We start from the raw sequence: 46,421 nt of genomic DNA, 5'->3' as shown, positions 1-46,421 counted from the left end.
CTACAAATCGGCTTACAGAATGTGCTGTGCTGCCTGTGATACTTAATAAATAAGTTCCGGCAGATAATCCGTCAGTAGTAAACGGAATTTTATTTTCACCTGGCATGGTATTATCATTCATTGTTTTCATCAATTTCCCCTGTAAATCATAAAAATTGAGAACTACATTTTCAGATTTATCCGTGCTGAAAGCAACAGTACCATTGTTAATCATCGGATTTGGATAAATAACGACACTTGTTTTTGAAATAGATTGTTCAGGAACGCCTGTAGTAAAGGCATGAAAATAATTATCGCATGACCACATTCCGCGACCATGTGTACCCACATAAATCATTCCTGAGTTATTTATATTCGACCACCAATAAGGCAGTGTTTGTTGGCGAATCATCAATACAGGACAATTCGGCATTTCGTTGTTATTGGCTTGCGTCCAAACAGTACCGGCACCTTGCGTAATGTCTGCAGTTACCCATACGCCGTATTCACTACCTATAATTACTTCTTTCGGATTGTCTTTGGTAATTAAATCAGAATACAAAGGCATTTTAGGCAAATTGCCTTGAGCAGATGTAAATGTAGGTGATGCGGATAAAGCATTATTGGAATACATTACATACGTATTGTTACCATAATTACCAAGTGTTATCACCACATTGTTTCCGTTGTTTGGATCTACAGCAATACGAGTAATGTATTGCCCGCCGCCGTTAATAATTGTTTTGGTTGTTTCCACGTGTTGAGCGGAGGAAACATCTCCGGTAACGGAATCAATAAAAGGAACGCCATGAACTGGGAATCCATCGGAATGTAATATTTGTGACAGGTTATCCACTCTCGATAATTGTCCTCCGCTTGTACCGACAAACAAATGATCTCCATCAGGCGAAAAAGCCATAGTAGTAACTTCTCCATTTACATTGGGAGTAATTTGATACCAATACGGTGTTGTTGAAAAATCAATTGGTCTTACGGTCATCCAAACGCCACTGGCTCCATCATACCCTACAACTAATTTTGATTGTACTAAATCTTGTATCTGATAAGTACTGTCCTTTAGAAATGGGGTATTTGTTACAAAACTAAAAGGGGTGCTGTTATTGCGTGGACTTACAGTATGAACTGTATCGCCAACAGCATAGTTTTTATCGGCAATAAACATTGTGGAATCATGGCTTAATGGGTCGTTTGCGCTTTCATATAAAGCTGTAGGAACCACAAAAATATTTTGAGTTAAAGCTGCAAGACGGATACTGTAAAACTGAGCAAATGAAGCACCTTGGTTAGACGAGCGAACAATTGGACTATTCGGCGAACCGGCAAAAAAAGCATTTCCATTTAATTGAGATATTTCTGCATCTACACCATCGCCGCCATTTATTTCGGCAGCATCCATGATAGGTGTGGAGTTACCACTGATGTAATTGGTTCCATTATCTTGTGCTCCACCCATCATTCCATAATTATTAACTTGCGTCGGCTGAAAAGCAACGGAATAATTTTGAGTAACATCGTATCCTCTGTTGTAGGCATTAAAAGTAACACCGCCATCCAATGATTTATAAACTCCACCATCGTTTCCAAAATAAACGGTATTTGGATTGGTTAAATCAAATGTTATAGCGTGTTGATCAGGATGTACATAATACGCATAGCCTGGGAAGCCGAAATAATTGCTGATGCTTGTCCATTGTCCAGCACCTGGTGTACTCGTGTTGGTTTGTGTCCAAGAATACAACGTAGTACCGCCAACTATCACCTTGTATTTATTGTTCGGATAAACGGCGATAATATTATCATACGTCCCTTGACCTGATAAAGTCTCTCCACCTCCTGAAGCAAAAGGATTAAATAAAATGCTGCCGCCAGGTCCAATATCATTCCAAGTTGCACCTTTGTCCACAGATTGATAAATACCTATTAATCCACCTGAACCATTTGCTAGTGAAGCATATAAATAATTAGGATCTTGTGGTGCGATGGCAAGCGAAATCATATTGCCACCTGGTAAGGAAGTACCCACTTTTGTAAATGAACCTGGAAGCCCAGTGCTGGATGTGAAACAAGCAGCACCAATAGCTGCAAAAACAGAACCGTCGGATGCAACTTCTACGTCATCAGAAGCTGATGTTCGGGTAGTATTTTCAATCGTCCAAGTAGCTCCTGCATTTTGTGAAATATACAAACCTCGTGCGCTTGCCGCATATATTCTGTTAGAATCAACAGGATCGGAAGCTAATTTTTGGAATTCAGTAGTCCATGGAGTATAAGCTTGGTTTGCAGGAGGAATGGTAGCGGCAAGTCTATTAAAGGTATTGCCATCATCAACAGATTTCCAAATTCCACCGCCTGTAAATCCGCCAGAACCAATCCCTAAAGCTTGGTAAGTAACCCCTTCTCCTGTTCCGAAATAAATATCTCCGTTAGCGGATTGGGTGATACACGTTACGCAAAGGTTTTGTAATTGGTCATTGTATTTCGACCAAGTGCTACCAGCGTTATTGGATATCCAAAGTCCACCAGAAACACTTCCAGCAAATATATGGTTATGATTGTATTTGTCCACAAGTATGGCTCTTGTTCTGCCTCCTACATTGTCTGGACCATTTTCTTTCCAATTTAAAACGATACTACTTTGGGTAGAATTGGTAGAACTTGCTTTTCGCATATTATTTTTTGAGAAATTTTCTACGGCAAGTTGTGCCTTGATAACATCATTGGGATCAACCACGCCTGTCTTTGTATTTTTCCTACGGTTGTTGAAATAGTCAAACTCTCCGCGAAAACCTCTGTCCTGGTCATCGTCGCTAACGTTTTTAGTAGTATTCGGTTGATAGCGGCGCGTGTGTTGAGACGCTACCGAGAGTATTGCAACGAATGCGATTCCTCCCAAAAACGTTGCGGATGCAGCGATTGCTAACTTGTTAGTTTTTTTCATGTTTTAAGTATTGAATAGTTTAAATTCAGCACCTAAAAGTAGAACTTTATTTTCTGAAAAAAAAATTTTTCAACGATTTTTTTTCAACATCGGATAAATACCTAAGGCTTGAAAAATTAATTTTTCAATACGAAAAGCAGTGGAAATTATTTATTTCAGAACTACAAATTTTGTATTCCAAGTATTTTTATTTTTTCCATAAATATTCAATAAATACGTTCCGGAAATTAAATTTTTAGTTGTAAAATTGATATTATTTCGTCCCGCATTGGCATAAAAACTAAATGTTTCAAGCAATTCTCCTTTTAAATTAAAAATATTTACGGTCAAATTTTCAGATTTATTGTCTTTAAAACTAACCGTTCCATTTTCTTTTATTGGATCTGGATAAACGACGATATTGCTTGTTGAAAATTTATTTTCGGGAACGCCAGTTGTATAAGGATGTAAATAGTTATCGCACGACCACAATCCTCTGCCGTAGGTTGCGGCATATATTTTCCCAGAATTATTAATATTGCTCCACCAATAAGGAGCTGTTTGCTGGCGAAGCATCAATACTGGTACATTTGGCATTTGATTATTATTTTCGGATGTCCAAACAGTGCTATTGCCTTGTGTAATATCAGTAGTTGCCCAAATGCCATGTTCTGTTCCTAATATCACTTCGTGCGGATTATCTTTTGTGATTAAAGCGGAATAAACCGGCATTTTCGGAAGATTACCTTGCACGTTTGTAAATGTTGGCGAAGCGGATAAAGCATTGTTGGAATATTTAACATAACTCGGACTTCCATAACTGCCCATTGTGATAACAATATTGTTTCCATTATTTGGATCAACCGCAATGCGTGTAACATACTGACTTACATCAGCTATTACATCAGTTATTTCCACGTGTTGAGCTGAAGAAATATCTCCGGTAACGGAATCAATAACAGAAACTCCGTGAACAGGAATATTATCTGAATGTAAAATAGCAGAAAGATTATCAACGCGTTCAATTTGTCCATTATCTGTACCAACAAATAAATGGTCGCCATCGCCTGTCCAAGCCATTGTTGAAACATCTCCGCTAACATTACATATTTGATACCAATAAGGTGTATAAATCCCTGTCTCTATTGGGCGAACAGTCATCCAAACACCTTCAGAACCAGAAAACCCCTGAACTAATTTTGATTGAACAGGATCTTGTATTTTAACGGTATCCGTTTTGTTGATAGGATTAGTAGTTATGTAACTAAAAGGAACATTATTGTTGTACATACTTAAAAAATGGAGCGTATCTCCCGCAACATAATTAGAGTCAGAAATAAATGTAATAGAATCATGGCTTAATGGATCATTGGGACTTTCATACAATGCAAGTGGTGCAACCCCAGAATTAAGATAATTGTTTAAATTGGCTAGTCGAATACTGAATGGACTTGAAAAATTAGCACCATTATTAAGTGATCGTAAAACAGGTGTGTATTGTCCTGTTATAAAAAAAATACTTGGATTAAGCATTGATATTTCGCAATCACCACCATAACCTCCATTATAAGCATTTGGTCCAAAAATTTCTGTAGCATCCATTGGTGATGTTCCGTTTCCTCCCAAATAAAAAGTGCCACTATTACCCGTGCCACTTAAGCAGCCTTCTCCATTTGTTTCAAAAGGAGGGAAAGCAACAGAATAAGACTCCATCGCATTATAATATTTGTTGTAAGGAGCAAATGTTATACCTCCGTCAAAAGATTTATACACACCTTCATCATTGCCAAAATAAATAATATTTGGATTACTTGATGTAATTGCAATGGCGTGTTGATCTGTATTCGCAAAATAACTATCACCAGGTTCGGCAGCTTCAAAATCGCTTATGTTTGTCCATTGCCCCACACCTGGATTACTCGGATTCGTTTGTACCCAAGAATATAGAGTAACACCGCCTAATAAAATCTTATATTTATTATTTGGAAAAACAGTAATTATATTATCGTAAGTTCCTTGATATTCTGAGCTGGTACCATATTGAAATGGGCTAAATAAAGGTGAGCCACCTGGTCCGATGTCAATCCAAGTCGCACCTTTATCTGTTGATTGATAAATTCCTTCTAAAGTACCATCACTATTTGCTATGGAGGCATATAAATAATTGGGATCTTGAACTGCAATGGCAAGTGAAAATCCTGTTCCTGTTGGTAAAGTACTGCCAACAACAGTATATGATCCAGGTAACCCAGTTGCAGATGTATAACAAGAGGAACCAATAGCTGCAAAAACAGAACCATCAGAACCAACTTTTACGTCATACGAGTTTTGCGCTCGAGTACTATTTTCAATTGTCCACGTATTTCCGGCATTTTGAGAAATATACAATCCTCTAATGCTTGCAGCGTAAATCCTATTTGAATCTGTCGGATCGGAAGCTAATGCTGTAAAATTGGTATTCCAAAGTACACCCAGACTATTTACCGCAGGAACGGTATTGAGTAACACATTAAATGTATTTCCATCATCAGTTGATTTCCAAATTCCTCCACCAATAATGCCGCCATATCCAACACCAGTACTTTGATATGTCCCACCTTCTCCTGTTCCAAAATAAATATCTCCATTAGCGGATTGCGTAATACACGTTACTGCAAAATCAGCCAATTGATCATTGTAAGGTGACCAAGTGCTGCCTGCATTGTTCGAAATCCACAAGCCGCCTGAAACGGCTCCTGCAAAAATTCTATTTGAATTGTTTTTATCTATCAATATAGCGCGTGTTACTCCGCCCAGATTATCAGGACCTAATTCTGACCAATTTAAACCAATACTTTGTGTGGAATTGGAAGTATGATTTTTTCGTAATTGATTTACTGCTATTTCAGCATTTAATACATCTTTCGGATCAATCGTTCCTGTTTTTTGGTTTCTTCTTATTTTGAAAAAATAATCAGCAGCATTTTGGGCGGAATTATCTCCTTTGAAAAAATAATTTTTTGGAAGGATTTTTTTGTTTGCAAAAGAACCTAACAAAATGAAGGCAATTGCAGCGAATAAAAACAACGTGGTTTTTTTCATGACAAGAGTTTTAAAAAGAAAATGAATGACTATAGCATAGATTCAAAAGTAATGTTAATTTTTTGAAATCCAATTTATAATCATTTATCTACTATTTATTGCTTAGAAAAAAAAATTACATTTGCTTTTTTGAATATTGGGCAAAAAAAGGAGCTTGAAAAATTAATTTTTCAAGCTCCTTTTTACGCTGTATTTTGATTCCGGATTATCTTAGCAAATGCACAAATCCTTTTGATACGGAAGGGGCATTGTTGGAACATCTGGATTGGTATGTGGCAATCCAATAATAAACGCCTTCTGGCATTTTATCTCCTCGGCTGTTTTCCCCATTCCATTCTGCTTTATAATTGCTCGATTCAAATATTTTTTCGCCCCAGCGGTTAAATATTTTAATGTTAAAATTAGAGATATAATATTCTATTTGTGGTTCGTAACCTTGAAGCGGAATAAACACATCGTTTTTCCCATCTCCATTAGGTGTAAATACATTCGCCACACCTTTTGGATCTATTGTAATTCCAGGAGATGACACATCTATTAAAGATGTTTTACGCTTACAGCCACCCAAATACCATTGAACAGTATATTGATTGATGTTGGAAGGTAGTACCAAAATGGAATCAACTGGATTACCTACGGCAGTGGTATCGAAAAACCATTGAAATGGTCCACTTACCCCATTCGGCCCGTGTAAAGTTGTTACGGTATCTCCTGCACATAAACTTACGTTAATAGTAAGTGTATCGTGTGGCATTGCGGGTTGAGAAATAATAACAACACCTGTAGTGGAGCAAGAACCACTCTCCACCGTTAAGGTATATGTGCCAGCAGGTAATGCAGTTGCTGTTTGCGTTATCTGAACAGGATTGCTACTCCATGAATAAACATAGTTTGTAGTAGGACCTCCAGTAGCATTTGCAGTGGCGGATCCGATACTTTCTCCATAACAATTTTCATTTGATTGAGTAAACGTTACGGACATTTGTATTGGGCTTTTCACCGTATCCGTAAATGTTTTTATGCAACCTAAAGAATCCGTTACGGTTACGGAATAAGTACCAGGAGGCAAACCAGTAACCGAAGGCGTTGTTTTAGTAGGAGTAGTATTCCAAGAGTAAGTAAACGTACCGCTTCCACCACTTGTATTAACGGTTAATGATCCGTCATTTGCACCAAAACAAGTAACGTTTGAACGGTTAAATGTGGCTACGATTAATGGCGGTTGTTTTATGGTATCCCTAAATGATTTGGAACAACCTAAAGAATCCGTTATAGTAAGTGTATATACTCCTGCGGTTAGTCCGGTAGCCGTGGCGGTGGTTTGTGAAGGAGCAGTACTCCAAGAATAATTCAATTTTCCACTACCTCCAGATGCAGTAGCCGTTACGGTTCCTGTATTACCTCCATTACACATCACGTTACTATGTGTGTTTACAGAGCTTATCGCAGCAGGTTGTGAAATGATCACAGACGCTGAATTACTGCACCCTCCGTTATTAACGGTAAGTGTATAGGTGCCAGCTGTTAAAAAACTAATATTTTGTGTTGTTTGTCCACCAGGAGACCAAGAATAGGTATAGGTAGGAGTTGTTCCGCCAGAAACGTTTGTAATAACAGCACCATTATTAGAACCATTACACGTTACATTTGTTTTGGTGAAAGCAATTACAACAGGACTAGTTGTGATAGTATCTACAAATGATTGTGAACAACCTGAAGAATCAGTCACCGTAAGTGAATAATTTCCAGGTCCCAATCCTGTTATTGTTTGTGTAGTTTGCGAACCTAGATTCCAAGAATACGTGTAAGCTCCCTTGCCTCCACTTGGATTAGCAGTAGCAGTCGAATTATTTCCACCAGAACAATCTATGGTATTGCTAAAAACATTTTTTATTTGTGGGCTTTGCACCACCACCACATTGAGTTTATTGACACATCCTGCGCCGTCTTCTACACTAACGGTGTAGGTTCCAGCAGTAAGTCCTGTAATAGTTGGTGTTGTTTGTCCACCAGGTAACCATGAATATGTAAAAGGATTGCTCCCACCAGTATTTGAAATAGTTGCTGCCCCGTTATTACCGCCAAAACAAGTAACATTTGTTACTGTTGCGCTCGGAAGAAATGCCCCTATCCCTGCAAGCGGGATTTTAATTGAATCTATTGCAACATCTGGAGGACAAGCATTATCACGTACCGTAACTGTATAAGTACTTCCAGGATTTAAATTAGTAGCCGTAGCCGTTGTTTGAACAGGTGAAGTACTCCAAACATAACTAAACGGAGCAATGCCACCTGTAACAGTAACAGTAGCCGTTCCTTTAGTAGAGCAAGAATCTGAGGCTATAATAGATAAATTGAGTGGAGATGCAATACAAGTAGAAGTAATTTGAATTGCTTGTACAAATGCGTATCCTGCTGCATAAATCATATTGCCTTGTAATTTTAAATCACATACATTTCCTGCTAAAGGAGTAGTGGATATTAGATTTAAATTCGCATCGTATTGTTTAAAAACGTTTCCTGCTCCAACATATAAATTATCACAATTATCTACTTGTAAGCCTCCTGATAGGTATGGAGTTGGTGTTACTTGTACTTTTGCTAACATAGCACCTGTATTGAAATTCCATTTTTTGAGGGTGTCTCCATCATAAGTGTACATAAAATTAGGACTTATCGCAATCCCATTAAACCCTGTTGTAGGATTACCAACTACATAAGTTTGAGTAGAAGTATATTCCGCAAACTTATAGTTATCTCCTACTTGGTATGTAAACGGTGTTAATGCAGGGACAGGCATTTTTGTAATAATATTATTTAAAACAGTTGGATATTGCAAAGAAGTGCTCGTTGCCATGTAGGCAGATCCATAATTATCTAAAGCTAACAATGCAAAATCGTGGTAATTAGTGCCACTTGCAAGTACGTCAGTCGGCGGCATATTAACCATGTTTGTATCTAACATACATCCATTTTGAGCAGTTGTTGTATTTCCACCAGCAATAACACCTTGTTTGGTGCAATTATTAAAAGCGATTCGCCACATTTCTCCCATCAATGGATTTCCTGGAAATAATCCAGTTTGTGTTCCTACAGAATTTACTTTTAACACCCTTGCTCCACTCGCCCCGCTATTCCATCCTTCTATTAAATAAGACGTTCCTGATTTATTATCCACCGCAAAATCTCCATAAGCATTTGCAGATCCACTGAAGCCTGTAAACGTCCAAAGTATGGTACCTGCTGGACTCAATCCAATTTCCTGAAATGGATAAGTTCCTCCATAAATGTAAACATTTCCATATTTATCACAATCAATATCGTAAGCATCGTTGGTTCCCGTAAAAGTCGGAACGGTTGTCCAAGGGTCGATGACAACTGTTTTTGTTACATCATAAGAGCCTAAATGAAATGAAACCACATTTGCGCTCAGTTCGAATTTAGAGGAAATTTCAGCTCCATTTTGATATGAAGTTGTCGGTTGATGATCCGTTATTATACCAAAATCACTTATGATCTGAATATTCCCGCCGATTTCTTTTGATTTTTTCATATTAGAATAGCGCATTTTAATAAGCGATGCGTCTGCTCCTGGATGAAGTATAATAGCGTATTTTATCCCTTTTTTGTTGTTTGGAAAAGTATATTCTACATCAATATTGGGATATAAATTTTTGTAAATGATTTTTTTGTATGCAGAAGCCTTAATAGATGTTCCATGTATATCCTTTAAGTTAGCATAGGTATAATAATTATTTGCTTGATCTTCTGCTATTATTGTTGCATTCGGGTTGGCATCTATCCATTCTTCATTTACAAAATAGGATTTTGTCTGAGGTAAATCTTGAATGCTAATTTTCTTTTCTTCTAACAGATCTTTTTCTTTTTCCGTGATAGTCGGCACATCGTCATGCTTATACGTCAAGCCATTCGCTGTAAAATACATTTCCATCCCTTCATTACGAATTCCATACAACACTTTATCCGAAGTAAGATTCGTTGCGCCATCAAACTGCCCCATATTTTTAATAAAAAAGTTACTTTCGAAAGGATTTGCTCCAAGCCATTTTGTAGATCCAGGTGGAACAATCTGTTTTTTTACTTGAGATTCGACTTGATAGAAAGCGCCTATTGACAGACACAAGAATAATGCTTTTCCAAAAATGTAGTGATTCTTCATGAGTTATTTGTTTGATAGTAAATACCTTGCATTTGCTAAAATAATACATTACGAAGATATAAAAAAAATTAGATGCGGTAAAAATAAATTTTCAAACAAGCTTCTACGGCTTATAGCTCCGTGTCATTTCTCTTTTGCCAGCGGGTCCAGACAAGTTTTCTACATTAAAACCAACTTCCTTTAATGTTCTTTTTACACTTCCTTTTGCGCAATACGTAAGCAAAGCAGCAGAAGGCGTCATATAAAGAAATAATTTTTCAAACACTTCTTTTGTCCACATTTCGGGTTGTATTTCGGGAGCAAAAGCATCAAAATAAATCAAATTAAATTTTTCGCTCGTCTCAAAATCCATTACACTTTTATTCAATTTTAATAAGGTAAAACCTGTCGTTATTTTTTGCGGATTATTCCATTCAGATGAATGTAAGATCTGAAAAAATAATTTTTCGGCATCTGTTTTCACTAGTATTTCTGGGTAGTTCAATTGTGTATAGATTTTTTCTTCCAAAGGAAAAGGTTCTAAACTGGTGTAATGAATTTCTTGATTTTTAGATTTCGAATTCAGTAAAGTCAGATACGCATTGAGTCCCGTACCAAAACCAATTTCCAGAATTTTTAGTTGTTTTTCGTCTTCAAAATAATCCAATCCATTTTGAATGTAGACATGTTTAGCTTCGGCGATGGCTCCGTGAAACGAATGGTAACGCTCGTTTAAAGCAGGAACAAAAATAGAATGCGATCCATCTTCTGTTTCAAAAAGTTGAAGTTCCATTTTCCTTTTTGGGTTGATTGTCTTTAAAAAAGCTGATTGACGAACGGTTCACAATCGTTACGTTGGTATAATAAAAATGTAAAATCTGCAAATAAGAATACCCTAATTTTGTCATTTCCATCGCACCTTCCTGACACAAGCCAACTCTGTGTCCGTAGCCTTTTCCATCCAATTCAATAACCGAATCATTTACATTTTTCAGTGTAAAAAAAGCAGATTTTAAATGCCAATCAGCACGAATTATTCTTGTAGGGATTGCTATTCCATTATCGTTGTAATACAAGCTATTATTATCTTTTAGCGAATCGTACGTGTTTGAAAAATTATTTTTTTGTTTCTCATTCATGTAATTTTGCCAAGCCTTTTCAGGAATCATTTTTCGCCAATGCGCATTCGGTTGATGAATGCAAAATGTGTCTTTTACAGATTTTAAATACGTAGTCGGAAGCGCCCAAACATCTTCAGAATTAAGTGTTTCGCCACCACAATTGGAATGAAATGCTGCTACAATTAAATTTGAATTATTGTCTACTAACACCAACCCTTTCGTCGCATTTATGGCATTTGAAATAACAGTATCGGTACTCATTCCGTTGTACGCCTGGCAATGGACTTCGTCGCACAAATCAAAGCCGTCAGACTGATGGCGACCTAAATTACTGAGCACATACGTGCGACAAATAATGGCTTGCACTTTGTAATATTCTCTATTTTTTCGTCTCCCCGCTTCACTTTCCACCACACCAGCAAGATATTTTTCGATTCCTAAAACATTCACTAACTGAAGCGCAGAAGCTTTCTCTGTGATTTCTAAATCACCTTCGTATTTTTTTTCGGTTACAATTAAATTTTGAAATTTGAGTTTGAAAAAAATATTTTTTTGTGTAGAATCTGCTTTCAAAACAATTTTAAAAAAGATACCATAATTTTTTTTTGAAGAATGAATTTCGAAGGAATCCTTTTCTGCCGTAATTGCCAAATCAGTTGATTTATCAATAGAATCAAGTAATTTTCCATCTGCGTATAAAAAATAATTTCCAGAAGGTGAAGAAAAATTAATAGAAGAAATCGAATGATTGGTCAATAATCCAACACGAATATTTTGAGAAAATACCGCGAAAAAAAAGAGTAAAAAAAGTGCTCCGAAAAAATATTTTTTCAAACACATTTTTAAATGGATTTTTGTTTCGTTAAATTATCGAGCATCAAATGTGCTGTTTTTGCAGAAGCTCCAGAATCGCCCAATAGTTTTTTCAATTCAGTAAAATGAGCGAGCATCGTATTTTTATATTCCACATCGTGTAATAATTTTTGCAACTCTGTTTGTAAATTTTCGACCGTCAACTCTTGCTGAATCAGTTCTTTCACCACCATTTTATCCATAATCAAATTGACAAGCGAAATGTATTTTACCTTCACCAAATTACGCGCAATAAAAAAAGAAATGGCGCTGCCTTTGTAACAGACCACCTCAGGGATATTGAACAGTGCGGTTTCCAGCGTTGCTGTTCCGGAAGTAACAATGGCTGCGGTGGATTGTTCTAACAACGAATACGTTTGATTGTAAATAATTTTCGCGTTTGTTTTTTTTATAAACGATTCATAAAATGAAAGCGGAACAGATGGCGCCGCGGCAATTACAAATTGATATTCTTTAAATTTTTCAGCCACCGAAAGCATTATCGGAAGCATTTTTGTGATTTCGTGTTTACGACTTCCTGGCAACAATGCAACGATTGGCTTTCCGCTCAATTGATGTTTTTCAGAATAATCGCTTTGCGAAATTTTTTTTTCATTTCTTTCGCTAACTGCATCTAACAAAGGATGTCCGACATATTCTACTTCATACTGAAAGTCTTCGTAAAATTTTTTTTCGAAAGGAAGAATCACAAACATTTTGTCGACGATGCGTTTTATTTTATGCACACGCGATTGTTTCCAAGCCCATACCTGCGGCGATATGTAATAAAATATTTTTATTCTTTTTGCATGGGCGAATTCCGCAATGCGCAAATTAAATCCAGGATAATCTACTAAAATCAACACATCTGGCTGATACGCCAAAATATCTTTTTTACAAAAATCAATGTTTTTTTTGATGGTGCTAATATTCATGAGCACTTCTGTAAAGCCCATAAATGCTAAATCGTGGTAATGTTTTATTAAATCTCCGCCTTGCGATTTCATTAAATCTCCGCCCCAACAACGAAATTGAGCAGCAGCATCTCCTTTTTTTAATTCTTTCATCAAATTAGATGCGTGCAAATCACCCGATGCTTCGCCTGCAATGAGGTAATATTTCATGCAAAAAATTTTAAATAACACACCAATCCTGCGTATAAAAATGTTGCTATCAACACACCTCTCGCCGAACGGTAATTGTCTGTCCAAATAAACCCAAAAAATACTCCCAAATTAACCAACACGCAAAGACTAACAACGGGAGCGAAAATAGCTCCCACCTTCAAATAGCGAAAAAAGGATATAAAAGGCATCCCTCGATAATTCATTTTATAATAGCAAAAAAAAGCAATGGCGGGAGCAATTATTCCGAGCGATAATCCTAAAATAAGTACGTCTTTTTTAATTTTCATAGTGTGATATTTTCAAGATTTTTTATTTTTTTAAATGCGTGATGTGCTGTCATATCAAAGTGTACTGGCACTACCGAAATATAATTATTTTCTATCGCCCACACATCTGTTTCAGAATTTCCTTGTTCAAAATTTTCAAATTTTCCGGTGAGCCAAAAATAAGTTTTCCCAGAAGGATCTTTTCGTTCGTCCAACTCTTCAATCCAAGTAGCTTTTGCTTGGCGCGAAATTTTTATTCCTTTTAATTCCTTTTCCTTCGCAAGCGGAATATTGACGTTTAACGAAACACCTTCAGGCAAACCTGTTTCTAAAATTTTTTTTGCGAGTTGAAAAATATATTTTTGAGAAGCTTTAAAATCAGCGTCCTTAGAATAATCGCAAAGCGAAAATCCGATGGAAGGAATATGTTCAATCGATCCTTCCACAGCGGCAGACATGGTGCCGGAATAGATGACATTAATCGACATATTAGAACCATGATTGATTCCAGAAACACATAAATCTGGTTTACGTGTCAGAATTTTATTGACGGCTAATTTCACACAATCTACCGGCGTTCCGCTGCAACTGTATTCCATTAACACATCGTGAAAATTTGTTTTTTCAATATGCAAGGTAGCGTTAATAGTAATCGCATGTCCCATTCCGGATTGAGATTTATCGGGCGCAACAATCACCACATCGCCTAATTTTTTCATTTCTACCACCAAGGCTTTGATGCCATTGGCAGAAATACCATCGTCGTTTGTTACTAAAATAAGTGGGCGATTTTTTTTCAACCGAATTCTCTTTTTTATATTCTTATTCTCTCAAATCCACTACATCTGCACCAGGATGTGATTTTGGATCGTACGTAAAAGAAGTATCATTCACAGGCGCATTCGGAATAAAATTTTTAATCGTGTACGTGATTGAGGAAGCATCTTTCATCAACACAATAATAGAAGTGATTTGATTTTTCGTTTTGTCAATCATCAATTTAACCGTATGATATTTCTTTTTAGCCGGATTTAATGGAAACAAATCAATTGTTTCAATCCCACTTTTCGATTCACTTTCAAAAGCATATTTAAAACCTTTTTCGTAAATCGTAAAAATGGTAGAAGGATTTATCGCATCATCCGAAGTATTGTCCACATTGTTTATTTGCACTTCGTTCGCATCTTTTAAATACGTCCACACCACTTTTCCATCGGAGATAATATCTTGTCCTTTGATACTGAGTTTGTATTTCGTTCCTTTTACTTCGATGCTTCCAGTTTGCGTATCGATTTCTTTTTTGCTGTTTTCAATAGCGATGGAAAAATCTGCCTTTATGGACGTATATGTTTTTGTTTTCGCACTCAAATTATCCAAAATCGTTTTCGCTTTTTTATCTACGGGAGTATTTTGGGCGGTGAGTTTTATGCTATAATTTGTTGTAACCACAAAACAGGCGATGAAAAAAACTTTTTTTGAGTTCATGAAAAATATTTTTTTATTGATGTAAATATAATTTAAAATTAGAAAGGTTCCGACCTTCTGCTTTTTAAGTCAGTCAAAAATTGTTCCAAACTCAACGCATCTTTAATCAATACTTCGCGCGCCTTAGAGCCTTCAAACGGACCAATAATTTTTGCTGCTTCTAATTGATCTACAATTCTGCCAGCTCTGTTGTATCCTAATTTTAATCTTCGCTGTAACAGCGATGCAGAGCCTTGTTGATGTTGCACAATAATTCTCGCCGCTTCTTCAAAAAGTGCGTCATTGTCTTCCGCAGAAAAATCTCCTTGCGTTGCTTCCGCATTTTCATCCACGTATTCTGGCAATAAAAATGCTTCGGGATAACTGCGTTGAGAACCAATAAAATCGCAAATTCGATCTACTTCGGGCGTATCCACAAAAGCGCATTGCAAACGAATTAAATCGTTTCCGGTGGAAAGCAACATATCTCCGCGACCAATCAATTGGTCGGCTCCGCCGGAATCCAAAATGGTGCGTGAATCAATTTTTGAAGAAACACGAAAAGCAATTCGCGCAGGGAAATTGGCTTTAATCGTTCCCGTAATAATATTTACCGACGGGCGTTGCGTTGCAATAATCAAATGGATTCCGATTGCACGTGCCAACTGTGCCAAACGTGCAATGGGCATCTCTACTTCTTTTCCGGCGGTCATAATTAAATCCGCAAATTCATCTACCACCAAAACGATATATGGTAAAAATTTATGTCCGTTATTGGGATTTAATTTTCGTGCAATAAATTTAGTATTGTATTCTTTTATGTTTCTGACTTGCGCATTTTTTAATAAATCATAACGGTTGTCCATCTCAATACACAAGGAATTGAGCGTATGAATTACCTTTTTTGTATCCGTAATAATCGCTTCTTCTGAATTCGGAAGTTTCGCCAAAAAATGACGTTCAATTTTATTGAACAACGTGAGCTCTACTTTTTTAGGATCTACCAACACAAATTTTATTTGCGAAGGATGTTTTTTGTATAATAAAGAAACTAAAACTGCATTCAATCCAACTGATTTTCCTTGTCCAGTCGCCCCTGCCATCAACAAATGCGGCATTTTTGTTAAATCAGCAATAAATGTTTCGTTCGAAATTGTTTTACCCAAAGCAATCGGTAAATCCATTGTTGTATTTTGAAATTTTTCCGATGCAATAATGGAACGCATTGCCACCGTTTCCGGATTTAGATTCGGCACTTCAATACCAATTGTTCCTCTTCCAGGAATCGGCGCAATAATCCGAATACCAAGCGCAGAAAGGCTTAGCGCGATGTCGTCTTCTAAATTTTTTATTTTAGAAATCCGAACTCCAGCTGCCGGAATAATTTCGTACAGCGTAACTGTTGGTCCAATCGTCGCTTTAATTTTATCAATTTCAATGTTGTAATTGCGAAGCGTTTCTACAATTTTATTTTTATTCGCAGTCAGCTCTTCCGTATTTACATTGATTTCTTTGTTGTTGTATTGCTCTAATAAATCAATGGAAGGCAATTGATACGAAGAAAGTTCTAAGGTTGGATCGTATTCTCCGAAAGGCAAATCGTTTTCAGTTTTTTTATCTTCTGAAAAAATATTTTTTTCAATAGGTGTTTCTTCGATCGAAAACGGAACTGTATTTTCATCGATTATTTCTAAGTTTTTTTTTTCCTCCGATTTTATTTCAGGTTCTGTTTCATCTTCTATATCGTTGGCGGTAGAACGCTCGTCCGTTAAATCGAAAGAAACTATTTTATCTTCTCGAACGGTATTAAAAACATCTTCTGGTTCTTCTTTCTGGATAATTTCAGTAGGAATTTCTTTTTCCTTTTCTTCTTTTTTAGTTGATGAAAACCAATCAAAAGAAAGATTAAACGTCAATGCTAAAAATCCGATAAGAGAAAAGAAAATTAAAAATCCCGTGCCTACTTTTCCGAGTGTTTCATTTAGCCACAAGCCAATGTTATAGCCTAATCCGCCGCCAGGAGCAAAATCATTGTGAAATAAAAATCCGAGTGTTGCCGAAGTCCAAATCAGTACAAAAAAAGAAATTTGAAACGTGCGTATCAGCGGAAGCAAGGTAACATTGAAAAGTATTTTTATCCCGATGATGAAAAATAAAAACGAAAAAATAAATGCAGAAACACCAAACCATTGGTGCATAAATTGAAACGATGTAACGGCGCCGATTTTCCCCAACCAATTATTCACTTTCATCGCAGACCAAGGTCCGAGTACTTTGTCTTGATCAATTTGCCACGTAAATAAATAGGAAACAAGTGCGATAAAAAGATACACTGAAAATAAGATAAAAATCAATCCGCTTATTTTACGAAAACGCGCATCTTCAAAAGGATTTTTAAATGATTGAAAAATGCTCGTTGAAAAAATATTTTTTCCAGGCACTTTTTCAGACACTTTTCCTTCCGCAGTTTTATCTGCTTTTTTAGGACTTTTTAATGTATTCGATTTACGCTCTGCCATTTGTTGATTTAGAAGAAATCAAAAATAAGCAATCTGCCGCTTTTGTCTGTAAAGAAGTAATAATGTTATGCACGTTCGATTGTGGAAAAAGAAAAATCCTCCTGTAATGAAACAAGAGGATTTTGAACGTTTGAAAAAATATTTTTTCGAAGGCGATTAATGTCCACCACCTTGTTGCATCATTTTCATTTGATCCAAACTCATCAACGTATAGCCATCTGGAATCGCGAAATCAGCGTTTGTTAATGTTTTTTTCTCAACAGATTTAGCCGTCATTTTCATCGTAATTCCTTTGCGATGAATTTCATATTCTAAAGGATAACCTTTGAGCCCATTTGGATATCCACCAACTCCCTCTACATTGTGATCTAAAGCAGGAATGTCCTCCGTATAATATACAACAGAGGTTATTTTTTCGCCTGTTTTTTTATCTACCACCGTCATTTCGGCTTTTTTACACAAATAACCTGCAATGGTTTTTGTTTCACTGTCATATTTATAAGTAGGTTCATTTACATTGCCCTTACCAGCTTTCATTAATGAATCTAACTTCATTTTAGTCATCATTTTTTGTCCCATCGTATTAAACAAAGTAGTTATTACATTGCTCTTTTTGTCGGTGATGGTTGTACTTTGTATTGGACCCATACTCATCTGAACTTTTGTGAAATCTTCTTTCGTGTAAAGTGTCAGCGTACTTCCTTCAAACATTGCCATTTGTTCTTGCGGAATCGTTCCCGCGGAATTGTCAATTTTGATGTCGTACGTTATAACACCTTCGAAACTTTTTGCTGCTTTTACATTGCTCAAACAAAGCAATGCGAAACTTGCTGCTAAAATAATTTTTATACTTTTTTTCATGTGATTTTATTTTGATTTTTATTGATTGATAATTTATTGCAGACTTTGAAAAAGTTGATCCATTTCTTTCGCCGACATTGTTTTATATCCTTTTGGGATTTCGAAATCTTTGTCGTCAATGTCTTTTTTTGTTACAGATGTTGCGGTAAATTTTAATTCCAAACCGTAACGTTTTAATTGATATTCCATCAAAACGCCATCAATTTCATGAAAAGGATTATCCCAATTCGGTTTAACAATATCAATGTCGTTGGTATAATAAACAACAAAATCAGGCTGTTTTTTATCGGCAAACGAAACAATTGCTCTCTTGCATTTATAGCCTGCAATTAGCTTCGTTTCATTGGTTTCGGTAATGATAAATTGAGGTGATTTTCCCATTTCCGTTTTTATTTCTACGGAATCGGAAACGTGTACAAATTGCTTGGTTACTAATTTCACTAAATTGATAACCGACATGGTTTTCGGATCCGAAATAATGGACATTTTAAACAATCCCATTCCAGCGGATAATTCCGCACAAGACTTATTATTTTTAAATTCTACCGTCATTTTATTGGGCGCTAAACTCGCCATCGAATTATTCTGATCTACAGGCGTAGCAGCGTACTCAATTACTCCTTCCGAAAAAAAAGTATCGTTGCTGTGGCGACAACTGCTTAAAATAATTAGGAAAGAAATTGCAAGAGAAAAGAGTACTTTTTTTTTCATAACTATTTACACTTCGCTTTTGTTTTTCTCACTGGAAATACACTCATTCTCTTATTTTACAATAGATAAAGGAAACAAATGTATTATTATTTTTTGAAAAACGATACTTTCCGTAAAAGACCCAAAAATACGTTTCAAAAAATATTTTTTCAAGCTCGAAAATACAAATCTACGATGACGAAAATCGCAAACACAACGCTGGCAATCCCATTGGTAGTCATAAAGGCAATGTTTACGCGACTTAAATCATTTGGTTTTACCAAAGTGTGTTGATAGATTAAAAGTGCTGTAAAAATACCTGTTCCAATCCAATACCAGTATCCGAAATGTGCCGAATATCCAGCGTAAGCGATAAACGCAAAACAAAGAAAATGCAAAAGGTTCGAAAAACGCAAAGAAAATTTTTTTCCGAAAGAAGCAGGTACGGAGAATAATTTTTCTGACTTATCAAAATCTTCGTCTTGCATCGCGTAAATCATATCGAAACCACTTACCCAGCAAAGTACAGCGAAGGAATACAACAAAGGCAACAGCGCAAATTTTCCAGTTACAGCAATGTACGCGCCAATAGGAGCGAGCGATAATCCGATGCCCAAAACAAGATGACATAAAAATGTGAAACGCTTGGTATAACTGTATCCCAGAATGACAAGCAATGCAATTGGAGAAAGAAAAAAGCAAAGCGGATTGATGAAATAAGTTGCTGCAATAAAACAACCAGCGTTTAAAATGGTGAATAATAAAGCGGATTTCGCAGAAATAATTCCGGCTGGAATTTCTCTGTTTTTGGTACGATCATTTTTGCTATCAATATCTTTGTCGATGTATCTGTTAAAAGCCATAGCTGCGCTTCTCGCGAAAATCATGCAAAGCAAAACCAAGGCAAAAATTTTAATGCTGAACGGAAAATGATTGAGTTTTACGGCAATAAAAAAACCGATGCACGCAAAAGGCAAAGCGAAAACCGTGTGACTAAATTTAACGAGTGATAAATAGTTTTGAAAAATATTTTTTTGAGAAGACAAATTTTAATGTTGTTTTCGTACGAAGTATAAAATAATAAAAACAAAAAGCATCGGAATGGAATTGAGAATTAATCCGGCAATTCCTGGATTAATTTTTTCTTTATTTACTTGATATTTGTTGTTTAAAACGATGTAAATATTGGTACAGATAAATCCTGTAAATCCCATTAAAATAGCCAAAAATAAGGCTTGAAACTTAAAATAAGTAACCAAACAAAGCATGGATGCTGCTAAACCAAAACCAACAGCTGCTATTCCGAAATTTTTAATTCTTTTTTCCACAGAAAATTATTTTTTTTAACGCTACAAAATTATCATTTTTTCTATTTGAATATTTTTTCCGTTCACTAATAAATTGACGAAATAAAATCCGTTCGGAAAATTATTTTTGTAAAACGTAATCGTGTTTTGAGTATCCGTAATTTTTATTTGTTGAATAACTCTTCCCAATACATCTACGATTTGAATATAATTAGTTCCCGAATTTCCAGCAATTTTTGAAATGTCGTAACTAATGCTTGTCTTATCTGTAAAGGGATTCGGATAGACAGAAAAATAATGTCCGCTCGAAAAATTATTTTCCGGAACACTCGTTACGCAACCTGTCAGCGCACCAAAAGCATTTGCTTTTCCATATCCCCAAGTATTATCAGGCAAACTGTATCCGGTAAAATTATCTTGTTTCGCACATTCTGTAATGGCATTTTTTACTTGAATATTGGTCGAATTCGGATAGCGTTCTAAATACAAAGCAGCTATTCCCGCCACAACTGGAGAAGCAGAAGAAGTTCCGCCATTCCGCATGTGCTTGCTTCCTAATCCTATTTTATAACCTATTCCATTAGCAATAAATTCGTTCACCAAATACAATACGGCACAAGAAAGTGTAACATCACCTGTTGCAGCAATATCTGGCTTTTGTCTGCCATCGCGTGTGGGACCTAAACTGGAAGAAGGCGCGATAGCTCCTGTTGTTTCACCTGCCATAGTGATCAAACTATCTTTGTAATCGTAATAATCATTTCGATTGACATAATTAGCAACGGTAATCACTTGGTTGGAGCATTGAAAACTGCTGCACAAGGATTTTTTTGCGTCAGGCGTTTGATAATATGCCATAGCTGGCAACACGCTTACGTTGGGTAATCCAGAATTGACTACGTCAAAACTCCAAGAATCAAATGTGCCGCTTCCTGTGGTCATTAAACTCCAATTGTAACTGATAGAATCTGGAACAATCACAAATTCCATGGAATAAACGCCGTTGGCTAAATCTCCGAAAGATTGCATGATGCCTAATCTTTGATGGGAACTGTTGTAAATAGTATCGTATTGAATGGCTCCCAAATGACTGGCAATTGTTGAAAAAATTGTTTTCGCGCGTTGTGCGAAAGAACCCGAAGGCAAATTAACACCAATCCCAAATTGTACATTTTTGAACGAATTGGTATCTCCCCACATTTGTATATCTACGTTATGATAACTGGCATCGTAGGCATACCAAGTGAAACTGGTATCACTGTTAACAGGATATCCGATGTGATAATTAATATTCCCGGCATTTCCGGCAGCTGCTACAAACACTCTCCCATTTTGAGCGGTAATCATACCATCAATCAGTTGCGCTTCTAAATTTTTTCCATCGTGAGAACCATAATAATCGCCAACACTGGCATTAATAACACAAGGCTCTCCAATTATATTGGCTTTGTTGTAAATGTAATTAACGGCATCCGAAATCAAGTTGCTGGAATCACTGTTAAAATTAAGTGCTACTACAATAATATCAGCTTTTGGAGCAACCCCTTTATTAAGCCCATTCGCTCTAGCATTTCCACTGCCAATTCCCACAACGGTAGTGCCATGCCCATATTCCAAGGTGTCTTTTGATGCCGCCGCCATTCCGCTGTCTATCGCCAAATTATTCCAAGCTTCGCCATATCCATAAGGTTGAGGAGTTCTAGCATTGTTCGGTAAATTTTGATCCCACAAATATTTAATACGCGTTTTCCCTGCACTATCTTGCAAATCAGGATGTGTAAAATCAACCCCCGAATCAATAAAACCAAGCACAACACCTTTTCCATCATACGGTTGCGGCAAAGGAGCTAATCCTGCTTGCACTTCATTGACATTGTTTTTAACACGCATGGTATCGTTCATCATTTTTATTTTATGAGGATAGCATTCCATACGAATAATAGCAGCATTTGCAGTGAAATATTTAAGCGCACTCACGGGAATAACAACAGATGAAATACTTCCAGCAGAAAATTTGAATCGTCCTCCATATTCAGAAATTAATTTTTTTACAACATCTACATTACCTTTCACAAGTGTATTTACAACGGAATTTTGTTTTTCAGGATTCGCTTCCAATGAAGTCAAGTAGAAATTCATTTTCACGTTTTTTTGCGTTTGAGAAAAACTTCTTTTCGAGAAGGAAAAAAGTAAGACGAAGGAGAACAATACAAAATGGTAATTTATTTTTTTCATGATAGTTGTTTTAAAATTCCAAAACGGACAAATAAAAGTAAGAAAAAAGAAGCTTCCTCAAAAATATTTTTTCAAACACCTGATAAATAGTCAGGAAAATTATTTTTCAACGACAGAAAGTCATTGAATACGTAAATAACACGCCATTTTTGCTTGTTTTCCCTGTTTTTAAGAATTGGTTTGTAAATTGAGCAAAGTATTTCGGTACAATAATTTTTAAAATCGGAAAAATATGAACTTAAATAATTTCACTATAAAATCGCAAGAAGCCGTGCAACAAGCATCGCAACTTGCAACCATAAATGGAAATCAAGCCATTGAAAACGGACATTTACTAAAAGGTATTATGGAAGTGGACGAAAACGTAACGCCGTTTATCCTCAAAAAATTAAACGTAAATGCTCCCATATTTAAAGCGGCATTGGATAAAATAATCGAAAGCTATCCGAAAAATTCGGCTACACAGCCTTATTTATCAGGCAATGCGAATCAAGCGATTGCAAAAGCTTCCGGATTTTTAAAAGAATTTGGAGATGAATATGTTTCGATTGAGCATTTGTTATTGGGAATTTTGGTAACAAAAGATGTGGTTTCGCAATTGATGAAAGACAATGGCATCAATGAAAAAGATTTAAAAGCGGCGATTACAGAGCTTCGCAAAGGCGAAAAAGTAACAAGTCAAAGTGCGGAAGAAAACTACAATGCGCTTGGAAAATATGCGATTAATTTAAATTCTCAAGCCAAAAATGGAAAGTTAGATCCGGTGATTGGACGCGACGAAGAAATCCGCCGTGTATTGCAAATTTTATCTCGCAGAACAAAAAATAATCCCATTTTAGTAGGGGAGCCGGGTGTCGGAAAAACCGCTATTGCCGAAGGTTTGGCGCATCGTATCATTAACGGAGACGTCCCTGAAAATTTAAAGTCAAAACAAATTTTTTCTTTGGATATGGGCGCGCTCATTGCCGGAGCAAAATACAAGGGTGAGTTTGAAGAACGTTTGAAATCCGTTGTGAAGGAAGTGATTTCAGCAGAGGGAGAAATTATTTTATTTATTGATGAAATCCATACATTGGTTGGTGCTGGCGGCGGAGAAGGCGCGATGGATGCTGCCAATATTTTAAAACCGGCATTGGCGCGTGGCGAATTGCGCGCAATTGGTGCGACTACATTAAGCGAATTTCAAAAATATTTTGAGAAAGACAAAGCGTTGGAAAGACGTTTTCAGAAAGTAATGGTGAACGAACCGAATGCGGAAGATGCCATCTCTATCCTCCGTGGAATCAAGGAAAAATATGAAATGCATCACAAAGTTCGAATAAAAGACGAAGCGATTATTTCGGCTGTGGAACTTTCTCAACGTTATATTAACGATCGTTTTCTTCCTGATAAAGCCATTGACTTGATGGACGAAGCGGCTTCGAAATTGAGAATGCAAATTAATTCCATGCCAATTGAATTGGAAGAAGTAGAACGGAAAATTCGTCAGTTGGAAATTGAGCGAGAAGGAATTAAACGCGAAAACGACAAACAAAAATTAGATTCCTTGAACAAAGAAATTGCGGAACTCAGCGATAAGCGAACTGATTTAAGAGCAAAATGGAAAAGTGAAAAAGAAGTGGTGGACGGTATTCAAAAAGAAAAACAACAAATTGAAGAATTAAAATTTGAAGCGGAACAAGCCGAAAGAAGCGGAGATTATGGAAAAGTAGCAGAGATTCGTTACGGACGAATTAAAGAAGCAGAAGCACGATTAAATGTTTTCGAGAAAAAATTAATTGCGATGCAAACTAACGGTTTGCAAATGATTAAAGAAGAAGTAGACAGCGAAGACATTGCGAGCGTTGTCGCCAATTGGACGGGAATACCTGTTAATAGGATGCTGCAAAGTGAAAAAGAAAAATTATTACACTTGGAAACAGAATTACATCAACGTGTGGTTGGGCAAGACGAAGCGATAGAAGCCATTGCAGATGCGGTGCGCAGAAGCAGAGCTGGATTGCAAGATAACAAACGTCCAATAGGTTCCTTCATTTTTTTAGGAACAACAGGCGTTGGAAAGACTGAATTAGCAAAGGCTTTGGCAGATTTTTTATTCAACAATGAAAACTCGATGACGCGAATTGACATGAGCGAATATCAAGAGCGCCACGCGGTAAGTCGCTTGGTGGGCGCACCTCCGGGATATGTCGGGTACGAAGAAGGCGGACAATTAACAGAAGCCGTTCGCAGAAAACCATACAGTGTTGTGCTGTTGGATGAAATTGAAAAAGCGCATCCAGATGTGTTTAATATTTTGCTGCAAGTGTTGGACGATGGGCGTTTGACCGATAATAAGGGCAGAGTGGTAAATTTTAAAAACACGATTATCATCATGACTTCAAATATTGGTTCGCATCTCATTCAGGAAAATTTTGAGAAATTGACAATCGGAAATCACGAAGAAATAATGGCGAAAACAAAACGCGAAGTGTTTGAATTATTGAAAAAAACAATTCGTCCGGAGTTTTTAAACAGAATTGATGAAACCATTATGTTTACGCCTTTAACGCGCGATGATGTACATCAAATTGTGAAACTTCAATTTCAACATATTGTAAAAACCTTGGCGGAAAATCAAATTAAAATTACCGCCACCGACGAAGCAATTGATTGGATTTCGCAATTGGGTTACGATCCGCAATTTGGCGCTCGTCCAATAAAACGCGTATTACAAAAGCAAGTATTGAACGAATTATCCAAACAAATTTTAGCTGGAACCATTCACAAAGATTCTGAAATTGTGTTGGATATGTTTAATAAACAATTGGTTTTTCGCAATCCGATTAAAGAAGATAAAAAGAAAAAAGCGAAAGTATAATTGATGATTAATAATAAAAAGGGGTCTCGAAAAATTATTTTTTCGAGACCCCTTTTTAAGCTTCCAAAATGTATTTGAAAAATTATTTTTCCGGGCTCCTTTTTTTCCTTTCCTCCTAACAGCATTCTACTTAACATTTTTTAACAAGCAATGCTGTGCTGTGTATGGATTATAAATTATTTTTGCTGTCCAATAAAAACTTATTTAACATGACTGACATCAAAGAATTAAACGAGCGCATACAAAAAGAAAGTGCTTTTGTAGACTTGCTCACGATGGAAATGGACAAGGTAATTGTGGGCCAAAAATACATGGTCGAACGTTTACTAATTGGGTTGCTTTCTAACGGACATATATTATTAGAAGGTGTGCCGGGATTGGCGAAAACACTTGCCATCAAATCATTGGCTTCTACGATTAAAGCAGATTTTAGTCGTATCCAATTTACGCCGGACTTATTGCCTGCGGATTTGGTTGGAACGATGATTTACAATCAGAAGAAAGAAGAATTTACCGTGCGTAAAGGACCTCTTTTTTCCAATTTCATTTTAGCGGATGAGATCAATCGTGCGCCGGCAAAAGTGCAAAGCGCGCTCCTCGAAGCCATGCAAGAACGACAAGTAACCATTGGCGATCAAACCTTCAAATTACCTGAACCATTTCTGGTACTCGCTACTCAAAATCCAGTAGAACAAGAAGGAACGTATCCATTGCCGGAAGCGCAAGTAGATCGTTTTATGATGAAAGTGGTGATTGGTTATCCGAATAAAGAAGAAGAGCGAAAAATTGTTCGTCAAAATATTTCAGGCAGTTTCCCAACACCAAATTGTGTGTTGAAACCGGAAGATATTTTATCCGCGAGAAATGTGGTGAGAGATGTTTACATGGATGAAAAAATTGAAAAATACATTGTGGACATTGTTTTTGCAACGCGTTATCCGAAAGAATACAAATTGGATAAATTTGCCGGACTCATTAATTTTGGTGGCTCGCCGAGAGCAAGTATTAATTTGGCACTTGCTTCAAAAGCCTACGCATTTATTAAACGCAGAGGTTATGTAATCCCAGAAGATGTACGTGCTATTTGTCAGGATGTATTGCGCCACCGTATTGGTTTAACCTACGAAGCAGAAGCAGAAAATATTACTTCTGAAAATATCATTAATGAGATTTTAAATACAATTGAAGTTCCGTAAAAAATAGTTTTCGGTTTGAAAAAATAATTTTTCGAAGCATCAAAATAACGTTCATGGAAACGAGTGAATTATTAAAGAAAGTCAGGAAGATTGAAATTAAAACACGTGGTCTTTCCAACCAGATTTTTTCTGGAGAATACCACAGTGCTTTTAAAGGGCGCGGAATGGCTTTTAGTGAAGTACGCGAATACCAGCCGGGCGACGACATTCGTGCCATCGATTGGAATGTAACTGCGCGCTTCAACCATACGTTTGTGAAAATTTTTGAAGAAGAACGTGAACTCACTGTAATGTTGGTTGTGGATGTAAGCGCTTCTGGACAATTTGGTTCACAGAAACAATTGAAACAAGAATTGATTACGGAATTATGTGCTGTGCTTGCCTTTTCAGCGATTCAGAACAATGATAAAATCGGAATTATTTTTTTCAGCGATGTCATTGAAAAATTCATTCCGCCCAAAAAGGGTCGCGGACATATTCTGCGCATCATCCGTGAACTCGTTAATTTTAAACCCGAACACAAAGGAACTGACATTGAATTGGCTTTGCGTTATCTCAACAATGTTATTAAAAAACGAAGTATTGCTTTTGTGATTTCTGATTTTATTGGAACTCATTTTTCAGATGCTTTAAAGATTGCCAATAAAAAGCACGACTTAGTGGCTTTACGAATTTACGACCATCGCGAAAATGAATTGCCGGATGTTGGGTTGGTAAAAATGATAGATGCAGAAAGTGGCGCACTTGCATGGATAAATACTTCAGATAAAAATGTGCGAGACAATTACGCCGCAAATGCGCGAAAAAAAGAAATCTATCTGAAAGAAATATTTAACAAAAGTGGCGTAGATGCCGCTCATATCAATACTTCAGAACCATATATCAAACCATTGACGAATCTGTTTAAGAAAAGAAATAAATAAAATGAGGTTCGAAAAAATAATTTTCAAAAGAGGAAAAGCACTGTTTACATTGTGTTGTGCACTTATTTTTTCTGCTGCGTTATTGGCACAAAACGTAAGCGTTTCCGCGAAATTGGATAGCAACGTCATTAAAATTGGAGAGCAAACACAACTTCAATTATCCGTTAATTACCGCTTAGACAAAGGGAAAGTAAAAATTACTTTCCCGCAAGTAGGCGATACTCTTACTGGCAAAGTACAAGTTGTTCGTAAAAGTAAAATAGATACCATTATTCCGGATAGCAGCGATCCATACGGGTTTATACAAAGAGAAACACTTACCATTACTTCTTTTGATTCCGGTTATTACGCCATTCCACCTTTTAAATTTATCATCAACGGCGATACTTCTAACATTCAACAAACAGAAGCATTATTATTACAAGTAGAAACCGTTCCTGTAGATACTACAAAAGCGATAAAAGACATCAAAGCGCCGATGAGCGTGCCTTTCAACATCAAAGAGATTATTCCATATCTAATTTATGGCGTCGTTGCACTTGCAATTATTATTCTCCTTATTTGGTTGATAAAACGTTCCTTAAAAAAGAAACCTATTGTAATCGAAAAACCAAAACCGAAAATTCCACCACACCTTATTGCCATCGAACAATTAGAAAAAATTAAGCAGGAAAAAATTTGGCAGCAAGGTAATTTAAAACTCTATTACAGCAGTATTTCCGATACGATTCGTGAATACATCAACAATCGTTTTAATGTGAATGCGCAAGAACAAACAACAGATGAAATTATTTACAATTTGCGTAACAATGTCGAAATTCAATCTGCCGACAAAACGAAATTAAAACAACTTTTACGCTTGGCGGATTTGGTAAAATTTGCCAAAGAACAACCTATCGAAAATGAGAACGAACAAAGTATGACGCAAGCTTTTGAATTTGTGCGCGCTACTATTTTGGAAGAACAAAAGGTAGAACCAACATCCGAAAACGAAACAAATAACACTACAAATAGTAATCAATAATGTTGGATTTTTTTAACGACATATCTTTTGCAAGCCCTGAATTTTTCTGGCTGTTTACAATCTTTCCGATTATGATTGCATGGTATATCTGGAAAAATAAAACGCAAGAAGCTGAACTTCAAATTTCTTCGTTTGATGGATTTTCAGGTATTAAAAAAAGTTTAAAACAACCTTTCCGTCATGTTTTATTTGTGCTGAGAATTTTTGTTATTTCCTTGTTAATTGTAGCATTGGCACGTCCTCAATCAAGTTCGAGTTATAAAAACATTACAACAAAAGGAATTGACATTGTGATTGCGATGGACATTTCTGGAAGTATGCTTTCGCAAGATTTTAAACCAAGTCGAATCGAAGCTTCTAAATCCATTGCGATGAATTTTATTGACAGTCGCCCGAATGATAAAATAGGCTTGGTTATTTTTAGCGGAGAAAGTTTTACGCTCTGTCCGCTTACCACAGATCATGCGGTTATTAAAAATTTATTTTCATCTGTAAAAACAGGAATGATTGACGACGGAACCGCCATTGGTATGGGTTTGGCAACAGCGGTGAATCGTATCAAAGACGACAATTCGAAAAGTAAAGTCATTATTTTATTGACGGATGGCGTAAACAATATGGGCGCCATTGCACCACTTACTGCGGCAGAAATTGCCAAAACATTTGGAGTGCGTGTTTATACTATCGGAATCGGAACAGAAGGAAAAGCACTAACACCCGTTGCTATGTTGCCAAATGGACAGTATCAATACGCCTATCAAGATGTGCAGATTGACGAAGATTTACTCAGTAAAATTGCTGTCATGACTGGCGGAAAATATTTTAGAGCAACCGATAATGAAAAATTAAAAAATATTTACGGAGAAATTGATAAGATGGAAAAATCACGCATCGAAGAAAAAGATTTCACTAATAAAGAAGAATGTTTTCTACCTTTTGCAGGTTTGGCTGCGATATTATTGTTGTTAGAATTGCTTTTAAAAAATATTTTTTTCAAACGTATTCCATAAATAAAAAAAATGTTTCGATTAGGAAATCCTATTTATTTATACGCTTTTGCAGCCATTCCGCTGATTATTTTAGTTTATCTATGGATGCTTCGCTGGAGAAAAAATGCGTTGAAGCGTTTTGCTGAAAGTGCCTTGATACAACAATTAGCGCCCGATGTTTCAAAAAATAAGGCGCGTATGAAATTTATTTTTGTGGTACTCGGATTTTCTTTTTTAATTGCAGGAATCGTGGATCCGCAAGTGGGTTCGGGATTAAAAGAAATGAAACGCCAAGGTTCAGATATTATAATTGCATTAGATGTTTCGAACAGTATGAATGCGCAAGATATTTATCCGAGTCGTTTAGAAAAGGCCAAACAAGCCATCGAAAAACTAATTGATAATTTGAATGGCGACCGCATCGGAATTGTTGTTTTTGCTGGTGAAGCCTACGTGCAATTACCGATTACAACAGATTATGCGGCTGCAAAATTATTTTTGGGAACCATCAATACGGACATGGTTCCTGTTCAGGGAACGGCGATTGGTGCAGCCATTGATTTAGCCGCCGAATCATTTGGCAAAAGCGACCAAAATTCAGATCACAACAAAGCAATTATTTTAATTACGGATGGAGAAAATCACGAAGACGATGCGGTAGTAGCTGCTCAAAATGCTGCGAAAAAAGGAATTATGATTAATACCATTGGTATGGGAACGGAACAAGGTGCACCGATTCCTTTAAAGCAAATTTCAGGTTCCGGACAAGTAGATTTTATGAAAGATCAAAGCGGCAATACTGTTATTACTAAACTGGATCAACAAGCATTGGAAGAAATTGCGGCTGCCGGAAACGGAACATTTGTGAGAGCTTCTAACGCGGATGTTGGTTTAAATACGATCCTTACTTCCATCAAAAAATTAGGTAAAAAAACGTTTGAAAGCAGTTTGTATAATGATTACGAAGATCGCTTCCAATATTTTATTGCTGCTGCACTTTTATTGCTGATTGCAGAAGTCTTTTTTACAGAAAGAAAAAGTAAATTGTGGCAAAAAATAAATTTATTTGGCGCGGAAAAATCTTGATTCAATGAAAAAGATAATAGAAAATAAATTCACTATTTATCGATTCGAAAAATTATTTTTCGGACGGCTTTTTTTATTGTTATTCTGCAGTATTTTATTTTTAGGAAACAATGCATCTGCACAAGAAAACAGCAAATACATTCGCGATGGAAATAAAGAATACGCAGAATCACATTATGCCGATGCACAAAAGGATTACGAAAAAGCCTTGCAGAAAAAAGCAGATATTGCAGGTGCTTTTAACTTAGGCGACGCGTATTACAAACAAAAACAATACAAAGATGCAGCCGCGCAATTTCAATCCATTACTTCGCAAAAAACAGACAAAGCAACGCTCGCAAAAGCATATCACAATTTGGGAAATTCTTTGCTTCAAGATAAACAATACGAAGAGAGTGTGAAGGCTTATAAAAATGCTTTGATTAATAATCCGAAGGATGATGATACGCGCTACAACTTAGCGTATGCACAGGAAAAATTACTAGAAAAACAAAATAAGGACAAGCAAAATCAGAAGAAAAAAGACGATCAAAAACAAGATCAGAAGAAGCAACAACAAAAGCAAAATCCCAAAAACGATCCGAATAAAGACAAACAAAATCAAGATAAGAAAAATCAGCAAAATCAACCTCAGAAAGATCAGATTTCAAAGGCGGATGCGCAACGTTTGTTAGATGCGATGAATGACGATGAAAAGAAGTTACAAGAAAAATTAAATAAGAAGAAAGCGCCCGCAGAAAAAGCGGATATTCAAAAAAACTGGTAGATGAAAAAAATATTTTTCTTATTGTTTTTCTTTTGCACGAGCTCATTTTTGTGGGCTCAGAAATTTACTGCGTCTGCCAGCAAAACGACAGTTGGTGTGGGAGAACAATTTCAAATTAGTTTTTCGCTAAATGCAAACGGAGATAATTTTGTACCGCCATCTTTATCTGATTTTGATGTGTATTCTGGTCCGAACGAGTCTTCCAGCATGCAATTTATCAACGGAAGTGTTTCTCAGTCCGTCTCTTTATCCTACATACTTGCACCAAAAAAAGAAGGAAAGTTCTCCATTGGAGCTGCATCCATTGTGGTAAACGGCACTAAAATAAGTTCTAATTCCATTACCATTACGGTGGTGAAAGGAAATCCACAAGCACAAAACCAGAGTTCCAATCAACAAGGTGGAAATCCGCAACAAGCAAGTGCTCCAGATAAAGATATGTCTCAAAATTTATTCGCAAAAACAATTGTCAATAAAACAAAAGTATATCTTGGAGAACAAATTACAGTAACACAAAAAATCTATACACGCCTTAATTTAAAAGGATTTCAGAATGTAAACTTTCCTACTTATGATGGATTTTGGTCGCAAGATTTAATTTCAAAAAGCCAAATTCAACTCGCTACCGAACGCATAAATGGCGTTAGCTACAATGTTGCCGAACTTCGCAAAACATTTATTTTTCCGCAACGTACCGGAACAATTACCATTGATCCGATGAGTGTTGATTGCATTGTACGCCAACAAAGCAGTCAGCCGCAAAGTATTTTCGAACAGTTTTTTGGAGGCGGCTATCAGGATAAAGTATATACCGTAAAAAGCAATCCAATAAAAATTGACGTAATGCCTTTACCGGACAAAAATAAACCAGATGATTTTTCGGGAGCGGTGGGTATTTTTTCCATGAAAGCCAGCATCAATAAAAATAAAGTAAAAGCAAACGATGCCATAGACCTGACGCTAACACTGAGCGGCAGCGGGAATATCAAATTAATGGATGCCTTGAAAATTAATTTTCCGCAAGACATTGAGAGCTACGATCCGAAAGTGAATGATAATATTTCTGTAACGTCCACAGGTGTTTCCGGAAGTAAAACATACGATTACCTTTTGATACCAAGACATGAAGGAGATTTTAAAATTAATAAAATCAATTTCACGTATTTTGATCCGACCAAAAAACAATACATCACCATTCCCGCTCCCGAATTTGACCTTAGCGTAGCAAAAGGAGATAACACGCCCTCTACAATGGTTGTGAACAATGTGGAAAAAGAAGATGTGAAATTAATTGGTAGCGATATTCGCTTCCTGAAAAATAATTTTTCGGACGAGAAAATATCAGAAAATTATTTTTTCGGCTCAGTTCCTTTTGTCGCAGGAATGATTTCTCCTATTCTTTTGTTTTTCCTATTTTTATTTTTCAGAAAAAAGCATGAAAAAGACAACAGCGACGCTACTTTAGTAAAAAGTAAGAAGGCAACGAAAATGGCAAAAAGGCGTTTAGCACTTGCCGAAAAGCACATCAAGAATAATAACAAAGAAGGATTTTACGACGAAGTTTTAAAAGCCCTAAATGGCTATATGAGCGATAAACTCAGCATTCCAGTAGCAGATCTTTCGAAAGAAAAAATTATTGAGAAATTAAAAAGTAGAAACGTTACGGAAGAAACCATTAAAAAATTAATGCAAGTGGTAGACAATTGCGAATACGTGCGCTACGCTCCTACTGCTGTTTCCAGCGATTTAAATACGGTGTTTAGCGATACCGTTCATTTAATAACGCAATTAGAAGACGAAATGTAACATGAAAAAAATCGAAAAAATATTTTTTGCAGCCTTCTTTTTTCTCGCTCATTTTGCTTTTGCAAATCCGCAAATAGACAGCGCCAATACCAATTATAAAGCAGGAAAGTATGATAAAGCCGCACAGTTTTACGAAATTGCCGTAGCGCAAGGGTATACTACGCCTGATATTTATTACAATTTAGGAAATGCTTATTACAAAGAAAATAAAATGGCGTACGCTATTTTAAATTACGAGCGAGCTAAAAAATTAGCACCCAATGATGAAGATATTCGGTTTAATTTAAACATGGCAAACTTACATATTACAGACAAAGTAGTACCTGTGCCAACTGTTTTTTTTAAACAATGGTGGAGTGATTTCAGAAATCTTTTTTCGGAAAAAAGATGGTCGATTTTCTGCATCGCTTTTTTCTTTTCGTTTTTTATTTTCTTGGGATTATTTTTTTATTTCCGAAGCGTAATTCAAAAACAAATTTTCTTTTCGCTCGCCGTATTGATGTTTATTGGCAGCATTTTCACCTTTCTGTTGGCACAACAATCGTACAGTATTTTGCACACACACAACCAAGCAATTATTATTTCGCCTTCCGTTACAATAAAAAGCGCACCAGAAGAAGAAGGAACGCAATTATTTGTTGTTCACGATGGCACAAAAGTGACCATTATCGAAAAAAATAATTTGTGGACAGAAATAAAATTAGCAAACGGAAATGTAGGCTGGCTTAAAAATTCCGACATCGAAATTATTTGATTTTTTCTTGGCGTAGATTCTGAATTAATTGCGGAATGACGTGCTTCATTCATTGTCAATTTTTTGCCACCTTAAGCTACCCAACGTTTTAAAGCTTCATGATTTGGCGATTTCGAAGCAAAAACTGTTTACCACCACAAAACTTGATACGAAGTACAAAGCTTCATTTAAATCCCAATGTTTTATACCGCGTATTACCCCGTAGTTTGTATTCTTTTTCAATTACTTCAGCAATCTGATTATGTAATTCTGGTATTTTATTCTTAATCCCAAGTTATAGTGTGTGATGGAGCATGTACACTGTGTGATGGAGCATGTACACCGTGTGATGGAGCATACTTTTAATTGGAACATCGTTACATCTTCACATTTTCAAATCAATTTTCACTCCTAAAAGCTGAAATATGTTTATCTTTCGGACTTTAATTTTTGGCTTACACAATGACAGATAAATACGAAGCCGTTATCGGCTTAGAAGTTCACATACAACTCTTAACAAAAAGCAAAGCTTATTGTACCGATTCAACAGAATTTGGTGCGATGCCAAACACGTTGGTAAGTCCGATTTCGTTGGGACACCCAGGCACTTTGCCAAAATCAAATAAAAAAGTAATTGAGTTTGCTGTACGACTCGGTTTGGCTTGTCATTGCGACATTCGAGAAGAAAATCAATACGCGCGAAAAAATTATTTTTATGCGGATTTACCGAAAGGATATCAAATTACACAAGATAAAACGCCCATTTGTACTGGTGGCTATGTGATGATAAAAAAAGACGATGGCTCAGAGAAAAAAATAAATCTGACGCGCATACACATGGAAGAAGATGCTGGAAAAAGCATTCATGATTTAGATCCATTTGATACGTTAGTAGATTACAATCGTGCTGGAGTGGCACTTTTGGAAATGGTGAGCGAACCAGAAATACGAACTGCCGAAGAAGCTTATAAATATTTGAGCGAAATCCGGAAATTAGTGCGCTATTTAGATATTTGTGATGGAAATATGGAAGAAGGAAGCATGCGCTGCGATGCCAATGTTTCTGTACGTCTGAGAGGTTCTGAAACTTTCGGAAAGCGTACGGAAGTTAAAAATATGAACTCGATTCGTAACGTACAACGCGCCATTGAATTTGAAGTAAAACGCCAAATTGCAGCTGTTGAAAACGGAGAAGAAATTGCACAAGATACACGCAGTTTTGATGCGAGTACAGGTTCTACATTTGTGATGCGAAGTAAAGAAACGGCAAATGATTACCGTTATTTTCCGGAACCAGATTTACAACCAGTTTTGATTACGCAAGAATACATTGCAACCGTAAAAAAAACATTGCCTCCCCTACCCGATGAATTGTATAAAAAATACATTTCGGAAATTGGTCTTTCCGCTTACGATGCTGGTGTTTTAACGGAAAATAAATTATTGGCGCTTTATTTTGAGAAACTTATTTCGCATACAGAAAATTACAAAGCTGCCGCAAATTGGCTGATGGGCTCTATCAAATCGTATTTGAACGAGAATGCCATCGGCATTGAAAAATTCAGCATTACTGCTGAAAAAATGGCGCAATTAATTCAATTGATTGACGAAGGAAAAGTAAGTAATACGGTAGCTTCGCAAAGTATTTTTCCGGAAATGCTTACGGAAAGCGGGAAATCACCTTTGCAAATTGCAGAGGAAAAAAATCTGATTCAACAAAGCGATTCAGGAACTTTAAATGAATATGTGAAACAAGCGATTTCAAAATATCCTGAAAAAGTAATCGAATACAAAAACGGAAAAGAAAGTTTAGTGGGTCTATTTATGGGCGAAGTAATGAAATTATCAAAAGGAAAAGCAGATCCGAAAATTGCCAACGAATTAGTAAAAAAAATGCTCTCGGAAAATTAATTTTTCAAACGAAAAAAATCAATCTCAAAAAAATAATTTTATCATGAAAAAAACAATTGTAATTCTCTTATCAGCTTTAGCAATAGCAGGATGCAAACAAAAAGCATCAACTGCAAATCACAGTGCATTTGAGCTCGACGGAAAATTAATTGGCTCGCAAGGCGAAAAAATATTTTTAGAACAGCTTTCTCCGGAAGGCGTTAAAACAGTTGATACCACTATAATTGATAAAAGTGGCGAATTTCATTTTTACACGAGCGGCATTAATATTGGATTTTACAATGTGAAAATAAACGATCGTAATTTTGCGACTGTAATATTAGATTCTAACTCAAAAGTAAATTTGACAGGAAACGCGCAGGATTTAGGAAATACTTTTTCCGTAACTGGTTCTCCAGATTCCAAATTATTTATTGATTTGAATGTGTTTTTGAAAAAAAATTACACCAAACGCGATTCAATTACCAAGCTGTATCAAGTGTATGCAAACCTTCACAAAGACAAAAAATCTTTGGATTCATTGAGCAACGCATTGGAACAACCTTTTGATTCAATTGTCATTCAACAAAATAGATATCTGACCAATTTTATTGATGCGAATACTTCTTCTTTCGCTTGTTTGGCAGCCATTCAGCAATTAAATTCGGATCAATTTTTATCGTATTATCAGAAATTAGACAAGGCACTTACAACAAAATATCCTGATTCTCCGTACATCAAATTTTTTCACAATAAGATGAACGATATGGCGCGCCTTGCTGTTGGCTCTGAAGCTCCCGATATTAAATTAAATGATCCGCTCGGAGAACCTGTTTCACTTTCTTCCTTGAGAGGGAAAATCGTGTTGATTGATTTTTGGGCTTCGTGGTGTGGACCTTGCAAAGAGGAACTTCCAAACGTAGTAGCAGCCTATAAAAAATACAAAGACAAAGGATTTACGGTGTTCAGCGTTTCCTTGGATAAAGACAAAAAAGATTGGACGGATGCCATCCAAAAATTTGATTTGACTTGGACGCAAGTAAGTGATTTAGCATATTGGAATTCGTCGGTTGTGAAACTGTACGGTTTAACAAGTATTCCGCAAACTTATTTAATTGACAAAGACGGAAAAATTATTGCGAAAGGCTTGAGAGGCGATGATTTGCAAAATAAATTAGCCGAACTATTAAAATAATATTTTTCTAAAAAGAATATTTTGATGCTTCGAAAAATTATTTTTTTGCCGACGATTTTTTTACTTTTTTGTTCTGAACTGAATGCGCAAGATTATTTTCAACAACAAGTAGATTATAACATTCATGTAAAATTGAATGATGTAAGCAACGAGCTTTCGGCTTACGAAACAATAGGATATCTTAACAATTCTTCGCAAACACTCGATTTTATTTACATGCACTTGTGGCCCAACGGTTATAAAAATGATTCGACCGCTATGGCGAAACAAATGTTGGAAAGCGGCAATACTACTTTTTATTATTCGTCTGCAGATGATAAAGGGTATATTGATAGTTTGGATTTTAAAGTAGACGGGCAACCAGTGAAATGGGAATATGCAGGCGATCCAAGTATTGTAAAAATAATTTTAAACGAACCATTAAAGGGCGGCGAAAAATTAATTCTCACCACACCTTTTCACGTAAAAATTCCGAACGGAAAAATTTCAAGAATGGGGCACATCGGACAATCGTATCAAATTTCTCAATGGTATCCAAAGCCTGCAGTGTACGATCGAAATGGCTGGAATCAAATTCCGTATTTAAACCAAGGCGAATTTTATTCGGAATACGGAAGTTTCGATGTCTTTATTACGCTTCCGAAAAATTATGTTGTAGGCGCAACTGGCGATTTAATTGATGGCGAACAGGAACAAGAATGGCTGGCTGAAAACGCTCAAAAAACAGCGGCTATGACCAGCTTACCGACCGATATGTCATTTCCGCCATCTGATAAAGAAACAAAAACATTGCATTATCATCTCAGTAAAATACATGATTTTGCTTGGTTTGCGGATAAAAGATATCATGTTTTAAAAGGCGAAGCGACACTTCCGCATTCTGGAAAAAAAGTTTCTACTTACGTGATGTTTACCAATGCCAATGCGGATTTATGGAAAAAAAGTTTGCAGTATATGCACGATGCAATTTATTATTATTCGCTCTGGAACGGTGATTACGCCTATGATGTAGTAACCGCGGTGGATGGAACTATTAGCGCTGGTGGTGGAATGGAATATCCTACCATTACCGTTATTGGCGCTGCATCGAATGATTTTGAATTAGAAACTGTGATTGCGCATGAACTCGGACACAATTGGTTTTACGGAATGCTTGGCTCGAACGAGCGGAAACACGCATGGATGGACGAAGGAATCAATTCGTATTACGAAAACCGTTATTTGGAAACCGTTCATCCGGATGCGAAATTGCTCGGAAATTTTTCTTCTACAAAACTGGCGCACGATTTCGATTTATCGAAATACAGACACCGCGAAGAATATTATTTAACCTATCTCATCAACGCTGCCAAAAATGAAGATCAAGCAATTGACTTGCCGGCTGGCGATTACACCGATATTAATTACGCAGGAGATGTGTATTGCAAAACAGCTTTGGCATTTAATTATTTGATGGCATATCTCGGAAAGCCAATGATGGACAGCATTATGCAAACTTATTTCGACACTTGGAAATTTAAACACCCACAACCATACGACATCCAGAAAATTTTTGACGATGTTACAGGAAAAGATTTGAGTTGGTTTTTTGATGATTTATTGGAAACCACAAAAAAGATTGATTACGAAATTATTTCTTCTAAAAAATTAGATTCAGCGAAAGGATATGACATCGTTCTAAAAAATACTGGACAAATCATTGGACCTGTTTCTGTTGCTGGAATAAAAAATGGTAAAATTAGAGCAATCGTTTGGTACGATGGCTTTTCCGGAAAGAAAACATTGGGCTTTCCTACTGGAGAATATGATCATTTTAAAATAGATTATTTCGAAGATATTCCTGAAATAAATCGTAATAACAACACGCTAAGAACTTCTGGAATTTTAAAAAGAACCGAACCTTTTAAACTTCAATTTCTGGGAAGTATAGACGATCCAGATAAAACGCAACTTTTTTTTACACCTATTATCGGTTGGAATAATTACAACAAATTTATGTTGGGAGCTGCCTTTTACAATTCGATACTTCCACAAAAAAAATTGGAATATATTTTTACTCCGATGTATGCTTTCGGAAATAAAGATTTGGCAGGCTATGCGCAAATTCATTACAACATCACGCCCGACAATGATGTGTTTCAGCAAATAACGTTGGGTATAAACGGAGCTCGTTTTGATGATGCGTCGAATCCACTCAATACTGATTTTAATAAAATCGTGCCAGAGATTCTTTTCAAATTCAAGAAAAAACGTGCGCGCAGTAATTTGCAACAAACTCTACGTTACCGTGATATCAATATTATTGAAGGCTCCGTACTGTATGGAGAAAGTTCTTCGACTTATTTTCCGGTGGAAAAAACACTTCACAAAATGTACAACGATGTAACGTATAACGTAACTAACAGCAGAGTTATCAATCCTTGTAGTGCAATTGTAAATTTTCAACAAGGCGATAAAATGGCAAAACTTTCACTTACCGCAAATTTTTCGTTCACACTTTCAAAAAATAAAAGTATTGATTTCAGAATATTTTCAGGAACTTTTATTGGAACAACAGCCACCGATGCTGGACCTTATGCTTTTAGATTGTCAGGCGAAACAGGTTCTCAAGATTATTTGTACGATAATGTTTTTCTGGGACGCAGCGAATACACCGGAATTTTATCCCAACAAATGACCGAAACAGACGGCGACTTTAAAATGTTTACCGCGCTCGGACAAAGCACAGGCTCACTAGTAAGTATGAATGTAAAAAGTTCATTGCCTATTTCTCCTCTACGAATTTATGCTGATTTAGGCGCCTCAAGCGATGATTATTTTGCAAAGGCGCCTCCCTTGTATGATATTGGCATTGATTTACCGATTGCAAAAAATATTTTTGAAATTTATTTCCCGCTATTTTATTCTCAAGATATTAAAAATGAAATTACCGCAAACAATTTAAAATACTTTCAAACAGTACGTTTTACACTTAATTTTAATTTGATGAATCCCTTAAATATTATCAAAAATTTATCCTTGTAAATTGAAAGAAAATAAAAAAATATATTTTGCATCTGATTTTCATTTGGGCGTTCCCGATTACGAAAGTAGTTTGAAGCGTGAAAAATTAATTGTGCGATGGCTCGATGAAATAAAACACGACGCAGAAGAAATTTTTTTAATGGGCGATATTTTCGATTTTTGGTTTGAATACAAACACGCTGTACCAAAAGGTTTTGTGCGCTTGCTTGGAAAAATTGCAGAACTATCAGATGCCGGAATCAGCATTCATTTTTTTACTGGAAACCACGATATGTGGATGTTTGATTATTTTCCGAAAGAATTAAATATTCAAATGCACCGCGAAGCCATCGTAAAAAACTTCAACGAAAAAATATTTTTCCTGGCGCATGGAGATGGCTTAGGTCCAGGCGATCATGGATATAAATTCATAAAAAAAGTTTTTGCAAGCCCCGTTTCGCAATGGCTATTTGCGCGTTTGCATCCCAATTTAGGAATCGCGTTTGCGCACTATTGGTCGAAAAAAAGTCGTATCGCCAATGGCGAAAAAGATGAAAAATTTCACGGAGAAAAAAATGAATGGCTTATTATTTATTGCAAAGAATTGCTCGAAAAAAAGTTTTTTGATTACTTTATTTTTGGGCATCGCCATCTTCCGATGGATATTGCTGTGGGAGAAAAAAGTAAATATATTAATTTGGGAGAATGGGTAAATTACAATTCCTACGCGGTTTTCGACGGAAATAAATTGGAATTAAAATATTTTTCCGTTTAAGGCTTCTGAAAAAATATTTTTTTCAATCAGCTAAAAGGACCTTGAAAAAAAACAGCTGCATCGCTTCCCGATTCGCGTTTAAATTTCAGCAAAATTTTTTCTGCCAATAAAATATATTCTTCCATTTTATATTTTTGAAGCCAATCCATCGCAGCTTTATCTTTGTTGATAGCATTGGCTGTAGCAGCTAATACAAATTCTTTTTGTTGCATCAAATACGCATGCGCTTTTCGATCGCTCCAAATGGAGCTCACAAATGCCACAAGTGTCAATTCTTTGTTTTCCACCAACCAATCGTACGCGCTATCGCTATTCCCCAAAGCGTTTCCAGTCATGGCAAGTGCTTTGTATCCTTTATCCATCAACCAATTAAAGGCAGCGGCATCTCCGTCCATCATTTCTCCTAATTTCTGAATGGCTTGTTTTGGGTAGTTCATTTTGTGTTTGAAAAATTATTTTTTCGAAGCCAGTTTTCTTATAGAATAACAAAGGTAAATAAATGATTGTAAGATTAAAAAACATAGGCTCGCCTAAATTTTGTCTATTAAGCCGAAAATTCTGATTCAGAAATAAGCTGATTAAAAAATAAGTTTGTAAAAAAGGCGTTCAAAAAAATATTTTTTTGAACGCCTTTTTTTGATATCAATTCCAATAAAATCAGGTTGAAATTAAAAGGTAAATTAATCCAATTGCAGCAAATGCCATTATTACTAAAGTTATAAAACCAAGCACATTTGAAATTCTTGAGTTGGTATTTGTCTTCATTATCTTTTTGTTGTTCCCAATATGAAGAATGATAGCAATTAAAATAGGTGCTGTAAGTCCGTAGGCTATTGCTGTAAAAATCAAAGCCTTTATCGGACTTATCCCTAAAAAGTCGAGTGATAAACCTACAAGCAACGAAACAATAATTGAAATATAAAATGCCTTTGCTTGCGGGAATTTTCTGTCAAGTCCTGCTTCCCAACCAAACGTTTCTGCAAGCATATAAGATTGTGAACCTGCTAATACCGGTATTGCTAAAAGTCCTGTTCCTAAAACACCAATAGCAAAAATCAAATACGTTAATTTTCCTGTCAATGGCTCTAATGCTTTTGCAGCTTGGTCAACGGTGTTAATTTGACGAATGCCTGCGTTGTACAAAACAGTGCCTGTAGTAAGAATAATGAAAAACATAACGACGTTTGATAAAAACATTCCAGCATTTACATCGGTTTTCATAATGCCCAGAATACGTTTATTTACAATTACTCTTTTTTTACTGTGCGCCATATCTTCTGCTTCCATGGTGGCTTGCCAAAAAAACAAGTACGGAGAAATTGTTGTTCCAAGTATGGCAACTACGATAGAAAAAAAATCTTTATTAAAATGAATAGTTGGAATAAAAGTATTTTTTGCAACCAAGAGCCAATCTTGTTTTGTCATAAATGGAATAAGCACATATAGCAATAAAGAAAGGCAAAGCCATTTTAAAATCTTAGCAATTTTTTGATACGGATATTTAATGATTATAAACATTAGAATAGCAGTGAAACCAATACAGAAAACGGAAATGGGTATGGAAGGAAAAATCATATTCGCTACCGCACCCATGCCTTCTATGTCTGCACCAATGTTCAATGTAATGGCGGGGAAACTAAAAAGCAACATGGTATAAAGCAATGGCTTCGAATAATGGTTTTTTAAAGTAACTGTTAAACCTTGAGATGTTACCAAGCCAATTCTTGCACACATACCTTGTACTGCTGCCATTAATGGAAAGGTAAGCAATGCTAACCACAGTGTTGAAAGCCCAAACTGTGCACCTGCTTGTGAATAAGTGGCAATGCCCGATGGGTCATCGTCGCTTGCTCCGGTTACAAGTCCTGGTCCTAAAATGCCAAAAAACTTTTTAATTCTTGCAGGAAATTTTGCAGCTTTTGCCATTTTGTTTTTTACTAAAAAAATTATTTTACAATCGTTTGTAAATATACTCAGGTTATAATAGGAACAGCACTATTTAAATTGCCTTTACCCCAAATAGATAGCCTACAAGCGCAGTTATTCCCATTGCAATGGTACCCCAAAAACAAATTCGAATCATCGCCTTTGAAATAGTTGAGCCACCAGCCTTCGCTGCAATAGCCCCCGATAATGCGAGGAATACAATTGCAAATACATATTGGTAAATTATCATTTGTTTTATTGGCGAAAAAATGGAAACCAATAATGGCAAAATGCCTCCCGTTACAAATGATGCCCAGGAAGCCAAGGCTGCTTGTAAAGGTTTTGGCTTGGTAAATTCGTTGATGCCTAATTCGTCTTTGGCATGGGCTTCCAACGCGTTACGATTTGTTAATTGCACCGCCACCTGCATTGCTAAATCCGTATCCAATCCTCTGCGCTCATAGATTTTAGATAATTCTTTTAATTCAATTTCAGGCATCGTCTCAAGTTCCTTTTTTTCTCTTTTTAAATCGGCAACTTCGATGTCATATTGAGAACTTACTGAAACGTATTCGCCGGCAGCCATAGAAAAAGCACCTGCCACTAAACCCGCTAATGAAGCCAAAACAATTGGATACCGAGTAGAACTTGCTGCAGCTACGCCTATTGCTATACTTGTGGTAGAAAGAATACCGTCATTCGCACCTAAAACTGCTGCTCTCAGCCATCCGCTTCTGTTTGTATAATGTTTTACAAGTTCCATTTTTAAGTGTTTTGATTGTGGCTAAGGGTTTCCGATTTTGAGTTTGAGATTTCCAAGCACAAAATGCGCGGCTAAGATATATTATTCGGCTTGCAAGCCAGCTCGCCTAAAGCAAAATTGTGTTACAACAGCTATTCTTTCTTGTCCCATAGTTCTAACATTGCAGTTAAATCACTGTATTCTTCGGCAAATGCTCCGTCAAGTATCCCAAATTTATTTTTAAACTCCTTAAAATATTGTCTTGCTTTTGGGTTGCCTGAAATTGTTGCAATAAATAGTTTGTTTGCAATTACCATTTTACTATCGTCAAGTCCAGGCTTTGCTGTTTCGTATGCTTTTAAAACAGAATGAATTTTTGTCTCGTCGTATTGACCGATTTGTCTATTAACTAAAAGTTTCCGAATAACTTTTTGTCCGTTGAAATATATTTTTTCTGTGGTCCAAACTATTTCTTGAAATTTAAAATTCTTACCGATCGGCAGGTTCTGAAGTTCGTCTACGAGCAATGTATCTTTATTTATTTTCAGTCGGCAAGATAACTCTGCATCCCAAAAGTCAATGATTGTGTCTTGTCCGCAAACTGAAAGAATAAATTCGGAAAAAGTTGTCGGCTTGCTGTCAGTATTTTTATACCCACATAAAGCAATTGCTTTGCCGTTGGAAAGGTAAAAAGTCGTATCAGCTTTTGTTCCTGCATATTCCGTTTTCGGGCAGTCACAGGAAACTGTCTTTGTCTGTCCGTAAACGGAAGTCAAAGTCAAAAAGCTCAGTATGATTGTTATGCAATGTCGTATCATTATAGTTGTGTGTGACGATTTCTGGCTTTGCGTTTGAGATTTTCAAGCACAAAATACGCGGCTAAGATATATTATTCGGCTTGCAAGCCAACTCGCCTAAAGCAAAATTTATCTGATGCTCCGTTTATCTTATACGGATAGGAAAGCGTTACTTAGTCCTCTTCATAAAGACGAAGTTTATTTTTAAGGATAGTTAATTCATGCCGTAATTGTTGTTCCTTCTCCAATAAATTAAAAACAATATCAATACCCTCCAAATTCACGCTTAGTTCGTTGTGAAGTCTAATTATTTTTTCAAGATCACTAATTTGGTCTTGATGTATAAATTGATTTTGCTCAACAATTTCGATTTTGATGAGTCCCATTTCGTTTAATGCATTTACAAATGAAATTTCAATGTCGTAATGCGAGCAGAGTATTTCTGTCGAAATTAAATCGTTTGTCTTCATTTTGTACTAATTTTTTGTAATTCTTTGAATAGCTCTATTTCTTTTTCGCTCAGATTAGTTGGAATCTTAATATGATAGGTGATAATCATATCGCCAAATTCTCCCTCTTTTTTATAAACTGGAAAACCTTTTCCTTTCAATTTTCCTTTTGATTCATTTTTCGTTTCTGGCTTTATCTGGAGTTTGATCTTACCAGTAAAAGAATCAACCGTTATTTCTCCGCCCAAAATGGAGGTGTATAAATCCAGATCAACATTCTGATATAAATCACTCCCTTCGCGCTTGAACTGCGTATGATTGTTGATATTGAATTTGATGAATAAATCACCATCCGGACCACCATTGGTTCCCAATCCACCTTTTCCTTTAATTTTTATCACTTGCCCGTTTTCAACTCCTGCGGGTATAGTGAGCCTAATTTTTTGATTGTTGACGGTTAGTATTTGCGGTTGAGTGGTGTAAACGTCTTTTAAATCGAGCTGCAATTCAGCGTTGTAATCCTGACCTCGAAATTTCTGACTGCGTCCTTGGCTGTGTGAGGCTCTTCCTCCGCCAAACATGGATTCGAAAAAATCTGAATAGTCTTCGCTTGCAAAGTCTTGCTGACCTGATTGATGTGAAGAATAGTTTTGCTGTTGTTGACGCTTCGCATTTTCATATTCTTCTCCGTGTTTCCAATCTTTTCCAAACTTATCGTATTTCTTCCGGTTTTCAGGATCACTCAAAACTTCGTTTGCCTCATTTATTTCTTTGAATTTAGCCTCCGCATCTTTGTTTTCCGGATTCAAATCAGGATGGTGTTTCCGGGCAAGTTTCCGATAAGCAGTTTTAATCTCCGCTTCGCTTGCTGTATTCGAAACACCTAAAATTTTATAATAATCTTTGAAATCCATTTGTTAATTTTTATTTTTCTAATTGTTTAATTTATCTGCTGTAATTATTCTATAAGTATAGGAATTAATTGTCAGTCTTATATTTCTGTCGTTGTTTGTAATATAAATGTTTTTACCTGTTTTTTGAAATTCGGACTCATCTGTTCCCTTAATAATTTCAAAAATCATTATTTCAATTTTGTCTTTTGAAAGTTTTATGCCCAGTTTCTTATTAATCCTCCCATAAACGAGGTCTGTAAAGCAAATTTTATTTAAGATTTCGGTTTTATAATTATTCATTCTTGCTTTGTCATTCTTAATTATACTTTTAAGTTCTCGATTCTCAGTGAAGCTAAAAAATCTTCTTTTAAGCACTGAAACTGCTTTTTTGCCAAAGGCTTATTACCTAGTTAAGAAGTAAAATCTTTTCTTTCTGTTCGTCAGTAATCTCTATCGTTTTTGTCAATTTATAATAATGAATAATTGCGCTCAGATTGCCGCAGTTTATGTTCCAAAAATAAGCTATATTTTCCTTGCAACAATATGATTTAATAAGTTTTATTCAGGAGCGTATAAGTTCAAAAAACGGCATCGGATTTCGAATAAAATTTTAGCAAAATGAAAGCGTGATGAATTCAGGATTTCCGAGCGTAGGCGAGGAAGTCACCCGATGAATAGCTTTCAGGAAGCTAAAATGAAATGAGAAATCCAAGCCTTGAATTTTTCTTTGCTTCTTTCTTTTGTTTGTAAGACAAAAGTAAAGAAGAAG

The 46,421-nt window shown here is 36.2% G+C and carries 35 protein-coding genes; 13 read left to right on the top strand and 22 right to left on the bottom strand.

All coding sequences use genetic code 11. The annotated features are described in order from the left end of the window. From ABIZ51_03630 to ABIZ51_03560, 15 genes are all read right to left on the bottom strand, one after another. The coding region (locus ABIZ51_03630; GenBank protein MEO7087866.1) for a T9SS type A sorting domain-containing protein at nucleotides 1-2,938 on the bottom strand (2,938 nt) is incomplete at its 3' end. 150 nt (nucleotides 2,939-3,088) lie between these two features. Continuing rightward, entirely contained in the window at nucleotides 3,089-5,998 is a 2,910-nt protein-coding gene (locus ABIZ51_03625) for a T9SS type A sorting domain-containing protein (GenBank protein ID MEO7087865.1), read from the bottom strand. Nucleotides 5,999-6,203: 205 nt separating this feature from the next. Then, complete coding sequence (locus ABIZ51_03620; GenBank protein MEO7087864.1) at nucleotides 6,204-10,178, bottom strand: gliding motility-associated C-terminal domain-containing protein; 3,975 nt, start codon at nucleotides 10,176-10,178, stop codon at nucleotides 6,204-6,206. A gap of 103 nt (nucleotides 10,179-10,281) precedes the next feature. Then, nucleotides 10,282-10,950, bottom strand: a complete 669-nt coding sequence (mnmD, locus tag ABIZ51_03615; protein ID MEO7087863.1) for a tRNA (5-methylaminomethyl-2-thiouridine)(34)-methyltransferase MnmD — start codon at nucleotides 10,948-10,950, stop codon at nucleotides 10,282-10,284. Next, complete coding sequence (locus ABIZ51_03610; protein MEO7087862.1) at nucleotides 10,931-12,112, bottom strand: SpoIID/LytB domain-containing protein; 1,182 nt, start codon at nucleotides 12,110-12,112, stop codon at nucleotides 10,931-10,933. The genes mnmD and ABIZ51_03610 overlap by 20 nt, the downstream gene beginning before the upstream one ends. A gap of 8 nt (nucleotides 12,113-12,120) precedes the next feature. Next, nucleotides 12,121-13,254, bottom strand: a complete 1,134-nt coding sequence (gene lpxB / locus ABIZ51_03605; protein ID MEO7087861.1) for a lipid-A-disaccharide synthase — start codon at nucleotides 13,252-13,254, stop codon at nucleotides 12,121-12,123. Beyond that, nucleotides 13,251-13,544, bottom strand: a complete 294-nt coding sequence (locus tag ABIZ51_03600; protein ID MEO7087860.1) for a hypothetical protein — start codon at nucleotides 13,542-13,544, stop codon at nucleotides 13,251-13,253. The genes lpxB and ABIZ51_03600 overlap by 4 nt, the downstream gene beginning before the upstream one ends. Beyond that, the gene (gene surE / locus ABIZ51_03595) at nucleotides 13,541-14,323 is read right to left on the bottom strand and encodes a 5'/3'-nucleotidase SurE (GenBank protein ID MEO7087859.1); all 783 of its coding nucleotides are present in this window, start codon (nucleotides 14,321-14,323) and stop codon (nucleotides 13,541-13,543) included. Before surE ends, ABIZ51_03600 begins: the two co-directional genes overlap by 4 nt. A 22-nt stretch (nucleotides 14,324-14,345) precedes the next feature. Beyond that, entirely contained in the window at nucleotides 14,346-15,008 is a 663-nt protein-coding gene (locus tag ABIZ51_03590) for an outer membrane lipoprotein carrier protein LolA (protein MEO7087858.1), read from the bottom strand. A 38-nt stretch (nucleotides 15,009-15,046) separates the two neighbouring features. Continuing rightward, on the bottom strand, nucleotides 15,047-17,506 hold the full coding sequence (locus tag ABIZ51_03585) for a DNA translocase FtsK 4TM domain-containing protein (protein MEO7087857.1): 2,460 nt from the start codon (nucleotides 17,504-17,506) through the stop codon (nucleotides 15,047-15,049). A gap of 156 nt (nucleotides 17,507-17,662) precedes the next feature. Next, the gene (locus ABIZ51_03580; protein ID MEO7087856.1) at nucleotides 17,663-18,367 is read right to left on the bottom strand and encodes a hypothetical protein; all 705 of its coding nucleotides are present in this window, start codon (nucleotides 18,365-18,367) and stop codon (nucleotides 17,663-17,665) included. A 33-nt stretch (nucleotides 18,368-18,400) separates the two neighbouring features. Beyond that, nucleotides 18,401-19,078, bottom strand: coding sequence for a hypothetical protein (locus ABIZ51_03575; protein MEO7087855.1), 678 nt, complete (start codon nucleotides 19,076-19,078; stop codon nucleotides 18,401-18,403). A 149-nt stretch (nucleotides 19,079-19,227) separates the two neighbouring features. Next, on the bottom strand, nucleotides 19,228-20,103 hold the full coding sequence (locus ABIZ51_03570) for a UbiA-like polyprenyltransferase (protein ID MEO7087854.1): 876 nt from the start codon (nucleotides 20,101-20,103) through the stop codon (nucleotides 19,228-19,230). A gap of 3 nt (nucleotides 20,104-20,106) precedes the next feature. Then, nucleotides 20,107-20,385, bottom strand: coding sequence for a hypothetical protein (locus ABIZ51_03565; protein MEO7087853.1), 279 nt, complete (start codon nucleotides 20,383-20,385; stop codon nucleotides 20,107-20,109). A gap of 21 nt (nucleotides 20,386-20,406) precedes the next feature. Continuing rightward, entirely contained in the window at nucleotides 20,407-22,503 is a 2,097-nt protein-coding gene (locus tag ABIZ51_03560; GenBank protein ID MEO7087852.1) for a S8/S53 family peptidase, read from the bottom strand. 328 nt (nucleotides 22,504-22,831) lie between these two features. Here ABIZ51_03560 and clpB point away from each other — a divergent pair, with 328 nt between their 5' ends. The 13 genes from clpB (at nucleotide 22,832) to ABIZ51_03495 (ending at nucleotide 40,845) form a co-directional block, all read left to right on the top strand. Continuing rightward, entirely contained in the window at nucleotides 22,832-25,459 is a 2,628-nt protein-coding gene (clpB, locus tag ABIZ51_03555) for an ATP-dependent chaperone ClpB (protein MEO7087851.1), read from the top strand. 209 nt (nucleotides 25,460-25,668) lie between these two features. Further along, on the top strand, nucleotides 25,669-26,655 hold the full coding sequence (locus ABIZ51_03550) for an AAA family ATPase (GenBank protein MEO7087850.1): 987 nt from the start codon (nucleotides 25,669-25,671) through the stop codon (nucleotides 26,653-26,655). 53 nt (nucleotides 26,656-26,708) lie between these two features. Then, nucleotides 26,709-27,578: a DUF58 domain-containing protein gene (locus ABIZ51_03545; protein ID MEO7087849.1), complete on the top strand. Its 870-nt coding sequence runs from the start codon at nucleotides 26,709-26,711 to the stop codon at nucleotides 27,576-27,578. Nucleotide 27,579: 1 nt separating this feature from the next. Continuing rightward, nucleotides 27,580-28,602, top strand: coding sequence for a hypothetical protein (locus ABIZ51_03540; protein MEO7087848.1), 1,023 nt, complete (start codon nucleotides 27,580-27,582; stop codon nucleotides 28,600-28,602). Further along, nucleotides 28,602-29,612 (top strand): VWA domain-containing protein, encoded by a 1,011-nt coding sequence (locus ABIZ51_03535; GenBank protein ID MEO7087847.1) that lies wholly within the window; start codon nucleotides 28,602-28,604, stop codon nucleotides 29,610-29,612. The genes ABIZ51_03540 and ABIZ51_03535 overlap by 1 nt, the downstream gene beginning before the upstream one ends. 9 nt (nucleotides 29,613-29,621) lie before the next feature. Further along, nucleotides 29,622-30,677 carry a VWA domain-containing protein gene (locus tag ABIZ51_03530; protein MEO7087846.1) on the top strand — a complete coding sequence of 352 codons (1,056 nt, stop codon included), beginning with the start codon at nucleotides 29,622-29,624 and terminating at the stop codon, nucleotides 30,675-30,677. A 4-nt stretch (nucleotides 30,678-30,681) separates the two neighbouring features. Then, nucleotides 30,682-31,443 (top strand): tetratricopeptide repeat protein, encoded by a 762-nt coding sequence (locus tag ABIZ51_03525; GenBank protein ID MEO7087845.1) that lies wholly within the window; start codon nucleotides 30,682-30,684, stop codon nucleotides 31,441-31,443. Beyond that, nucleotides 31,444-33,249 carry a BatD family protein gene (locus tag ABIZ51_03520; GenBank protein MEO7087844.1) on the top strand — a complete coding sequence of 602 codons (1,806 nt, stop codon included), beginning with the start codon at nucleotides 31,444-31,446 and terminating at the stop codon, nucleotides 33,247-33,249. A gap of 1 nt (nucleotide 33,250) precedes the next feature. Then, the gene (locus tag ABIZ51_03515) at nucleotides 33,251-34,003 is read left to right on the top strand and encodes a tetratricopeptide repeat protein (protein ID MEO7087843.1); all 753 of its coding nucleotides are present in this window, start codon (nucleotides 33,251-33,253) and stop codon (nucleotides 34,001-34,003) included. 441 nt (nucleotides 34,004-34,444) lie between these two features. Further along, nucleotides 34,445-35,893 carry an Asp-tRNA(Asn)/Glu-tRNA(Gln) amidotransferase subunit GatB gene (gene gatB, locus ABIZ51_03510; GenBank protein ID MEO7087842.1) on the top strand — a complete coding sequence of 483 codons (1,449 nt, stop codon included), beginning with the start codon at nucleotides 34,445-34,447 and terminating at the stop codon, nucleotides 35,891-35,893. Nucleotides 35,894-35,936: 43 nt separating this feature from the next. After that, nucleotides 35,937-37,067 (top strand): TlpA disulfide reductase family protein, encoded by a 1,131-nt coding sequence (locus ABIZ51_03505; GenBank protein ID MEO7087841.1) that lies wholly within the window; start codon nucleotides 35,937-35,939, stop codon nucleotides 37,065-37,067. A 24-nt stretch (nucleotides 37,068-37,091) separates the two neighbouring features. Next, on the top strand, nucleotides 37,092-40,091 hold the full coding sequence (locus ABIZ51_03500; protein ID MEO7087840.1) for a M1 family metallopeptidase: 3,000 nt from the start codon (nucleotides 37,092-37,094) through the stop codon (nucleotides 40,089-40,091). 1 nt (nucleotide 40,092) lies between these two features. Then, entirely contained in the window at nucleotides 40,093-40,845 is a 753-nt protein-coding gene (locus ABIZ51_03495) for a UDP-2,3-diacylglucosamine diphosphatase (protein MEO7087839.1), read from the top strand. 26 nt (nucleotides 40,846-40,871) lie between these two features. Here ABIZ51_03495 and ABIZ51_03490 read toward each other — a convergent pair whose 3' ends face one another. From ABIZ51_03490 to ABIZ51_03460, 7 genes are all read right to left on the bottom strand, one after another. Next, nucleotides 40,872-41,282 (bottom strand): hypothetical protein, encoded by a 411-nt coding sequence (locus tag ABIZ51_03490; GenBank protein MEO7087838.1) that lies wholly within the window; start codon nucleotides 41,280-41,282, stop codon nucleotides 40,872-40,874. Between the two features lie 220 nt (nucleotides 41,283-41,502). Then, a complete protein-coding gene (locus ABIZ51_03485) occupies nucleotides 41,503-42,771 on the bottom strand; it encodes a divalent metal cation transporter (GenBank protein ID MEO7087837.1) in 1,269 nt (422 codons plus the stop codon). A 73-nt stretch (nucleotides 42,772-42,844) separates the two neighbouring features. Then, a complete protein-coding gene (locus tag ABIZ51_03480) occupies nucleotides 42,845-43,534 on the bottom strand; it encodes a VIT family protein (GenBank protein ID MEO7087836.1) in 690 nt (229 codons plus the stop codon). A 131-nt stretch (nucleotides 43,535-43,665) separates the two neighbouring features. Then, the gene (locus ABIZ51_03475; GenBank protein MEO7087835.1) at nucleotides 43,666-44,295 is read right to left on the bottom strand and encodes a hypothetical protein; all 630 of its coding nucleotides are present in this window, start codon (nucleotides 44,293-44,295) and stop codon (nucleotides 43,666-43,668) included. Between the two features lie 188 nt (nucleotides 44,296-44,483). Further along, nucleotides 44,484-44,780 (bottom strand): chaperone modulator CbpM, encoded by a 297-nt coding sequence (locus ABIZ51_03470; protein MEO7087834.1) that lies wholly within the window; start codon nucleotides 44,778-44,780, stop codon nucleotides 44,484-44,486. Then, nucleotides 44,777-45,673, bottom strand: a complete 897-nt coding sequence (locus ABIZ51_03465) for a J domain-containing protein (protein ID MEO7087833.1) — start codon at nucleotides 45,671-45,673, stop codon at nucleotides 44,777-44,779. Before ABIZ51_03465 ends, ABIZ51_03470 begins: the two co-directional genes overlap by 4 nt. 18 nt (nucleotides 45,674-45,691) lie before the next feature. Further along, nucleotides 45,692-45,952 (bottom strand): DUF3781 domain-containing protein, encoded by a 261-nt coding sequence (locus ABIZ51_03460; GenBank protein ID MEO7087832.1) that lies wholly within the window; start codon nucleotides 45,950-45,952, stop codon nucleotides 45,692-45,694. Nucleotides 45,953-46,421: the final 469 nt, after the last annotated feature.

The sequence above is a fragment of the Bacteroidia bacterium genome, assembly GCA_039924845.1.
Classification (GTDB): Bacteria; Bacteroidota; Bacteroidia; order DATLTG01; family DATLTG01; genus DATLTG01.
Note: the sequence above shows the minus strand (reverse complement) of the source record. Positions and strands in the feature narration are given on the sequence as shown.

Bases quoted from the DNA above. Each gene is read 5' to 3' on its own strand.
- ABIZ51_03625 (MEO7087865.1), bottom strand. From the start codon at position 5,998: ATGAAAAAAACCACGTTGTTTTTATTCGCTGCAATTGCCTTCATTTTG.
- ABIZ51_03620 (MEO7087864.1), bottom strand. From the start codon at position 10,178: ATGAAGAATCACTACATTTTTGGAAAAGCATTATTCTTGTGTCTGTCA.
- mnmD (MEO7087863.1), bottom strand. From the start codon at position 10,950: ATGGAACTTCAACTTTTTGAAACAGAAGATGGATCGCATTCTATTTTT.
- lpxB (MEO7087861.1), bottom strand. From the start codon at position 13,254: ATGAAATATTACCTCATTGCAGGCGAAGCATCGGGTGATTTGCACGCA.
- ABIZ51_03600 (MEO7087860.1), bottom strand. From the start codon at position 13,544: ATGAAAATTAAAAAAGACGTACTTATTTTAGGATTATCGCTCGGAATA.
- ABIZ51_03590 (MEO7087858.1), bottom strand. From the start codon at position 15,008: ATGAACTCAAAAAAAGTTTTTTTCATCGCCTGTTTTGTGGTTACAACA.
- ABIZ51_03585 (MEO7087857.1), bottom strand. From the start codon at position 17,506: ATGGCAGAGCGTAAATCGAATACATTAAAAAGTCCTAAAAAAGCAGAT.
- ABIZ51_03580 (MEO7087856.1), bottom strand. From the start codon at position 18,367: ATGAAAAAAAGTATAAAAATTATTTTAGCAGCAAGTTTCGCATTGCTT.
- ABIZ51_03575 (MEO7087855.1), bottom strand. From the start codon at position 19,078: ATGAAAAAAAAAGTACTCTTTTCTCTTGCAATTTCTTTCCTAATTATT.
- ABIZ51_03560 (MEO7087852.1), bottom strand. From the start codon at position 22,503: ATGAATTTCTACTTGACTTCATTGGAAGCGAATCCTGAAAAACAAAAT.
- clpB (MEO7087851.1), top strand. From the start codon at position 22,832: ATGAACTTAAATAATTTCACTATAAAATCGCAAGAAGCCGTGCAACAA.
- ABIZ51_03550 (MEO7087850.1), top strand. From the start codon at position 25,669: ATGACTGACATCAAAGAATTAAACGAGCGCATACAAAAAGAAAGTGCT.
- ABIZ51_03545 (MEO7087849.1), top strand. From the start codon at position 26,709: ATGGAAACGAGTGAATTATTAAAGAAAGTCAGGAAGATTGAAATTAAA.
- ABIZ51_03540 (MEO7087848.1), top strand. From the start codon at position 27,580: ATGAGGTTCGAAAAAATAATTTTCAAAAGAGGAAAAGCACTGTTTACA.
- ABIZ51_03535 (MEO7087847.1), top strand. From the start codon at position 28,602: ATGTTGGATTTTTTTAACGACATATCTTTTGCAAGCCCTGAATTTTTC.
- ABIZ51_03530 (MEO7087846.1), top strand. From the start codon at position 29,622: ATGTTTCGATTAGGAAATCCTATTTATTTATACGCTTTTGCAGCCATT.
- ABIZ51_03525 (MEO7087845.1), top strand. From the start codon at position 30,682: ATGAAAAAGATAATAGAAAATAAATTCACTATTTATCGATTCGAAAAA.
- ABIZ51_03520 (MEO7087844.1), top strand. From the start codon at position 31,444: ATGAAAAAAATATTTTTCTTATTGTTTTTCTTTTGCACGAGCTCATTT.
- ABIZ51_03515 (MEO7087843.1), top strand. From the start codon at position 33,251: ATGAAAAAAATCGAAAAAATATTTTTTGCAGCCTTCTTTTTTCTCGCT.
- gatB (MEO7087842.1), top strand. From the start codon at position 34,445: ATGACAGATAAATACGAAGCCGTTATCGGCTTAGAAGTTCACATACAA.
- ABIZ51_03505 (MEO7087841.1), top strand. From the start codon at position 35,937: ATGAAAAAAACAATTGTAATTCTCTTATCAGCTTTAGCAATAGCAGGA.
- ABIZ51_03500 (MEO7087840.1), top strand. From the start codon at position 37,092: ATGCTTCGAAAAATTATTTTTTTGCCGACGATTTTTTTACTTTTTTGT.
- ABIZ51_03490 (MEO7087838.1), bottom strand. From the start codon at position 41,282: ATGAACTACCCAAAACAAGCCATTCAGAAATTAGGAGAAATGATGGAC.
- ABIZ51_03485 (MEO7087837.1), bottom strand. From the start codon at position 42,771: ATGGCAAAAGCTGCAAAATTTCCTGCAAGAATTAAAAAGTTTTTTGGC.
- ABIZ51_03480 (MEO7087836.1), bottom strand. From the start codon at position 43,534: ATGGAACTTGTAAAACATTATACAAACAGAAGCGGATGGCTGAGAGCA.
- ABIZ51_03470 (MEO7087834.1), bottom strand. From the start codon at position 44,780: ATGAAGACAAACGATTTAATTTCGACAGAAATACTCTGCTCGCATTAC.
- ABIZ51_03465 (MEO7087833.1), bottom strand. From the start codon at position 45,673: ATGGATTTCAAAGATTATTATAAAATTTTAGGTGTTTCGAATACAGCA.
- ABIZ51_03460 (MEO7087832.1), bottom strand. From the start codon at position 45,952: ATGAATAATTATAAAACCGAAATCTTAAATAAAATTTGCTTTACAGAC.